The organism is Labilibaculum filiforme (assembly GCF_002843315.1).
In the GTDB taxonomy this organism is placed as follows: Bacteria; Bacteroidota; Bacteroidia; order Bacteroidales; family Marinifilaceae; genus Labilibaculum; species Labilibaculum filiforme.
The window spans coordinates 1-57671 of the sequence record NZ_MVDD01000023.1; the positions used below are offsets into that span (position 1 = coordinate 1).

45 protein-coding genes, 1 pseudogene and 1 riboswitch are annotated in these 57671 nt (G+C 33.6%); of the genes and pseudogenes, 29 read left to right on the top strand and 17 right to left on the bottom strand.

All coding sequences use genetic code 11. The features are described 5' to 3' along the window. Positions 1 to 277 precede the first annotated feature (277 nt). The 14 genes from BZG02_RS18560 (at position 278) to BZG02_RS18625 (ending at position 14080) form a co-directional block, all read left to right on the top strand. Complete coding sequence (locus tag BZG02_RS18560; RefSeq protein ID WP_101263249.1) at positions 278 to 706, top strand: helix-turn-helix transcriptional regulator; 429 nt, start codon at positions 278 to 280, stop codon at positions 704 to 706. A gap of 62 nt (positions 707 to 768) precedes the next feature. Next, positions 769 to 1530, top strand: a complete 762-nt coding sequence (locus tag BZG02_RS18565) for a dihydroorotate dehydrogenase electron transfer subunit (protein ID WP_101263250.1) — start codon at positions 769 to 771, stop codon at positions 1528 to 1530. Next, on the top strand, positions 1524 to 2438 hold the full coding sequence (locus BZG02_RS18570; protein ID WP_101263251.1) for a dihydroorotate dehydrogenase: 915 nt from the start codon (positions 1524 to 1526) through the stop codon (positions 2436 to 2438). Before BZG02_RS18565 ends, BZG02_RS18570 begins: the two co-directional genes overlap by 7 nt. A gap of 169 nt (positions 2439 to 2607) precedes the next feature. Next, complete coding sequence (locus BZG02_RS18575; protein WP_101263252.1) at positions 2608 to 3636, top strand: pyridoxal phosphate-dependent aminotransferase; 1029 nt, start codon at positions 2608 to 2610, stop codon at positions 3634 to 3636. Further along, complete coding sequence (gene cbiB, locus BZG02_RS18580; RefSeq protein WP_101263253.1) at positions 3615 to 4562, top strand: adenosylcobinamide-phosphate synthase CbiB; 948 nt, start codon at positions 3615 to 3617, stop codon at positions 4560 to 4562. Before BZG02_RS18575 ends, cbiB begins: the two co-directional genes overlap by 22 nt. 99 nt (positions 4563 to 4661) lie before the next feature. Next, positions 4662 to 5186: a bifunctional adenosylcobinamide kinase/adenosylcobinamide-phosphate guanylyltransferase gene (locus BZG02_RS18585; RefSeq protein ID WP_101263254.1), complete on the top strand. Its 525-nt coding sequence runs from the start codon at positions 4662 to 4664 to the stop codon at positions 5184 to 5186. A gap of 149 nt (positions 5187 to 5335) precedes the next feature. Next, positions 5336 to 6388, top strand: coding sequence for a nicotinate-nucleotide--dimethylbenzimidazole phosphoribosyltransferase (gene cobT, locus BZG02_RS18590; protein ID WP_101263255.1), 1053 nt, complete (start codon positions 5336 to 5338; stop codon positions 6386 to 6388). Positions 6389 to 6426: 38 nt separating this feature from the next. Continuing rightward, positions 6427 to 7467, top strand: a complete 1041-nt coding sequence (cobT, locus tag BZG02_RS18595) for a nicotinate-nucleotide--dimethylbenzimidazole phosphoribosyltransferase (RefSeq protein WP_101263256.1) — start codon at positions 6427 to 6429, stop codon at positions 7465 to 7467. Positions 7468 to 7474: 7 nt separating this feature from the next. Continuing rightward, on the top strand, positions 7475 to 8236 hold the full coding sequence (locus BZG02_RS18600) for an adenosylcobinamide-GDP ribazoletransferase (protein ID WP_101263257.1): 762 nt from the start codon (positions 7475 to 7477) through the stop codon (positions 8234 to 8236). Between the two features lies 1 nt (position 8237). Beyond that, positions 8238 to 8774 carry an alpha-ribazole phosphatase gene (cobC, locus tag BZG02_RS18605; protein ID WP_101263258.1) on the top strand — a complete coding sequence of 179 codons (537 nt, stop codon included), beginning with the start codon at positions 8238 to 8240 and terminating at the stop codon, positions 8772 to 8774. 322 nt (positions 8775 to 9096) lie between these two features. After that, complete coding sequence (locus BZG02_RS18610; RefSeq protein ID WP_101263259.1) at positions 9097 to 9942, top strand: glucosaminidase domain-containing protein; 846 nt, start codon at positions 9097 to 9099, stop codon at positions 9940 to 9942. A 127-nt stretch (positions 9943 to 10069) separates the two neighbouring features. Then, a complete protein-coding gene (locus BZG02_RS18615; RefSeq protein ID WP_101263260.1) occupies positions 10070 to 10801 on the top strand; it encodes a tetratricopeptide repeat protein in 732 nt (243 codons plus the stop codon). A 305-nt stretch (positions 10802 to 11106) separates the two neighbouring features. Continuing rightward, the gene (locus tag BZG02_RS21230; protein WP_101263261.1) at positions 11107 to 13368 is read left to right on the top strand and encodes an NADP-dependent malic enzyme; all 2262 of its coding nucleotides are present in this window, start codon (positions 11107 to 11109) and stop codon (positions 13366 to 13368) included. Positions 13369 to 13474: 106 nt separating this feature from the next. Beyond that, a complete protein-coding gene (locus BZG02_RS18625) occupies positions 13475 to 14080 on the top strand; it encodes a trimeric intracellular cation channel family protein (protein WP_101263262.1) in 606 nt (201 codons plus the stop codon). A 33-nt stretch (positions 14081 to 14113) separates the two neighbouring features. Here the strand turns inward: BZG02_RS18625 and BZG02_RS18630 are convergent, their stop codons facing one another. Continuing rightward, entirely contained in the window at positions 14114 to 14515 is a 402-nt protein-coding gene (locus BZG02_RS18630) for a hypothetical protein (protein WP_101263263.1), read from the bottom strand. A 222-nt stretch (positions 14516 to 14737) separates the two neighbouring features. On the opposite strand from BZG02_RS18630, the gene BZG02_RS21385 reads away from it, so the two are divergent. The 4 genes from BZG02_RS21385 (at position 14738) to BZG02_RS18650 (ending at position 19363) form a co-directional block, all read left to right on the top strand. Next, positions 14738 to 15112 carry a DUF7670 domain-containing protein gene (locus BZG02_RS21385; RefSeq protein ID WP_101263264.1) on the top strand — a complete coding sequence of 125 codons (375 nt, stop codon included), beginning with the start codon at positions 14738 to 14740 and terminating at the stop codon, positions 15110 to 15112. A 95-nt stretch (positions 15113 to 15207) separates the two neighbouring features. Then, a complete protein-coding gene (locus BZG02_RS18640; RefSeq protein ID WP_101263265.1) occupies positions 15208 to 16374 on the top strand; it encodes an adenylate kinase in 1167 nt (388 codons plus the stop codon). 210 nt (positions 16375 to 16584) lie between these two features. Further along, a complete protein-coding gene (locus BZG02_RS18645; RefSeq protein WP_180335787.1) occupies positions 16585 to 17649 on the top strand; it encodes an FIST signal transduction protein in 1065 nt (354 codons plus the stop codon). A gap of 1 nt (position 17650) precedes the next feature. Continuing rightward, on the top strand, positions 17651 to 19363 hold the full coding sequence (locus BZG02_RS18650) for a hybrid sensor histidine kinase/response regulator (protein WP_101263267.1): 1713 nt from the start codon (positions 17651 to 17653) through the stop codon (positions 19361 to 19363). Positions 19364 to 19520: 157 nt separating this feature from the next. Here BZG02_RS18650 and BZG02_RS18655 read toward each other — a convergent pair whose 3' ends face one another. Together BZG02_RS18655 and gyrA are read right to left on the bottom strand one after the other, a co-directional pair. Then, a complete protein-coding gene (locus BZG02_RS18655; RefSeq protein WP_101263268.1) occupies positions 19521 to 20690 on the bottom strand; it encodes a tetratricopeptide repeat protein in 1170 nt (389 codons plus the stop codon). A gap of 109 nt (positions 20691 to 20799) precedes the next feature. Further along, positions 20800 to 23286 (bottom strand): DNA gyrase subunit A, encoded by a 2487-nt coding sequence (gyrA, locus tag BZG02_RS18660; protein WP_101263269.1) that lies wholly within the window; start codon positions 23284 to 23286, stop codon positions 20800 to 20802. A gap of 299 nt (positions 23287 to 23585) precedes the next feature. Here gyrA and BZG02_RS18665 point away from each other — a divergent pair, with 299 nt between their 5' ends. From BZG02_RS18665 to BZG02_RS18675, 3 genes are all read left to right on the top strand, one after another. Beyond that, positions 23586 to 26087 (top strand): ATP-dependent Clp protease ATP-binding subunit, encoded by a 2502-nt coding sequence (locus BZG02_RS18665; RefSeq protein ID WP_101263270.1) that lies wholly within the window; start codon positions 23586 to 23588, stop codon positions 26085 to 26087. Between the two features lie 109 nt (positions 26088 to 26196). Continuing rightward, on the top strand, positions 26197 to 26712 hold the full coding sequence (tpx, locus tag BZG02_RS18670) for a thiol peroxidase (protein WP_101263271.1): 516 nt from the start codon (positions 26197 to 26199) through the stop codon (positions 26710 to 26712). Between the two features lie 56 nt (positions 26713 to 26768). Further along, entirely contained in the window at positions 26769 to 27359 is a 591-nt protein-coding gene (locus BZG02_RS18675; RefSeq protein ID WP_101263272.1) for a 3'-5' exonuclease, read from the top strand. A 37-nt stretch (positions 27360 to 27396) separates the two neighbouring features. Here the strand turns inward: BZG02_RS18675 and rimO are convergent, their stop codons facing one another. The 7 genes from rimO to BZG02_RS18710 form a co-directional block, all read right to left on the bottom strand. Continuing rightward, positions 27397 to 28695, bottom strand: a complete 1299-nt coding sequence (gene rimO / locus BZG02_RS18680; RefSeq protein WP_101263273.1) for a 30S ribosomal protein S12 methylthiotransferase RimO — start codon at positions 28693 to 28695, stop codon at positions 27397 to 27399. A 145-nt stretch (positions 28696 to 28840) separates the two neighbouring features. Then, entirely contained in the window at positions 28841 to 29791 is a 951-nt protein-coding gene (ftsY, locus tag BZG02_RS18685; RefSeq protein ID WP_101263274.1) for a signal recognition particle-docking protein FtsY, read from the bottom strand. A gap of 159 nt (positions 29792 to 29950) precedes the next feature. Beyond that, a complete protein-coding gene (locus tag BZG02_RS18690; RefSeq protein WP_101263275.1) occupies positions 29951 to 30106 on the bottom strand; it encodes a DUF4295 domain-containing protein in 156 nt (51 codons plus the stop codon). Between the two features lie 7 nt (positions 30107 to 30113). Then, complete coding sequence (gene rpmG / locus BZG02_RS18695; RefSeq protein WP_101263276.1) at positions 30114 to 30296, bottom strand: 50S ribosomal protein L33; 183 nt, start codon at positions 30294 to 30296, stop codon at positions 30114 to 30116. Positions 30297 to 30309: 13 nt separating this feature from the next. Continuing rightward, entirely contained in the window at positions 30310 to 30552 is a 243-nt protein-coding gene (gene rpmB, locus BZG02_RS18700) for a 50S ribosomal protein L28 (RefSeq protein WP_096432400.1), read from the bottom strand. 290 nt (positions 30553 to 30842) lie between these two features. Beyond that, positions 30843 to 31745 carry a YitT family protein gene (locus tag BZG02_RS18705; RefSeq protein ID WP_101263277.1) on the bottom strand — a complete coding sequence of 301 codons (903 nt, stop codon included), beginning with the start codon at positions 31743 to 31745 and terminating at the stop codon, positions 30843 to 30845. 340 nt (positions 31746 to 32085) lie between these two features. Continuing rightward, the gene (locus BZG02_RS18710) at positions 32086 to 34122 is read right to left on the bottom strand and encodes a M3 family metallopeptidase (RefSeq protein WP_101263278.1); all 2037 of its coding nucleotides are present in this window, start codon (positions 34120 to 34122) and stop codon (positions 32086 to 32088) included. 650 nt (positions 34123 to 34772) lie between these two features. Here BZG02_RS18710 and proB point away from each other — a divergent pair. The 4 genes from proB to BZG02_RS18735 all read left to right on the top strand — a co-directional run bounded on the left by proB (position 34773) and on the right by BZG02_RS18735 (position 40435). Beyond that, complete coding sequence (gene proB, locus BZG02_RS18720) at positions 34773 to 35843, top strand: glutamate 5-kinase (protein WP_101263298.1); 1071 nt, start codon at positions 34773 to 34775, stop codon at positions 35841 to 35843. 80 nt (positions 35844 to 35923) lie between these two features. Next, positions 35924 to 37171: a glutamate-5-semialdehyde dehydrogenase gene (locus BZG02_RS18725; RefSeq protein WP_101263280.1), complete on the top strand. Its 1248-nt coding sequence runs from the start codon at positions 35924 to 35926 to the stop codon at positions 37169 to 37171. A gap of 75 nt (positions 37172 to 37246) precedes the next feature. After that, on the top strand, positions 37247 to 38548 hold the full coding sequence (locus tag BZG02_RS18730) for a cryptochrome/photolyase family protein (RefSeq protein WP_101263281.1): 1302 nt from the start codon (positions 37247 to 37249) through the stop codon (positions 38546 to 38548). Between the two features lie 78 nt (positions 38549 to 38626). After that, positions 38627 to 40435 (top strand): MutS-related protein, encoded by a 1809-nt coding sequence (locus BZG02_RS18735; protein WP_101263282.1) that lies wholly within the window; start codon positions 38627 to 38629, stop codon positions 40433 to 40435. A 73-nt stretch (positions 40436 to 40508) separates the two neighbouring features. Here the strand turns inward: BZG02_RS18735 and lgt are convergent, their stop codons facing one another. The 4 genes from lgt to BZG02_RS18755 form a co-directional block, all read right to left on the bottom strand. Then, a complete protein-coding gene (gene lgt, locus BZG02_RS18740) occupies positions 40509 to 41312 on the bottom strand; it encodes a prolipoprotein diacylglyceryl transferase (RefSeq protein ID WP_101263283.1) in 804 nt (267 codons plus the stop codon). Between the two features lie 161 nt (positions 41313 to 41473). Further along, entirely contained in the window at positions 41474 to 44770 is a 3297-nt protein-coding gene (gene secA, locus BZG02_RS18745) for a preprotein translocase subunit SecA (RefSeq protein ID WP_101263284.1), read from the bottom strand. A 106-nt stretch (positions 44771 to 44876) separates the two neighbouring features. Beyond that, complete coding sequence (locus tag BZG02_RS18750; protein WP_143470520.1) at positions 44877 to 45260, bottom strand: hypothetical protein; 384 nt, start codon at positions 45258 to 45260, stop codon at positions 44877 to 44879. A 104-nt stretch (positions 45261 to 45364) separates the two neighbouring features. Then, entirely contained in the window at positions 45365 to 45877 is a 513-nt protein-coding gene (locus BZG02_RS18755) for a ferritin (protein WP_101263286.1), read from the bottom strand. Between the two features lie 389 nt (positions 45878 to 46266). Here BZG02_RS18755 and BZG02_RS18760 point away from each other — a divergent pair, with 389 nt between their 5' ends. The 3 genes from BZG02_RS18760 to BZG02_RS18770 all read left to right on the top strand — a co-directional run bounded on the left by BZG02_RS18760 (position 46267) and on the right by BZG02_RS18770 (position 51699). After that, the gene (locus tag BZG02_RS18760; RefSeq protein ID WP_101263287.1) at positions 46267 to 47874 is read left to right on the top strand and encodes a cation:proton antiporter domain-containing protein; all 1608 of its coding nucleotides are present in this window, start codon (positions 46267 to 46269) and stop codon (positions 47872 to 47874) included. Positions 47875 to 48120: 246 nt separating this feature from the next. Further along, positions 48121 to 48342: riboswitch (cobalamin riboswitch) on the top strand. Between the two features lie 93 nt (positions 48343 to 48435). Further along, positions 48436 to 50703, top strand: a complete 2268-nt coding sequence (locus BZG02_RS18765; protein WP_101263288.1) for a TonB-dependent receptor — start codon at positions 48436 to 48438, stop codon at positions 50701 to 50703. A 51-nt stretch (positions 50704 to 50754) separates the two neighbouring features. After that, positions 50755 to 51699, top strand: coding sequence for a sirohydrochlorin cobaltochelatase (locus BZG02_RS18770; protein ID WP_101263289.1), 945 nt, complete (start codon positions 50755 to 50757; stop codon positions 51697 to 51699). Positions 51700 to 51803: 104 nt separating this feature from the next. Here the strand turns inward: BZG02_RS18770 and BZG02_RS18775 are convergent, their stop codons facing one another. Further along, positions 51804 to 52556 carry a hypothetical protein gene (locus BZG02_RS18775; RefSeq protein WP_101263290.1) on the bottom strand — a complete coding sequence of 251 codons (753 nt, stop codon included), beginning with the start codon at positions 52554 to 52556 and terminating at the stop codon, positions 51804 to 51806. A 100-nt stretch (positions 52557 to 52656) separates the two neighbouring features. On the opposite strand from BZG02_RS18775, the pseudogene BZG02_RS18780 reads away from it, so the two are divergent. After that, a pseudogene (locus BZG02_RS18780) lies at positions 52657 to 53124 on the top strand (transposase); the annotation flags it as partial. A 256-nt stretch (positions 53125 to 53380) separates the two neighbouring features. Here BZG02_RS18780 and BZG02_RS18785 read toward each other — a convergent pair. Beyond that, positions 53381 to 55606 carry an NADP-dependent isocitrate dehydrogenase gene (locus BZG02_RS18785; protein WP_101263291.1) on the bottom strand — a complete coding sequence of 742 codons (2226 nt, stop codon included), beginning with the start codon at positions 55604 to 55606 and terminating at the stop codon, positions 53381 to 53383. A 246-nt stretch (positions 55607 to 55852) separates the two neighbouring features. After that, entirely contained in the window at positions 55853 to 57631 is a 1779-nt protein-coding gene (locus BZG02_RS18790; protein ID WP_101263292.1) for a DNA polymerase III subunit gamma/tau, read from the bottom strand. Between the last annotated feature and the right edge of the window lie 40 nt (positions 57632 to 57671).

The following is a 57671-nucleotide window of genomic DNA, read 5'->3' on the forward strand; positions in this document are numbered from 1 at the left end:
ATTGCTTAATAAATACAATTTTAAACTCTATTTGAAAGTTCCTTTATTTAAAAGGGGAATTTAATAAATAGCTATTACATTGATAGTTTTGAAGTTTACAATAGTAAAATAGATCTCAATTTACATATTGGTCCTAAATGTTTATTTAAGTTACACTTGTAAATTACCATTGTAAAAATATTTTCTCTTTTCGACTTGCCAATTGTAAAACTATTTGTTAGATTTGTAATGTTATTGAAATTAACATCTGTAAAATTCACATATAATAACTTTAAGGATGAAGAATCGAATAGTTCAGCTGATTAATAGTGAAGGTTTAACCTCTTCTAAATTTGCAGACACAATAGGTGTTCAACGATCTAGTATTTCTCATATTTTATCGGGACGTAACAACCCAAGTCTAGATTTTGTGCAGAAAATATTGAGCTCGTTTCCTTCTATTAGTCCTAATTGGCTTATTTCTGGCACAGGCGAAATGTATGTAACACAAAATTCACCTTCATTGTTTCAGGAACCAGATATAAAGCCTACACCTATCGAAAGTCAAGCAAATCACCCACCTAAATTAAATAAAGAAACTGTTAGTATTCCGCGCTCGAACCCTGAACCTATGCTGGAAATGAGTGCTTTTACATCTGGAAAGCAAATTGAGAAAGTTGTAGTGTTTTATACCGATAAAACTTTTAAAGAATACAATCCTTCTTAAGTATTTTTTAGCTTATCTTTGCCTGCGTTTATACTTAACAGTTTAAAATACAACCAGGCAGCATGAAAAAATCAGTACAGGACTTTAAGGTACTGCGCAAGACAGAGCTAAACGATGAAACTTTTGTTATTGATGTAAAGGCATCTACGCCATTACCAGACATTAAACCAGGGCAATTTGTTAACGTTCTAGTCGAAAATGCAAACAACACCTTCCTTAGAAGACCTTTATCCATCCATTTTGTTGATTACGAGGAGAATATCATCAAGTTATACATTAAGAAAATTGGAGAAGGCACAAATAAACTAAGCGAATTAAATCTTGGAGACAAGTTGAATATCGTTTTTCCATTAGGAAATCAATACTCTATTCCTAAGAACTCTAAAACACTATTAATTGGTGGAGGATGCGGTGTCGCTCCTTTATTATACCTAGCTAAACATCTTAGGGATGCAGGAAACCAGGTTACTACGATATTAGGCGTACGTTCTGCCTATGATGCAGTAGAATTAGATCCGTATAAAGAATACGGCCGTGTTTTCGTTACTACGGAAGACGGCTCTGTTGGAGAAAAAGGTTATCCTACACAGCATTCTGTTCTTAACGAAAAATTTGATTACACATTTACTTGTGGTCCAGAACCCATGATGAAAGCTGTAGCGGCTTATTCCAAAAGTAAAGCAATTCCATGTGAAGTTTCTCTAGAAAACACTATGGCTTGTGGAATTGGAGCTTGTTTATGCTGCGTAACCGACACAAAAAGAGGAAATATATGTACATGCACTGAAGGTCCGGTGTTCAATATAAATGAATTGAAATGGTAAATTTGGAAGTTAAACTTAAGGATCTGATTCTTAAAAATCCTGTAATGACCGCTTCTGGAACTTTTGGTTACGGTGAGGAATTTGAAGATTTTATAGATATAAGCCAATTAGGCGGTATAGTAGTTAAAGGCACAACAAGGCATCATCGGGAAGGAAATCCTTATCCCAGGATGGCTGAAACACCTTCAGGAATGCTAAACGCCGTTGGCCTTCAAAATAAAGGAGTTGAGTACTTTTGTAATACTATTTATCCTAGAATTAAACATTACAATACTAATATTTTAGTTAACGTTTCGGGCTCAGTTATAGAGGATTACGTAGAAACAGCCGCAATGATTAACGAATTGGATAAAATTCCTGCCATAGAGCTGAATATATCCTGTCCGAACGTGAAAGAAGGTGGAATGGCTTTTGGAACCAATTGCGCTTCTGCAGCTTCGGTTGTCCGCGAGGTGCGGAAAGTGTACAAAAAGCATTTAATGGTTAAGTTGTCGCCAAATGTTACAGACATAAGCGAAATTGCTAAAGCTGCGGAAGCTGAAGGTGCTGATTCAGTATCTCTTATCAATACCCTATTGGGAATGGCTATAGATGCTGAAACTAGAAAACCACTTTTATCTACTGTTACAGGTGGTTTATCCGGACCATGCGTAAAACCCGTAGCCTTACGAATGGTTTGGCAGGTTTTTAATGCCGTTAAAATTCCAATTGTAGGTTTGGGAGGTATAATGAATGCAAAAGATGCTATTGAGTTTATTTTAGCTGGAGCTTCTGCAATTCAAATTGGAACTGCTAATTTTATTGACCCTCAAGTAAGTGTTAAGGTCGTTGAAGGAATCAAAGAATATATGATCCGACATCAGGTTGAAAACCTTACAGATTTAATTGGCGCAATTAAAGAACAGTAAGTCAATGCGTTAAAATAAAGAAATAATTCTCTAATGCGGAGATGTGGAGTTTACATTTGTAATTGCAAGTGTAAACTCCTGTTAATTTTGTCCTTAATTGATACTATTTTCGAAGTATTTTGAAGGATAAAAATTTTGAATATATTCACACTAACCTTTATTATACAGGATGTTACACGGACATGGAGATGATGGTTACCAATATAAACAACCAATAGTTGCTAATTTTAGTAGTAACGTTTGGTTTGGAGGAAAATTAGAACATCTTAAACAACATCTGTTTTCAAATTGGGAGAAAATACATTCTTATCCAGAAGCCGCGGCGGAAAGTCTAGTAGATGCCTTAGCAAGCGAATTGGATGTAAATAAGCATCAGATTATCGCCACGAATGGAGCTACTGAAGCTTTTTACCTTATAGCACAATGCTTTTCCGGGCTTAAATCAACTATTATTATCCCTACCTTCTCCGAATATGAAGATGCTTGTAAAGTCAATAAACACAAGCTATACTTTATAAATTGGACAGAGCTCAACAGTACAACTCTTTTTGAAGAAGGCTTGGTTTGGATTTGCAATCCGAATAATCCTAGTGGAAATATTTTAGGTCTAAATGATTTGGAGAATCTACTCAATTGCAATTCAAAGTCTATTTTTGTAATTGATGAAGCCTATATTGATTTTACTGATGAAATAGGATCTAGTATAGATTTAGTCGATAAGTATCAAAATTTGATTCTTGTAAAATCATTAACTAAAAACTTTGCAATTCCCGGCCTGAGATTGGGATATTTAATCTCAAACAAGACCTTAGTACAGAATATTCAATTCTACAAGGCTCCTTGGACGGTAAATTCACTGGCAATTGAGGCTGGAAAGTTCCTTTTGGCAAATAAAATTGATTTTGTTCCACCTGTAAACTACTATAAATCAGAAGCAAAAAAATTCAAGGAAAATTTGAAAAAAATTTCCGGACTGCGAATTCATCCTTCAAAAACTTCTTTCTTTTTGGTTGAACTAGAGAAGTCATCTGCTTTGGAGCTTAAAAAATTCCTAATTTCAAATTTTGGGATATTAATTCGAGATGCTTCTAATTTCCGAGGACTTACCTCTTCCTATTTTAGAATAGCAACTCAAACAAAAGAAAAAAACCAATTACTAATTGACGCGTTAACAGAATGGAGCAAATTAAACTTATAATTCTTCCTCTTATTATAGGATACATTTTAGATCTCTTTTTTGGGGATCCTAGAAATCTGCCTCACCCAATAGTTTTATTCGGTAATACAATTACATTTTTCACAAAACATTTCAATAAAGGAAAGCATCAATTGGCTAAAGGAGCTATTATGGCTTTTGGATTGGCAATCTGTGTTTATTTTGCTTTTTCGTATTTAGGCATTGTTCTTTTAAATTGGAATAGTACCATTTATATTGTTTTTACCTCAATAATGGTTTTTTACGGATTGGCAAACAAAAGCCTGCTGCAAGAAGGATACGAAGTTTTTAAACATCTAAATGAAAAAGGCTTAGAAGCAGGGCGAAAAAGATTATCATGGATTGTTGGTCGCGACACATCAAAATTATCAGTCCAAGAAGTGCGATTGGCTGTTTTGGAAACGCTGTCAGAGAATTTATCGGATGGTGTTGTAGCTCCTCTTTTTTACTATGCTATTGCTGGTGTTCCAGGCATGATGTGCTATAAAATGATTAACACAATGGATTCAATGATTGGATATAAAAATGAAAAATATATTTTATTTGGACGCTTTGCCGCCCGATTGGATGATGTTGTAAATTTTATCCCATCTCGAATTACTGCATTTCTAATGGTATTGCTCACGTTAAACTGGAAAGGATTTACATATCTCTTTAAATTTGGTCGTGCGCATTTGAGTCCAAATGCCGGTTATCCAGAAGCCGCTTTAGCAGGAATACTAAATTGTCAATTTGGTGGACCTCATGATTATGGTGGAAAAAGTGTGAACAAACCATTTATTGGAGAAAATAAGCGCACTATACAGAACGAAGATATTCATAAACTTTCCTACATCAATCATACAGTGTGTTTTACTTCGGTTCTATTAATTATTGCTGTCCATTTTCCATATTCAATACTGTTGTAAAAAAGAAAGATTTACTTCTTGTAGGCTACTATAATTTGTAACTTCACAGCTAGTATTATTCCTGATCAATAAAATTTTATTGGTCTCAAAAACAGATTAATGATTCATTTAATTACAGGAGGACAACGTTCCGGGAAAAGCATATTTGCTGAAGAGTTAGCGCTATCATTAAATAGTAAACCCGTTTATTTAGCTACTTCACGAATTTGGGATGAAGCTCATCGCCAACGAATTGAAGTACACAAGCAAAGGCGTGGAAGTCAATGGACTAGTATTGAAGAAGAGAAATTTTTAAGTAAATATAATTTTACAGGAAAACTTGTTCTTTTAGATTGTATCACATTGTGGATGAATAATTTCTTTTTTGATAATGGTGAAGATGATAAAAAATCATTACTAGAAGCATCGGAAGAATTAGATAAGTTGTTTTCTCAAGATTGTGATTGGATTATTGTTACCAATGAATTGGGATTAGGCGGGCATCCAGGAAATAAAATAGCGATGAGATTTAACGACCTGCAAGGAAGTATTAATCAATACATTGCAAAAAAAGCAGATCGTGTTACTTTAATTATATCTGGTTTACCTCTTGAAATAAAAAACACTTTATCGGGAAAACAGTAAATCTATTGCTATCAAAATAATTCTTTTCACACACTATAAGTTGCTTATACTTAGCAAAGCAGTAAAGGATTAAATACTTTTTATAATCTCGGTATTTTAAATACTCAAGATTAACAAAGAATACGTTTCAAAAATATTAAATAAGCATAATGGACTTCAAAATATCCTCCATATCCACAGCATTAGATCATAAATTGTGGAACAAAATAAATAGTAAAACGAAGCCTATTGGTTCGCTGGGAATACTCGAGAAGATTGCATTTCAAATAGGGAAAATTCAAGAAAATCTAACTCCAGAAATTAAGAATCCGAATGTAATTGTGTTCGCCGGAGATCATGGAATTGCTGATGATGGTGTGAGCTTCTATCCAAAATCTGTAAGTTATGAAATGCTATACAATTACATGCAAGGAGGTGCTGCGATCAATGTTTTTTCTCGTCAGCATGGCGTTAATTTCAAAGTTGTTGATGCAGGGATTGATCACGATTTTGATCCCTCATTAAATATTATCAATAAAAAAATTGCTTACGGAACTAAAAATTACAGATTGGGTCCCGCAATGACAAAAGAGCAATGCTTACAAGGTTTTAAAAGTGGAGCTGAAGTTATTGAGACTATCCAGAAAGAAGGTTGTAATTTTCTTGCTTTTGGAGAAAAAGGGATTGGAAATACATCATCGGCAGCTTTAATACTAAGTCTTTTAGCAGATATAAACTTAGAAGAATGTGTAGGAAGAGGAACTGGATTAAATAATGATGGAGTAAAATCAAAGTTTGACTTATTAAATGAAGCTTTGCATAAATATAATGGAGGCAAGGACCCAATAGAGGTGCTTACACAATTTGGTGGTTTCGAGATCGTTATGATTTCAGGTGCTATGCTTAAAGCTGCAGAATTGAAAATGACCATGCTAATTGACGGTTTTATTATTACGTCTGCATTGCTTGCTGCATCAAAAATAAACCCTAAAGTTTTGGAATACTGTTTATTCGCTCATAAATCCAACGAACAGGCACATATTAAAATGCTAAATTACTTAAACGCAACGCCAATTTTAGATATTGGCATGCGACTAGGCGAAGGAACCGGAGCAATGGTTTGTTATCCAATAATCAAAAGTGCTATTCAATTCATTAATGAAATGGCTTCATTTCAGGAAGCTGGAGTAAGTGAATCCGAAGAAATCGAGACAATCAGATAATTATTTTATATTTAATTTTCCATTAAAAAATGATAAGAATGAATTTCAATATTAGTAAACCCAATACCGCACTTGCGGAACAACTTCAACATAAAATCGATTTAAAAACAAAACCAATTGGATCCTTAGGCATTTTGGAAAAGTTAGCATTGAAAATTGGATGTATTCAAAATACTTTAAGCCCGGAACTTAAGCAACCAACCATTATGGTGTTTGCTGCAGACCATGGAATTGCTCTCGATGGAGTTAGTCCTTATCCTCAGGAGGTTACTTGGCAAATGGTGGCTAATTATGTGAATGGTGGCGCGGCAATAAATGTTTTTGGTCGTCAAAATGGAATTAATATTAGTATTATTGATGCTGGTGTAAATTTCGATTTTGAGAAAAACTCAGGAGTAATTAACGCAAAAGTTGATTACGGAACAAAAAGCTATTTGAATGAATCAGCAATGACTTCGGAACAATTTCATACAGCTATTAAGCGCGGCGCTGACCTTTGCGATCAAAAGCATCGAGAAGGTTCTAATATTATTGGTTTTGGAGAAATGGGTATTGGCAATACTTCTTCTGGAGCTATTTTATTACATATTTTAGCAGGTGTAGATTTAAAAGAATGCGTTGGCCGTGGTACCGGATGGGATGATGAAGGACTAAAGAAAAAATATGAGATACTCAAAAAAGCTGTAACCAACTACCGTGGTGATAATTCTGTTGAAAATATTCTAAGCTATTTTGGTGGATTCGAAATTGTAATGATTGTAGGAGCGATGTTAAAAGCTGCCGAATTAGAAATGGTAATTATGGTAGATGGTTTTATCATCAGCTCAGCACTTTTAGCGGCTTCAAAAATAAATTCGAATATTTTAGAGTATTGTATATTTACTCACAAATCAAATGAGAATGGCCATAAGCATATGCTACAACATCTTAAAGCAGAGCCAATTCTAGATTTAGGAATGCGTTTAGGCGAGGGAACAGGTGTAGCTGTTGCTTATCCAATTATTGAGTCGGCTGTTAATTTCCTAAACCAAATGGCCAGTTTCGAAGATGCTGGTGTAAGTAATAGTGATCAAATTTAAAAAATTAATGAAAAGAGAAATTGATATATTTTTTACTGGCTTGTCTTTTTTTACAAGAGTTCCATTTCCTAAATGGGCTCAATTTAAAAAAGAATATCAGCATGAAGCTATTAAATATTTTCCCATTTCGGGTGCAATTATTGGTGGATTAGCAGGTTTGACTTTTTACCTTGCCAATTTGGTATTTCCCTTTAATCTATCGATAATGCTAAGTATGGGATTTACAGTCTTTTTTACAGGCGCATTGCACGAAGATGGTTTTATGGATGTATGCGATGGCTTTGGTGGTGGTTGGAATCGGGAGCGAATTCTGGAAATTATGAAGGATTCCTTAATTGGTGCATTTGGAGTTACAGGCATTGTTTTTTTAGTATTAACAAAGTTTTTTTGTCAATATTCTATTGCGGCAACTCAATTACCTTTAATTTTGATTGCCGCGCACTCCGTATCTAGGATGTTCGCTGCGAGCTTGGTAAATTCTCATCAATATGCACGTACCGATAATTCAAAAGCAAAAGATTATTCTCAAAAATTATCTGCTAAAAATCTAATTTTCACTATTGTTACAGGAATATTACCTTTAACTTTATTGGGAAATCTGAAGTTTTTCCTGATTTTAATTCCGGTTTTTTTGTGTAAAATATTATTAGGAAGATATTATAAGAAATGGATAGGCGGTTTTACTGGCGATTGTATTGGTGCAACACAACAAGTTTGTGAAATTGTATTTTATTTATCCTATATGATAATTATTAATCAAGTATTATAAAATGGAAATATATTTAATCAGACATACAAAAGTAAAAGTTGAAACAGGCATTTGTTACGGACAAAAAGATGTTGATCTAGCTGAAAGTTATCCAGAAGAACTTGAAACTGTAAAACAAAGATTAAAAGGCATTAATTTTGACTTTATTATATCAAGTCCTTTAAGTAGAGCAAAGAAGCTGGCAACGGACATTTTTAGCGATAAAGTAGATGTTGATCAGCGTTTAATGGAGTTGAACTTTGGCGATTGGGAAGGCAAAGTGTGGGATGAAATTAAAGATCCTTTGTTTCCAGCATGGATGGAAGATTTTGTGAATAAGAAATGTTCAAATGGAGAATCTTTTGTAATGCTTCGCGATCGGGTACTTGAATTTTGGAAAGAAATCAAACTAAAGGATTGTGAAAAAATCGCTATTTTCACCCATGGTGGAGTTATACGAACTATAAATGCAATCGAAAAGAATATAAAATTAGAAGACTCATTTAATGAGCCAGCAGCAGATTTTGGCGAGGTAACTGTTATATCAATTGAAAAATAAAAAGAACATTTATTACCATAATATAGATGAATCAGGAACCAGCATGTTCCTGATTTTTTTTATTGCCCAAAAACAAGCTTACTTATTTATAAGAATGTCACTTCAACTTTGCCAATATGAACAAATGTAAGGTGTTAAATATTAGGGCTATAGGTGATGTTATTTGGTTTTTTCTATTCTCAAAAATTGAAATAATAACGATCTATTTTGCATTCTTTTCTACAACCTGCTGTCTAATGATATTGCTTATTTAAAATGTTTAAAGCTAGTTCGGAGAAAGAAATTATTATTTTAGTGATCTCAAATTAATAATTGTTAGCTAATGCGTGCCGTATTTGTCATTACTCTTTGTTTTGTTTTTTTTCTTGTAGGTTGCAATAAACCTAGCACATTCACAAACATATCCGTACTTTCTCAGTTTGCTTTAATTGAAAATAAAGAGGATGTTCATGCCATTGTAGATTCAAGTGTTATACCTTATATTTACACTAAAGTGATATCCTTAAGAGAATTACCTGTTGAAGAAAAAAAAGAAAAGTTTGTTGAAATGTTGTTACCATCCATTTTAGTTTCTCAGCACAGATTGAATCAAAAAATCACTCGAGTAGAACACATTGAAAATTGGCTACTTAAGCATCCTATACCAATGAAATCGGATAGTGTTTTCCTTTCTAAATTATTTGAAACCTATAATTGCAACGAATTTAGCGAATTAAAGATGAGACTTAAGCCACATCCGGCCAGCATAGTACTCGGACAAGCTGCTCTTGAATCTGGTTGGGGATCCTCGCGTTTTTTTAACGAAGGAAACAATGTTTTTGGTATCTGGTCTTACGATGCAGGAGAAGACCGTATGCAAGCGCTTGTTGGAAGAGATTCAACTACCATTTATGTAAGAAGTTATTCGTCTATCGAAGAATCGGTAAAGGATTATTTCGAAACCATTGCTCGAGTAAATGCTTACGAAGAATTTCGACAAGAAAGATTTACTTCTACAAATACATCTGAACTTATTCCTTTGTTGCATCGTTATTCTGAAGTTGGCAATATATATACCGACAAGTTAAAGGAGCTTATAGAAAGTAATAACTTAACGAAATATGATTCTTATGTCATTAACAAAGATTATTTTATTGAAGAGATAATTGAACTATCTCTTGCTATATAAATTGCAGCAAAAAAATATTGAATAATATTTTTTTGTTATTTTTATTTGATTTTTATTTGAAATCGCTATTTTTAGGCTTGTTTTAAAAGGAAATCAATAATTTAATTAATCATAAAAGTAATTTAGTATGAAAAAATTTATTCTGATTCTTGCGGTTTGTTTTAGTGCCGTTGGTGTATTTAGTCAAAATGCAGCTCAATTTAAAAACGATGGCAATACCGCATTAAAATCAAAAGATTATAAAACAGCTCTTATAAACTACGAAAAATTCCTGGCTGCAGAGGATACTGAGAAAGATCCTGCCCTGGTATTTAATTTAGCTTATTGTGCTATTAAATTAAAAAAATACGACAAAGCCGAACAGTATTTTGGTCAGTCGGTAGACAATAAATACAAAACATCTACTGCATATCAATACAAAGCACTTGCTCAAAAAAGTCAGAAAAAATACGACGAAATGGTTGTTACTTTAAATGAGGGAATTAAAGCCTGCCCAACAAAAAAATCTAAATTAGTTGCAGCATTGGCAAAGCATTATTTATTGGAAGGACAAAGTGCACAAAAGTCAGAAAACTTTGAAGTAGCAGAAGATTTATACAAAAAAGCAGGAGAGGTTAAGTCTAAATATAAAGCGGATGCTTTGTTTAGCTTAGGAACACTTTACTATAACAAAGGAGCTAAAATAATGCAGGTAGCAACTCCAACAGCAAATACAGAGCCTGAAAAGTATAAAGAAGAATCTGCAAAAGCAAAATCTTACTTTCAAAAAGCAATTGTTGAATTAAATAAGGCAAAAGCAATTGCTCCATCTAGAAAGGATGTAACATCTACAATTGCAACAATCAACGGCTTACTATAATAAAAGTTTACCACAAAATATAGTAATTAGGGATACCAAAAAGGTATCCCTTTTTTTTGCGATTTTGGTTCTAATATTTATTAGCTAAAGTATTTTAGAATAGAAATTCTTTTAGAAAATCGTTTTCTTAATAAATCAAGAAATATTGCTTTATTTTTATTTATTCCTAATTAATAGATTCTCAGCTCAATACTGTCTTTCATTTGTTTTTGAGGTATTTAACACCTAAATCTGCACCAATAATTCCCATCTTTGTAGTAAATAATAAACAAATGAATTAATACTTTAACAAAACACACAAAATAATGTCAAAAAATAACACTAGTGATGCATTAAAGTATCACTCTGAAGGTCGTCCTGGTAAAATTGAAGTGATACCAACAAAACCATACAGAACTCAAAGAGATCTGGCCTTGGCATATAGTCCGGGGGTTGCAGAACCATGTCTGGAAATTGAAAAAGACGCTGAGAAAGCATACAAATATACAGCAAAAGGGAATTTGGTTGCTGTAATTTCAAATGGAACCGCTGTATTAGGATTAGGTAATATTGGTGCACTTGCTGGAAAACCGGTAATGGAAGGCAAAGGTTTACTTTTTAAAATATTTGCTGATATCGATGTTTTCGATATTGAAGTTGATACCACTGATGTGGATAAATTCATTGAAACAGTTAAAGCTATTGCCCCAACTTTTGGAGGTATAAACTTAGAAGATATTAAAGCTCCAGAATGTTTCGAGATTGAAAGACGCTTAAAGGAAGAATTAGATATTCCAGTTATGCATGACGATCAACACGGAACAGCCATTATTTCGGCAGCGGGTTTATTAAATGCTTTGGAAATTAATAAAAAGAAAATTGAAAATATTTCTGTTGTTGTAAATGGAGCTGGAGCTGCCGCAGTTTCTTGTACAAAATTATATATTTCTTTGGGGGTTAAACCCGAGAATATAATCATGTGCGATAGTCGTGGCGTTATCAATACAAAAAGAAGTGGTTTAAATAGTCAGAAAAAACAATTTATTACCACCCGCGATATCGATACCTTGGAGCAAGCCTTAGTGGGAGCCGATGTATTTTTAGGATTATCTGTGGGAGGAATTGTAAGTAAAGAAATGGTTTGTTCCATGGCTGATAATCCTGTAGTATTTGCCTTAGCAAATCCCGATCCCGAAATCGACTACAACGAAGCTGTAGAAGCTAAAAAAGGCGTAATCGTAGCAACAGGTCGTTCAGATTATCCAAATCAAATTAATAATGTACTTGGATTTCCTTACATTTTTAGGGGAGCTTTAGATGTTCGCGCTAGTGCAATTAATGAAGAAATGAAAATTGCTTCTGTTCACGCCATTGCAAAACTAGCAAAAGAACCAGTGCCGGAATCTGTACATGCAGCTTATAATGAATCAAATATCGTATTTGGTCGCAATTATATTATTCCAAAAGCAATGGACCCACGTTTGGTATCGAGTGTGGCAGTTGCTGTTGCAAAAGCTGCAGTAGAATCGGGTGTAGCACGAAAAGTTATTACAGATTGGGATGCTTATGCTGAAGAATTAAAGCAACGCTTAGGTGCAGAAAATGAGCTAATTAGAACAATATTCGACAAAGCTAAATGCAATCCAAAACGTGTAGTTTTCGCCGAAGGAAACAACTTTAATGTTTTAAAAGCGGCTCAAATTGTTCTTCATGATGGAATAGCAAAACCTATTATATTAGGTAATCCTGAGAATATTGAACGAATAGTGAAGGAAAATGAATTGGATCTTAAGGGAGCTGAAATTATAGACATTCGCTCACAATCAGAAGCAGGAAGAAGAAATCACTATGCCAACGTTCTATGCGAAAAAAGAGGACGTAAAGGTCTTACGCACAAAGAAGCGGTCGAAAAAATGTTCGACCGAAACTATTTTGGCGCAATGATGGTTGAAAATGGAGATGCTGATGCTTTTATTTCTGGATATGCAACCCGCTATTTTGAAGCTTTAAAGGTAGCAAGTAAGGTTATTGGAATTGAAGAAGGAATGAAAACTTTGGTTGGGATGAATATTATCATGACCAAAAAAGGACCTTTGTTTTTTGCCGATACTACTGTAAATGCGGAACCAACTTCCGATTCTTTAGTAGATACAACCTTAAGCACCGCTCGTGCCTTAAAAACTTTTAATATCGAACCAGTAATGGCTATGGTATCTTATTCTAATTTTGGATCGGTTAGAAAGGGAAGTCCTGTTAAGGTGAACAAAGCAATCACAAAATTGCACGAAAATCATCCAGATTTGCTTGTTGACGGTGAAATGCAATTAAATTTTGCCTTAGATAAAAACTTAAGAGATCAAACATTTGGTTTCACCAAGATTAAAGGGAAAGACGTAAATACCATTATATTCCCAAATCTTAGTTCGGGAAATATTGCCTATAAATTAATGAAAGATTTAGATGGATCCGAAAATATTGGTCCAATTTTATTAGGAACGGCAAAACCTTTTCATATTATCCCAATGGGATGTTCGGTACGTGAAATTATTAACATGACAGCCATTGCAGTTGTTGATGCACAATCGTAAATAAAACAATTTTAAAATTGTAAAGGATGAGATTTTATGAAATCTCATCCTTTTTTTTCAAATTTCAATTATTTTAATCACTTTTGCGCCTATTTTAAATTTAGCTATGACCATCTTATACGGATTAGATTTATTAGGAACCTTAGTATTTACTATTAGTGGTACTTTGTCTGCAGCAAATAAAAAGTTAGACCTTTTTGGTGCCTACTTTACTGGTTTTATTACAGCCATAGGTGGAGGTACTTTGCGGGATGTAATTCTTGGCAATTTTCCCGTTGCCTGGATCAGTGATATTAATTACCTAACCGTAATATCTATTGGTGTTGGACTAACCTTTCTATTTAAAAAATACATCATGACTTTAAAACGGACTCTTTTCTTGTTCGATACAATTGGTATTGGTGTATTTACTATTATAGGAATAGAAAAATCCTTAAGCCTTGGCATACATCCATTTTTATCTATAATTATGGGCTTATTTTCAGCGGTAATGGGGGGAGTTATAAGAGATACCCTTTGTAATGATATCCCTTTAATTTTTAGAAAAGAAATTTATGCAGTTGCTTGTCTAATTGGTGGAATTCTCTTTATTGCTCTCGATTTTCTTGGTGTTGGCGCAGCTCAAAATCAATTCATAACCATTGCTTGTATAATAGGCATACGAATAATATGTATTCGTTATAAAATATCCCTTCCAGTTTTAAAGTATTAAAAGTAAATTAATTACAATTTATTTAAAAACATACTAGGACATATTTATTAGATTGGTATAGTTGAGGTATTTCCCTGCATCCTGACCAAAAGTACTCACTTTTTTATCTCGAATTTGATAAGTACATCTTTCTCCATAAATACCAGAGAATAGAATTTCATGTTCCTGATCCTCTTCATCTTGCATTAATATTTTAAAAATATTATCGTGCACCATTGGATTCCTTAAACTTTCAAAACAACAAGGACAATACATGTCCAGCTTTTCATTTTCCTCAAGATCAAAACTAGAATGCTTTTTTATTTCATAGTCTCCTAAAAATATACTAAGTAATAAAATTCCTTTTTTTCCTTCCTCATTTTTAGCTGAAATTATAATTTGATCTCCAATATTAAGACAGGTTCTGCAATTTGGACATAAATAGTTCGCCTTCATAACAATATATTTAAATGGATTAATTCCTTAATAGAATATAAGGTTTTTCGAGAAGAATGTCAATTTAAACAATCTTATTTTCAAGACAATACAGGTGGTTTCACCTGTTCTGAAACCGCTTATTCAATAGATTATAGCTTTGTAATTTCCAATTACATATTAATTCGGCTATATTTGATAAAAGCATATATTAAAATCTACTAAATTGTAAAAAAACTAGATTTGAAACTATTTATCACCATACTTCGTTGGATTACACGTTTTTTAGGAATTTTTTTATTCCTATTTTTTATTTGGTTTGCAATTCAAATTGGTTCTCCCGATTTAGATCTAATGTCTGAACAGGAAATCAAGTTGTTTTTAGCAAATGTTATCATGCTTACAGGGTTAATCGTAGTGTGGAAATTTGAATTCATAGGAAGTCTTCTTTTAATCTGGGGTTATATATTTTTTGCAATAGCCAATTATTCTTTTTGGAATGGACCTATCTTTCCAAGCTTTCTATTTTTAGGCGTATTACATCTAATATGCTGGGCTCTAACAACTTTTAGAAACCTAAATGGTCATAAAATTTCCTTGTTTATTTTTTTGAAATAAAACAGGAATTAACAATGGGATAAATTATCCTGATCAGATTAAATTTTTATTATTTTTGAAATAATTACAACCATAACAAATATAAATTTCAGTACATGTTAAATATTGCACTTTTTGGCCCTCCTGGAGCAGGAAAAGGAACTCAATCGAAGATGCTTGTCGAAAAATATAATTTAGCTTATATATCAACAGGAGATATTCTAAGAAGTGAGATTGCAGAAGGAACCGAGTTAGGCCTACAAGCAAAAGACATTATTAAAAAGGGTGGACTGGTTCCTGATGAAATTATCGTTCAAATCATGGAAGAACGTATTCAAACCGATACAGAGGTAAACGGTTTTCTTTTTGATGGATTTCCACGAACAACTGTTCAAGCATATATTCTGGAGGGATTGCTTTTAAAAATGAATACTAAACTTGATTGCATGCTAAGTTTAGAAGTGCCATCAGATCAACTTCGCAATCGATTGTTGGATCGAGCAAAAAAAGAAAATAGATCGGATGATACCGACGAAGTAATTACGGTTCGATTAAAAGAATATGATACTAAAACAGCTCCCGTCGCTAACTTCTATAAAGAAAAAGAAATATATCATGGGATTGATGGTTTAGGCGGAATTGATCAGATTTTTGAACGATTAACTTCAAAAATTGACCAAACGCTGCAAAAATCATGGATTAACCTTGTTTTATTAGGACCTCCAGGTTCAGGAAAAGGGACACAAGGAAGAAAATTAGCAGAGCAATTTAATCTTGAATATATTTCTACAGGGCATTTAATGCGTCAAGAAATTAAAAAAGACACTGAGATGGGACAAAGTGCTAAAACCTATATGGAAAAAGGAGATATTGTTCCAGATGAAATTGCAATTCGATTAATTGAAAGACAAATTCGTAAACATCCCGATGCCAATGGATTTATTTTCAAAGGTTTTCCGCGAACAATTGTTCAGGCGTATATATTAGATGGTTTACTAAGAAAGCTTGGTTCAGTCGTTACATCATCCATTAATTTGGATGTTTCCACTCTTGAGTCGATTAAACGTTTAACCTACAGAGGAAAAACAGATGGAAAAAGACTTTACGATGATACCGATATCATTATTCACAGATTAGAACAATATGAAAAAAGGAGTGTGAAAGTTACAAACTATTACTCCAAACAAAATAAATTCGAAATTGTTGATGGAATAGGGAGCGAGGAAGATGTTTTCAAACGCCTCACAGATGTAGTCAATAAATCATTCAAGAAAATTAGATAATTTATGAAAAACTGGCTTTCCTATAAAAAGTCAGTTTTTTTTTTAATTTTTCCTCTAATAATACAATTAAAAGCCTTGACATGTTAATATAGATACTTAATCAAAAGCAATCGATTAATAGTCATAAATTCGTTAAAATTGTAACTTATATAATTGAAGAGGAGAGAGGAAATGTATTTGGAAAATCCGAGCCTAAAAGAAATACTTAATTTGTTAGGATCCAATCCTGATTCTAACAATTCGTTTGCCTTTATCCTTATAGGTGAAGATTCTCAAATTCCACTTAATGAACTAGTTAATGTGCTAAATAGCAAAAATATTAGTTTTGCAGGTGGAATCTTTCCGAAAATAATATACAAAAATCAAACGTCCAGCACGGGCGTCGTAATTAAGTGGTTACCGAATAATGCTGTTTCTATTTACTTCGATTCATCCGAAACATTTAGCCGACAAATTACTGAATTTAGTAATGATATATTTTCAACGGCTTATGTATTAACTTCTGGCATGTGTTCCGATAGTTCAGAACACTTAAGGTCTATTTATACTTATTTAGGAAATGATGTTAAATTTTTAGGTGGTGGTGCCGGTCGATTAGAAGAAAATAAACAGGGCATCTTATTTAATAACGATGGAGTTTTTAATAATGGTACAATTATTACTCTAACTAAGAGGGAGTTAAATATAGGTTCACTGCACGGCTGGACAATGCTTTTCGGGCCATTCATTGCTACAAAAACAGAGAAAAATCTAATAAAAGAACTAAATTGGGAAAATGCATTTATTGTTTATCAACGTTTTTTAAAAAATACCTTTGGTATTCTTATCAATCGTGAAAACTTTAAAGAATATTCTATTCACTATCCTTTTGGAATTTATAAAGAAAATAGTGAATATGTAATTCGAGACCCAATGCTGGTTTCTGAAGAAGGTTATTTACGTTGTGCTGGAAATATTTTAGAAAACTCCCTTTTGGATTTAATGACTATGAAAAAAGAAGATTTTGAATCTATCCCTAAAAATCTCGCACAAAAATGCATTAATAAAGACGCTAAAATATCGGATGTACTTATTTTTAATTGTATTTCAAGAGCAAATCATTTGAATAATGATTTTTATACTGAACTATCTAATTTAACCGAAGAAATTAAAAATAATCATACTCAGATCAATTTAGAAGGAGCTCTTTCAATTGGAGAAATATATTCAAGTGGAGAAGGATATCCTGAGATCTTAAATAAATCTATTGTTTTAGGTTTTTCATATTTAGAATAAAATGCGGACAAACGATATTATAAAAGACATTTCATTTCTTTACGAACTATCCTTATCTATTGGTCAATCTTTGGACATGAAGGAGAATTGTATGCGATTTCTAGATCGATTAATGTCTTTCAAAAACATCGAATTTGGTGGCGTTTGGATTCAAAATAGAAATATTCCATTCTCTTGCGAAGAGCATGGTTTAAAAGCAATTTACTCACATCCAATTGTAAAGTTGGAAAAAGATATCATTTGCAATTCCCAATTTATAGAAGATTATTTTGAAAATAAAAGTTCCTTTTCATGTGTTTTAACTTCTAAAATCAGCGAAAAAATTGGTTTTAAGGTAAAGGAGGGAGGTGCAATAACTTTTTTTCAATTAAAAAATATTGGATTTCTAGCTCTTTATTCGTCCTCCGAAAAACAAATTTGGAATGAAATTAATCAAACAAAATTAAAAAATGTTGTAGATAAATTTTCAGTATCCATCCAGGCGTGTATATCTCATGCCATATCAATACAGGATTTAATTACGATAACTGAAACAAAAAAGGAACTTGAAAAGGCAAAGAAAGAAGCTGAAGAGTCTGAACAATTAAAATCAGCCTTTCTTTCGAATATAAGTCATGAAATTCGAACACCAATAAACTCAATAGTTGGATTTTCGAATTTATTAACAGATACTGATCTAGAACCTCGGCAGAGAACCGAATTTGTTAAGAATATTTCTAATAACAGTCAAAAGTTATTAAAACTAATTAATAACTTAATTGATGTTTCCAAAATGGAAACCAACCAGCTTAAAATTAAAAGGGAGAATTTTATTTTAAACCCTATAATTACAGATCTATTTAAAGCTGTAGAAAGCAATCTATCGTGTAATAAAAGCATTCAATTGAGGCTAGTTTTGCCTAACAACAGCGATAATTTTTGCATTAATTCAGATAAAAATAAAATAGTTCAAATCTTTGAGAACCTTATCGATAATGCAATCAAATTTACCTCAAAAGGGATCATAGAGATTGGGTATTTCATAGAGCAGAATATTCACCCAGTATTTTACATAAAAGATACTGGCGCAGGAATTTCCACAGAAAATAAGCATTTTATATTTGATTTATTTCGACAAGGAGAGAATAATTCTACAAGAAAATTTGAAGGTTCAGGTATTGGATTAACATTGTGCCGAAAAATGGTACGGCTTTTAGATGGAGAAATTTGGTTCGATTCTAAAATTGAAATTGGAACCAATTTTTATTTCAAAGTACATAATTCCGGACAATCAAACCTAAAACTACTAAAAAGTTGCTCGGATAAATTTGAAAGTCGAATTGAAACTTCCGGTGTTAAATCAATTAATTATTCCAATCGTACTATTTTAATTGCCGAAGATGTAAAGTCTAATTTCAATTATTTAAATGCAATAATTGAATTAACATGTGCTAAAGTAATCTGGGCTCGAAATGGTAAAGATGCCATTGAAATATGCCAATCAAACGATACGAAAGTCGATTTAGTTTTAATGGACATGAGAATGCCTGAAATTGGAGGTTTAGATGCGATTAAACGGATTAAATCGTACAACAGCAACATTCCTGTTATAGTGCAAACAGCCTTTACCTTAGATAATGAAAAAGAAGAATGCTTTAAGGCTGGAGCTGATGAATTTATTACAAAACCAATTGATGCCCATAAACTAATAGAAGTCCTGCAAAAGTTCCTTTAAGTCCAATCTGTAATGGTTTCAGTTTTCATGCTGTTTTGAAATTATCTGGTGAGTTTTGAGATTATTCATTTTGTCTTATAATCAACATTACGTTAAATGGAGTATATTAAAATAAAAGGAAGCGAGAACCTCCTTTTATTTATTCAGAATATTCTAATTATTCCATACCATCTAATTTATCTTTGATAGTATTGTATTTTTCAAGATAAACGTCGTTTTCATTTCTTAATTTGAAATACAATTCTTTCAAAGTAATCATTGAATTCTTTTCTTCAGGTTGCATTTCCAATACTTTTTCGAAATATGGAATTACAGCTTCATATTGTGCATAAACAAGTTTAATTGCTTCATTATACTTTTTAGCATCCATTATTTCATTAGCAGTCTTATGATTGGTAATCGCTGAGTTCAGTTTTAGTAAACCAAGATTATACTGCGATGTAAAATCCGTAGGATCCATACTTAATGCTTTCTTATACATTTCTTCTGCCTTAGCAAATTCTTCTGTTTTTTCATACAAAGTACCTTTTGCACGGTAAAAAGAACTATTTGTTGGATCTAATGCAATTGCTTTATCTAAATAATCAGCTGCTTTTTGAGGCTCTCCACCTAACATGTAGTAGTTAATTAATTCAACTAACATCCATGAATCATTAGGAAACAATTCGAATCCTTTATGAAGATATTTAACTCCTTCTTCTTCATTTCCAGCGTCATTTAAAACTTTCGACAAGTTAGCGTAAGTTTTTGCGCCACCGTAATTGTACTCAATAGATTGCTTGTAGTATTTAGCCGCTTTCTCTAATTGATCCGCTTTTTGAGCAGTCATACCTGCATTAAAAATAACCGCAGTATCAATCGTAGCGTTTTCTTTAAACATATCCATTGCTTCAATTTCCAATACTCTTTCAAAAGCAGCTAAAGCACCAGAATAATCTCCTTCGTTGTACAAATTAACAGCTTCGTTAGTATAATTAGGAATCATGTTTGTCATTTGAGCTTTAATAGGCTTCTCCATTTTTCCTTTTTCATCTAACTCAAGAGCTTTCAAATAAGCATCATAAGCAACATCAAGTGGGTTTTTTACCAATTTTTTGTATGCAGGAAGGGGACTTTCAAAAATTCCTTGATATACCTTTCCTTTTACAAGATATGCCTTAGCATATGCCACACATTTTTCGTCCTGAATCCCTTCATCAATAGCTTCTTTAGCCTTATCTAACTTACCAGAAGTAAGATAATTCTGGGCGCCAGTCACTTTGCTTTTTTGTGCACTTACACTTGCAACACACATAAGCATAACTAGAATGAATGATAATTTTCTCATAATCAATGTTTAGTTTTTATAACAATCTGGAACAAAAATATATTTTTATTTTATACCTAAGTACAAGATCGCTTTCTTTATATTTAGTCTAAGTATCTATTATTTATACCTATTCTTCTGTTGTTTCCTCGATAATTAATTCTGATTCTTCATCCGAAGCATTAACTTTTGCAACAGCAGCTATTGCATCGTTCTTCTTACTCAAGTTAATCAAACGAACTCCTTGTGTGGCACGTCCCATAACTCTCAAATCAGAAACAGCCATTCTAATCGTAATTCCCGATTTATTAATAATCATTAAATCATGACTATCTGAAACATTCTTAATGGCAATTAAGTCTCCAGTTTTCTCGGTAATACTAATGGTCTTCACTCCTTTTCCGCCTCTATTGGTAATTCTGTAATCATCAATTTTCGAACGTTTTCCAAAACCATTTTCAGAAACAACAAGAATATCTTCTTCTTTATTCTCTACACATATCATGCCAACTACCTCGTCAGACTCGTCTTTCAGTGTGATTCCGCGTACTCCAGAAGCCGTTCTACCCATCGGACGAACCTGATCTTCTGCAAATCTAATCGCTTTTCCTGAACGTCCGGCAATTAAAATTTCATTGCTTCCATTCGTTAGTTTTGCTTCCAATAGTTGATCGCCTTCGCGAATAGTAATCGCATTTACTCCATTAACTCTAGGACGAGAATACGCTTCTAAAGAAGTCTTTTTAATAACACCTTTCTTAGTACAAAGAACAATATTGTTACTATTAATATATTCTGTTTCATTCAAATTAAGAACGTTGATATATGCCTTAACCTTATCATCTTGTTCTATATTTAATAGATTCTGGATTGCTCTACCTTTAGATTGTTTTGTTCCTTCAGGAATTTCGTACACTTTTAACCAAAAACATTTTCCTTTTTCAGTAAAGAATAGCATTGTATTATGCATAGTAGCCATAATCATATGCTCCAAGAAATCCTCTTCCCTGGTAATACTTCCTTTAGAACCTACTCCTCCTCTATTTTGTGTTTTAAATTCAGATAGAGGTGTACGTTTAATATATCCCATTCTTGAAATAGTAATTACCATTTCTTCATCGGCGTAAAAATCCTCAGGATTAAATTCTTCTGAAGCATATACAATATCTGTTCTTCTTTCGTCACCATACTTGGCTTTCACATCAACTAGTTCTTCTTTGATGATATCCATTCTTATAGATTCGTTGGCGAGAATAGAGTTCAGATAATCAATTAATTTCATCAACTCTTCAAACTCTGCATGTAGCTTATCTCTTTCAAGACCAGTCAGCTTTTGCAAACGCATATCCAAAATCGCTTTCGCTTGAAGTTCATCCAACTCAAAATTAGACATTAAGCCTTGCTTTGCCTCTTCAGGAGTTTTAGAGCCTCTTATTAAAGCAATTACTTGATCAATATGATCCAACGCGATAATAAGTCCTTTTAGGATATGTGCTTTTGCTTCAGCTTGTTTTAGTTCAAACTGAGTTCTTCGCACCACAACATCATGTCTGTGCTCCACAAAATACACAATCAAATCCTTAAGATTTAACATTTTTGGACGACCTTTCACCAACGCAATATTATTTACGCTGAACGAAGTCATCATTTGAGTGTATTTAAACAGTTTGTTTAAAACTACATTCGCAATTGCATCTCTTTTCAAATCGAAAACAATACGCATACCATTACGGTCCGACTCATCATTTACGTTTGAAATTCCATCAATTTTCTTATCGTTAATAAGATCAGCAGCTTTCATAATCAGCTCCGACTTATTAACCATATAAGGTATCTCGGTTACAATTATCTTCTCACGACCATTCTCTGTAGTTTCAATATTTGTTTTTGAACGAACAACTACACGACCTCTACCCGTCTCGAAAGCATCCCTAACACCCTGATAGCCATAAATTGTGCCACCGGTAGGAAAATCAGGAGCCTTTACAAGGCTAATTAAATCGTCCATCGAAATATCATTATTTTCAATGTAAGCAATAATAGCATCTACAACATCGGAAAGATTATGTGGAGCCATATTTGTAGCCATACCTACAGCAATACCTGAAGCTCCATTTACCAATAAATTAGGAATACGGGTTGGAAGCACCGATGGTTCTTTTAGCGACTCATCAAAATTGGGAGTCATATCCACAGTTTCCTTATCAAGATCTGCCAAAGTTTCTTCAGCAATTTTGTTCATTCTTGCCTCTGTATAACGCATTGCAGCAGGGCTATCACCATCAACAGAACCAAAGTTCCCCTGACCATCAATAAGAGGATAACGTAACGACCAATGCTGAGCCATACGAACCATTGTCATATATACAGAACTATCACCATGAGGGTGATACTTACCCAATACTTCTCCAACAATTCTAGCAGATTTCTTATAAGGTTTATTGGAAGTAATTCCTAATTCTCCCATTCCAAATAACACTCTTCGATGAACAGGTTTTAATCCATCCCTAACATCTGGTAAAGCTCTGGAAACGATAACCGACATTGAATAATCAATGTAGGCTGATTTCATTTCCTCTTCTATATTAATACGTATTATTCTCTCTCCCGTAGTCATTATATTTCTTTTAAAATTCTAAACATTTCTCGGAAATACAAAAGTAACAAAATATGTAGATTTAGCGTAACAAAGGAAGTGTTATTTATGCATGGATTAAGATAAATATTTTCCATTTTTAGCATTACAGCTTGATTATTAGTTTAATTCATTATTTAAACAGAATAGATCTGAAAAATTGATTGTCAATTTAGGCTGGTATCTAATTATTTTTCGTTATTTTAATGTTGCATTAAAAAAAACGGAAGATTTTTTCCGTGAGATTTATTATTGATTTTAAAAATTTAAAGACCTACTATATGGATTCAAAATTTTCACCTCGTATAAAAGATGTACTTTCTTATAGCAAAGAGGAAGCCGAAAGACTTGGAAATAATGCTATTGGAACGGAACATTTGTTTTTAGGGATCCTTCGTGAAGGTGAAGGGATAGCCGTCGATATCCTAATATCCTTAGGAGTGGACCTTTATGACATTCGAAAAAACATAGAGAAAAACTTAAAATCAGACGCAATATCTGATTTAGATCAAAACAATATTCCGCTACAAAGAGCTGCAGAACGTGTTCTTAAACTAATTTATCTGGAGGCTAAGGCATTAAAGAACAATACAATAGACACTAGCCATCTTCTATTAGCTATCTTAAAAGATGAAAAAAGTTTAGTGACCCAAGTGTTGGAAGATAAGTCAATAGATTACAATAAGGTAAAGGAGAATCTTAAAACACTTTTCCCTAGAGCTCAGGCTGACTATACTCCCGAAGATAGTGAAGGAAAAGGAGGTTCGTTTGGTGGAGAATCTAAAAGAAGCACAAGTAGAGGCAAATCGGAAACTCCTGTGTTAGATAACTTTGGTATTGACATCACAAAATCAGCAGAAGAAGGCACGTTAGACCCGATTGTTGGTAGAGAAAAAGAAATTGAAAGACTTGCACAAATTTTAAGTCGAAGAAAAAAGAATAATCCTATTTTAATTGGGGAACCTGGAGTAGGTAAATCGGCAATAGCTGAAGGTTTAGCATTACGAATTATTCAAAAAAAGGTGTCGCGAGTTTTATTTGGGAAAAGGGTTGTTTCTCTTGATTTAGCATCAATTGTTGCCGGAACAAAATACCGTGGACAATTTGAAGAAAGAATGAAAGCAATTTTAAATGAGCTCTCTAAAACAACTGATATTATTCTTTTTATTGACGAAATTCACACGATTGTTGGAGCTGGTGGTGCAACGGGATCACTCGACGCGGCAAATATGCTTAAGCCTGCCTTAGCTAGAGGTGAAATTCAATGTATTGGCGCAACTACACTTGATGAGTATCGTCAAAATATTGAAAAAGACGGTGCGCTTGAAAGGCGTTTTCAGAAAGTTATGGTGGAACCAACTTCTCCGGAAGAAACAGTAGAAATTCTTAATAATATCAAAGAAAGATACGAAGATCATCACAATGTTTTCTATACAAAAGAAGCAATTGAGGCATGTGTAAAACTAACCTCTAGATACATCAGTGACAGACACCTACCAGACAAAGCAATTGACGCTCTTGATGAATCAGGCTCTCGTGTTCATATATCAAATATCCATGTTCCGGTAATTATCGAAGAACTCGAGAAAAAAATTGAAGAAACTCGTCAAAATAAAATAAAAGCGGTAAAAGCTCAAAAATTTGAATTAGCAGCAAGTTTTAGAGATAAAGAAAAGAGCTATTCGGAAGATTTAGAACGGGAAAAAGACAAATGGGAACAGGAACTTAGTCAGAAAAGAGAAAAAGTCTCTGAAGATGATATTGCTGAAGTTGTTGCAATGATGACTGGTGTTCCTGTAAAACGAATTGCACAAGCCGAAGGCTCCAGACTTATAAAAATGGACAAAGAGCTTCAAGGTAAAGTTATTGGACAAGAAGATGCTATTGGGAAGGTAGTGAAAGCTATTCAACGAAATAGAGCCGGTTTAAAAGATCCTAACAAGCCTATTGGAACATTTATCTTCCTTGGTCCTACGGGAGTTGGAAAAACGCAATTAGCAAAAGTCTTATCCAAATATCTTTTTGATAGTAATGATTCCTTGATTCGAATTGATATGAGTGAATACATGGAGAAATTTGCGGTATCTAGATTAGTTGGCGCCCCTCCAGGATATGTTGGTTATGAAGAAGGTGGTCAGTTAACTGAAAAAGTTAGACGTAAGCCATACTCTGTTGTTCTTTTGGATGAAATTGAAAAAGCACATCCGGATGTATTCAATATTTTACTACAAGTACTTGATGATGGTCAGTTAACAGATAGCTTAGGTCGCAAGGTTGACTTTAAGAATAGTATCATCATAATGACTTCGAATATAGGAAGTAGAGAATTAAAAGATTTTGGGAAAGGTATTGGTTTCCAAACAGGTGGAGCTGATTCGAATGACTACACCAATAGTATCATTCAAAAAGCACTAAAAAAAGCATTTGCACCTGAATTTTTAAATCGAATTGATGATTTAATCATGTTTAACTCACTAACACAAAAGGATATCCATAAAATTATCGACATTGAATTGGATGGATTGTATAAGAGAGTTAATGACTTGGGATACAACATTAAGATATCAGTTGCTGCAAAAGATTTTATTGCTGAAAAGGGTTATGATGTTCAGTTTGGAGCTCGTCCACTAAAACGTGCCATTCAAAAATATTTAGAAGATGAAATGGCTGAGGTAATTATTAGAGCAAGCATCTCAGAAGGCGATACAATTTCAGTTGGATTTGATAAAGCCAAACAAAAAGTAACAACTAAAATTCTGAAGCAACATAAAGAAGTTGAATAAATTAAAGCCGGAATAATTTCCGGCTTTTTTCATCTATCCATACTGTTTTTATTTAGAGTAATTCAAAACAATTATTATCTTTGATTTAAACGAGAAATAAAATATCATTATGAACAAAAACAATAAAAAAGTTACATTTGCAGGAAACCCAATGACTCTTCTTGGAAATGAAGTGAAAACAGAAACAACTGCACTTAATTTTACAGCTTTAAACCAAGGCCTCGCTCCTGTGCAATTGTCTGATTTTGATGGAAAAGTAAAAATTCTATCAATTTTCCCTTCTATCGATACAAGTGTTTGCTCAGCTCAAACCCACCGTTTCAATAAAGAAGCATCTTCTCTTGATAAGAACATACAAATCATTACATTATCAAATGATTTACCATTTGCATTAGGTCGTTTTTGTGGTGCTGAAGGCATTACAAATCTAGTAACCTTATCGGATCATAAAGAACTTGACTTTGGATTAAAATATGGTTTTGTTGTTGAAGAATTACGTCTTTTGGCACGTGGTATTGTTGTTATCGATAAGAATAACAAGGTGAAACACGTAGAGTACGTATCGGAAATGACTGAAGAACCTAACTATGAAGTAGCTCTAAAAGTTGCTAAATCATTGGTTTAATATTTGCAATAATTAATTACAAAGCTCCTTTATGGAGCTTTTTTTATAGAAAAACTATGTACTTATTTTTCGACACCGAAACAACAGGCTTGCCAAAGCGATGGAACGCTCCCGTTACCGATCTAGCTAATTGGCCAAGACTGGTTCAATTAGCTTGGTTACTTTACGACAGTCGGGATAATAAAATAAAAAGCGCCAACAGAATTATCATTCCTGAAGGTTTTACCATTCCTGCTGAAGCATCTAAAGTACACGGCATTTCGACTCAAAAAGCTATTAACGAAGGAATTGCCTTATCGGAAGTGTTAGACGAGTTTTCGGAAGTACTAAACGAAGCAGATTTTTTAATAGCGCACAACATTAGCTTTGATGAAGTAATTATGGGTGCTGAATTTCTGAGGAAAGACATCAAAAGCAGACTGATAAACATTCCCAAAATCTGCACGATGAAAACTACCACTAATATATGCAAGTTACCAGGCAGAAATGGCTACAAATGGCCAAATTTAACTGAACTTCATCAATTTCTATTTAAAAAAGGTTTTGATGGTGCCCATGATGCACTTGCCGATGTAAAAGCTTGTGCAGATTGTTTCTTTGAATTAAAGAAAACTGGAATGTATCAAGTACAAGGGAGTTTATTTTAAAAAGAAAGGCAGATTTTACAATCTGCCTTTCTTTCTTTTAAATTACTTCTCCAAATAAGTCGTAATCTTCAAAATCATTAATTTTAACCATATAAAATTCACCTATTTTTAGTCTTGCTCCAGAAACTGGAATTAACACCTCAGGATCAACCTCATAGGAATCGAATTCTGTTCTTCCGTAATAAAAATCAGCATCTTTTCGATCAATGACTACTTTTAATTCCTGCCCTACTCTTTTCTCATTCACAGAGCGAGAAATTTCTTGCTGTAAAGCCATAATATCGTCTTTTCTACTTTCTTTTACCTCCAAAGGAATATTGTCGTCGTAATTAATTGCAGCATAAGTATCTTCTTCGTTTGAATAAGGAAAAACGCCTAATCGCTCAAACTTCATTTCTGCAACAAAGGACATTAAATCCTTCATATCCGCTTCGGTTTCTCCTGGATGACCAACTAACATTGTAGTTCTAAGGGTAATTCCTGGAACCTCTTCTCTAATTTTAGTAATTAATTCAACCGTTTTCTCTCGATTAATACCTCGACGCATTAGGTTTAATACATTATCACTAGAATGTTGCAATGCGATATCAAGGTAACGACAAACCTTAGGATTTTCGCGCATCAATTTAAGAATTCCAAAAGGAAACTGAGTAGGATATGCATAATGTAACTTAATCCACTCTAAACCATCAATTTCCGAAAGAGATTGTACCAATTCTGCAAGTTTAGATTCGTTGTATAAATCAAATCCGTAATAAGATAAATCTTGAGCAATTACTAACAATTCTTTCACCCCATCCTTAACCAAATTTTTGGCCTCGTCGATAATGTCCTCCATTGGTCGGGAAATATGCTTTCCTGTTATAATCGGAATGGCACAATAAGAGCAAGATCGGTTACAACCTTCTGAAATTTTAAGATATGCAAAATGCTTAGGTGTAGTAATCATTCTAAAATTCTTAAAATCAGGCTTGTAATCCTTATGTAGTTCTTTTACAATAGATTGCCATTCAAACTTTCCAAAAAAGTGATCTACTTCAGGAATCTCTTTCTCTAGGTCATCGCGATAACGTTCCGCCAAACAACCCATCACAAATAACTTATCAATTTTACCTGCTTTTTTTGCTTCTACATACTGTAGAATCATATCTATGGATTCTTCTTTAGCATCACCAATAAATCCACAGGTATTAATAATGATAGTTCTTGCCTTGCTTTTTTCTTCGTCGCAAGTAACATGAAATTGATTAGCATCCAGTTGTTTCATCAACAATTCAGTATCTACTAAATTCTTCGAACACCCCAAGCTAATAATATTTATTTTTGTCTGACTCATATATAGATTTTCTTTTATCGACTTAATTTTTGGCAAAAATAAGAGAAAAAACTCTTTTTTCCATTTGAATAGGAATTATTAACAAGTTAAAAATAAGAAAGGCTGTCTCAGTGACAGCCTCTACAAATATTATCAATAGATTCATCTAATTGAATAATGAATCAACAAATTCTGTTCGATTAAAGACTTGTAGGTCTTCCATTCCTTCTCCAATGCCAATATATTTCACAGGCACTTTAAATTGGTCAGAAACTCCTATAACAACTCCTCCTTTTGCCGTGCCATCTAATTTTGTAATTGCCAATGCATTTACCTCGGTAGCTAAAGTAAATTGTTTTGCTTGCTCAAATGCGTTTTGTCCGGTGGAACCATCCAATACCAATAAAATTTCATGCGGAGCTCCTGGAACAACGCGATCCATAACCCGCTTAATTTTACTTAACTCGTTCATTAAGTTAATTTTATTGTGCAATCGACCCGCAGTATCAATAATTACAACATCAGAGCCATTTGCTTTTGCTTGCGTAAGTGTTTCAAAAGCTACAGATGCAGGGTCTGCACCCATCCCCTGATCAACAATAGGAACACCAACCCTCTCCGACCAAATTATCAACTGATCGACAGCGGCAGCACGAAAAGTATCTGCGGCACCAAGGGTTACTTTTTTTCCTGCTTTTTTAAATTGATAAGCTAATTTGCCAATAGTAGTAGTTTTACCTACACCATTAACGCCTACAACCATTATAACATAAGGATAATCTGATTTAGGTATAGAAAATGCTTCGTAATCGCCCTTATTACTCTCCTTCAACAATCCCGCAATTTCCTCTTTCAGAATACGATTTAATTCAGATGCTCCAAGAAACTTATCATCTGCTACACGTTTTTGGATACGATCAATGATTTTTAGCGTTGTATCTACTCCAACATCCGAAGAAATCAAAACTTCTTCGAGCTCATCAAGCACGTCATCATCAACAGTAGATTTACCGACAACAACTCGAGTTAACTTCTTAAAAACACTATCCTTAGTCTTAGCAAGTCCTTTATTAAGATTTTCTTTTTTTGATTTCGAAAAACTACCAAATAATCCCATTTGTAATTAAATTTTAGCCTGCTAAAGTACAAAAAAATGAGCTCACAAGCAATTAACAATAAACGTAAAGAGCTAAAGATTTAAAGTTAGATAGTAAATATATAAAAAAAGCTTCCTAATTTTATTAGGAAGCTTTAATTTAATACTATATGAAAATTTTTACTTTTTAGCAAAAAAATCCTTAACGCCTTCGTTTGGTACGATTTCTTCTTTAAAAGAATATGCACCAGATTTAGGAGATTTCACCATTTTAATTACTTTAGCGAAACCACGGCCTTCACCTTTTTGTAGGGATGCTACTACTTTCTTAGCCATATCTCAATTATTTAATTTCTCTGTGAACAGTTACTTTCTTCAAAATTGCATTATACTTTTTCATCTCCATACGATCTGGAGTGTTTTTCTTATTCTTAGTAGTAATGTATCTTGAAGTTCCAGGTATACCGCTTTCTTTATGCTCGGTACACTCAAGAATTACTTGCACTCTATTACCTTTTTTAGCCATTTTCTATGCCTTTTTAGTATTTTTTAATAAATCCTTTTTCTTGAGCTTTTGTAAGTGCACCTTTAACTCCTAATTTGTTAATTAGTCGTACTCCTGCAGCAGAAATTCTTAGCTCAATCCAGCGATCCTCTTCAGGAAGATAGAACTTCTTATCGAAAAGATTTGGATAGAATCTTCTCTTAGTTCTTCTTTTTGAGTGAGAAACATTGTTCCCAACCATTACGCTCTTTCCAGTAATTTGACAAACTCTTGACATAGTCCAGATTATTTTTTTCCTTAAACGCTTTTCAAACAGGTCGCAAAATACGTAATAATTTTCTTGAAAATCAAATTATTTCACAACTTTTTACAGATATATTTTAAGCCGGACCAAATTGCTCCGTGCTTTACAAACACAATACTAGTCTAATTTATAATGGTTAACTTTTAACAAACAATAAATTTACCTTTTCAGTAAAAAAATAAAATCGTAATTAGACTCGACAACAAAAATAAAAAAATCCCTCTATAAACTAGAGGGATTTTCAATAAAAATTTCAAATAATTTTAGTCTTCATTTAGTGATTTAAATCCTTCTCCTAAAATTTCGTTTGCTTCGGTAACATTCACAAAAGCAAAAGGATCTACCTCTCTAATATACAATTTAAGAATCTCTAATTCTCTTCTACTCATTACTGAATATACCATTTTTTTCTCGTCGCCGGAATAAACTCCTTTTCCAGTAAAAATGGTAGCACCACGTTTCAAATCGTCTTTAATTTTTGAAGAAATTAACTCAAATTGGTCAGAAACAATCATCACTGTTTTGTGATAGTTTGCTCCACTAACAACCATATCAATAATTTTTCCTTCGATATAAATAATGATTAATGAATAAATAGCAAACTCCCAGCCAATAGTTCCTGTTTCTGTTGGTTGAACCAATGTAAATAATACAATTATGCCATCAACAATCATTACTAATTTCCCCAATGAAAGTTTTGTGTATTTGGCTAAAATCATTGCAATAATATCAGAACCTCCTGAAGTTGCTCGTGATTTAAAAATAAAACCTATTGAGATTCCGTAAAATACACCAGCCACAATTGTATTCAACATCGGATCAGCAATTACTTTCGCGTAATCGGGAGAAACGTAGGTTTCCATTAACCATACGGTAGATAAAATAATGAAGATACTCACAATTGTTTTAATTCCGAATCGAGGACCTAAAATTATTGTACCTAGAATTACCAAGGGAATTTCCATAGCGAAAGTACAATAACTAATTTTCCAACTAAACAGTGTATTTAGAACAGTAGCAATACCATAAACCCCACCAGGAGCAAGTTTGTATGGGACAACAAATAAAATATCGGAAACTGCAAAAATAATACTACCTAAAATAAGGTATGAATAAGCGCTAATCCATTCATTTGACAAGAACTTTTCTTTAGTAATAAAAGCCATTTTTTAATTGTTAGTTTAAGTGTTTAAAATTCGCCGACAAAAATAGGCGCAACCCTCATAATAACAAGTAATTTTGTCAAAATTTACAAGTGCACAAAGTACTATAGACTAGATGGGTAGGTGAATTAAATATGTTTTTTTAAACATATTCATCGAAAACAACCAAAAAAAGACGTCAATTTTTCACTTATGAAAATACTTGCGTCTTCATTTACACTGATTGATATGGAAATAAATCTTATTTGTATCTTACACAAAAACCTTACTTATGTTTAAAATTTACTAATTCGGCAAAAAAAAGAGCTATTCTTTAAAGAACAGCTCCCAATTAGTATTTTATTTATTTCAGACCGCTTCTCTTTAAAAGAGGTTCGATAGAAGGTTCTTTTCCTCTAAATTTCAGATAAAGACTCATTGGATGATCACTTCCTCCCTTCTCAAGAATATTTTTGCGGAACGAATTTGCAATTTCTTGATTAAAAATCCCAGCACTTTTGAAAGCATCAAAAGCATCAGCATCTAACACTTCGGCCCATTTGTATCCATAATAACCCGCACCATATCCTCCTGCAAAAATATGCGAAAAGGAAGTACTCATACAACTTGTTTCAACACGGTCGAACAATTCCGTTGGCGACATTGCCTTCTCTTCAAAAACAGAAACTTCGTCTGTTACAGGTTCTGTTACGCTATGCCAAGCCATATCGTTAATACCAAAGCTAATTTGACGTACGAAAGAATAACCACTTAGGAAATTTTCACTATCAATAATTTTTTGCACAATTTCGGCAGGTATCTTTTCTCCTGTTTTGTAATGTGCTGCAACTTCATCCAACCACTCTTTTTGTGTTGCAAAATTTTCCATAAACTGAGATGGTAATTCAACAAAATCGCGATACACACTAGTACCAGATAGGCTACTGTAGCTGCACTTTGATAACATTCCGTGCAAGGCATGGCCAAACTCATGTAAAAAGGTAGTTACCTCATTAAAAGTAAGTAATGAAGGTTTTGTTTCACTTGGTCGTGTAAAATTGCAAACAATGGAAATATGCGGACGATGATCCACACCATTTTTACGATATTGATCCACAAACGAAGTCATCCATGCGCCTCCTTGTTTTGAATTACGAGGATGAAAGTCGGTATATAGTAAGGAAAGAAACTCTCCTTTTTCATCCAAAACCTCGTACACTTCCACTTCTTTGTGATATTTGGAAAGTGCATTGTTTATTTTGAACTCGATTCCATAAAGGCGTGTAGCTAATGAAAAAACACCTTTTTTCACTCGCTCCAACTCAAAGTAGGGACGAGTAATTTCATCATTCACATCGAATTTTTCTGTTTTTAATTTTTCAGCGTAATAAGCCCAATCCCAGCGCTCTAGTTTAAAAGATGCCCCTAATTTTTTTGCGTAAGCCTGCAGTTCTTGAAACTCTTCTTTTGCTTTTGGCATGGAAGCGTTTAATAATTCATTCAAAAAATCGATCACTTTACTTGATTTTTCGGCCATTCTTTCTTCCAAAACAAAATCAGCATATGATTTATAACCAAATAGTTGTACTTTCTTTAAACGTAATTCAACGATACGTTTTAGAATCTTTTGATTATCGAATTTATCGTTAAAACAACGTGAAGAGTATACTTTAAACATTTTCTCTCGCAGTTCGCGAACATCCGAATATTGCATAAAAGGAACATAACTAGGAAATTGTAAGGTAAATACCCATCCTTCTTTGCCTTTTTCTTTTGCAACCATACTCGCGGCCTCAATAATTCCATCAGGAAGACCCGATAATTCTTTTTTATCAGTAATATAAAGTTCAAAACTGTTAGTTGCAGCCAGTACATTTTCGCCAAACTGCAAGGTTAATTTCGAAAGTTCTTTAGATATCTCCCGAATCTGATCCTTTTTTACCTTCTCTAGGTTTGCACCTGACCTAACAAATGATTTGTATCGATCGGTCAGCAATTTCTCCTGTTCAATAGTGAGTTTTAATTCGTTTTTTTGATGATAAACTACTTTTACTCGAGAAAAAAGTTTCTCATTCATAATAATATCATTGGAAAACTCTGTTAACATTGGCGAAACTTCTCTAGCCAACGCCTGCATCTCATCATTTGTGTTAGCATGATTTAGATTAAAGAAAATGGATGCAACCCGATCTAATTTATGGCCGGAGTATTCTAAAGCCTCAATTGTATTTTTAAAATTAGGTTTGTCAGAGCTTTCAGCTATCTCATTTATTTCCTTTCGAGCCATCTCGATACTTTTTGTAAAAGCAGGTAGAAAGTGATTCAATTCAATTAGTTCGAAAGGAGCCGACTCGTATGGTGTTGTAAATTCCTTTAATAATGGATTTGTATGTACAGTCATAATTATTTTTTTTTAATCAAAAACAAAGATATAAAATTGAAAAGGCAATCAATCCTGAAAAAAAACTAATTATTTGGAAAATTTCTTAATAATACTTCTCTACCATTTAAAAAGTCACATTACTATCGCTTTATCAATTAATTAACTACTTGCAATTTAGTTTGACAGCTAATTTAAATGCTTTACGCAAACCTTTCCATTATAAATACAACTAGCAACATATCAACACATAAGGAATCAGCTTACAGAATAATTGCTATATTTGAAAATACAAAAGGGGGATTTGTAATTATCAAGCACTAGTAAAATGAGAGGCATGAAATTTTCTATCCAAAAGAAAGTACAAATTGAAGCAAAGGGCTCACGCCTTACTACTCTATTGTGTTCTACATTCTTTTATCTCTTCCCCTTTCATCCCTTTGGGTACTTCTTGAATAGCATCCTGAAATAGACATTTCTTTTGCCTTTCTGGATTCACAGAACTGGCAACTATACATAAACACGCATCCAATTGTAAGCAGAGAACTTCTATTCTCTCGCTTGAAATTGTTATATCCATATATTAAGATCCTAGCTAACAAGAAGTAACTTATAGGTTTATCTTCTATAGTAAGTTTGGAAATGTTTATATGACAAAATATAAAAAAAACATGAAACGAATTTGCATTAAAATTGGCTCCAATGTTCTAACGAAAGAAAATGGAGAATTAAATACATCCCGAATAAAAAATTTAGTCTATCAAATATCTTCTTTACGAAATATGGGAATGCAATGTATTCTTGTTTCGTCGGGAGCTGTTGCTGCCGGAAGAAGTAAGATAAAACTTCCAGAGAAAACTGATACTGTTTCGGCCAGACAGATATGGTCTTCGGTTGGGCAGGTAGAATTACTAAATGTTTATTCTTCCTTTCTAAAAGATTTTGAAATAGAATGCGCCCAAGTACTGGTAACCAAACAAGATTTTAGAACACGAGAACACTACTTAAACATGAAAAATTGTTTAAATTCTCTACTTAATAATGGAATCTTACCAATTATTAATGAAAATGATGCGGTATCGGTTACAGCTTTAATGTTTACGGATAATGATGAACTATCTGGATTAATTGCCTCGATGATGGATGTAGAAGCCCTTTACCTTCTAAGTAATATCAATGGTATTTACACAGGAAATCCGAACGACATAAATTCCGCACTTTTAGAAACGGTAAATGGGGATCTTAATCGATTAAAACAATATATAAGTACTCAAAAATCTAATTTTGGACGAGGTGGTATGCTAACCAAGTGCAGTATTGCTGGAAGAGTTGCTAAATCAGGAATACCAGTGCATATTGCTAATGGTAGGATTGATAATATTGTACTAGAGCTCGTTAAATCACCAGAAAGTGTTTATCACACTAGTTTTACACCTAGTAAAAAGGCATCGACAGTAAAACAGTGGTTAGCAGGATCGGATGGCTTTGAGAAAGCCAAATTAACCATTAACGAAGGCGCCGAAGAAGCTCTCTGCTCCCACAAAGCAACAAGCTTGCTTCCTATTGGTGTTATAAATATAAGTGGAGATTTTGAAAAAGGTGATATCATTAAAATAGTTGGTTCATCGGGAAAGGTAATTGGACTAGGAAAAACACAATACAATAAAATTAAAGCCGAAAGTTATATTGGAAAAACAGGAGCGAAACCTCTAGTTCATTACGATTATCTTTTTCTTTATTAATGAAATGTTTCGAATTGAACTAATGAGATCCATTTTAAAAATATACTATAACTTTTAATTGAATAAAAAACACGCAAAATATGATCTGTACAGAACAATTACATAAAGTTAAAGAAGCCTCTAGAAGCATGTATCTACTTAGTTCGGAGGCAATAAACAATCTACTGAAAGACCTAGCTAAATCGCTTCGTGACAATACGGAACAAATTTTAAATGCTAATCTGCAAGATTTGAAGCAAATGTCCGAACAGGATCCAAAATACGATCGATTGCTATTAAATAACGAAAGAATTAAAGGAATAGCAGATGACATTGAAAATACCATTCAACTTGCCTCCCCTTTAGGAAAGGTTCTTTCTGAGAAAAAACTTGAAAATGGTTTACTCATTAAAAAAGTTAGTGTTCCACTCGGAACTATTGGAGTTATTTATGAGGCACGTCCTAATGTTACAATAGATGTATTTGTTCTCTGCTTTAAATCGGGGAATGCCTGCGTTTTAAAAGGAGGCAGCGATGCTGAAAATTCAAATAAAGCATTGGTAGCATTAATTAAAAAAACACTTATAGATCATCAGTTGAATCCAGAAATCATTCAATTACTTCCTGTTGCCAGAGAAGCAGCTACAGAATTAATGAATGCAATTGGCTTTGTAGATGTTTTGATTCCTAGAGGATCTCAGAATCTGATTAACTCTGTAAGACAAAATTCAAAAGTTCCAGTAATTGAAACCGGAGCAGGAATTGTTCATACCTATTTCGATAAAGATGGCGATCTGGAAAAAGGGAAACAAATTGTTTTTAACGCCAAAACCCGTCGCGTTAGTGTTTGTAATGCTTTAGATTGTCTTTTAATACATAAAAGTCGTCTCGCAGATTTATCAGCTCTTGTTTGTCAACTGCAAGAAAAGGAAGTTGAACTATTTGCCGACCAGGAAGCTTTCAGCGCTATCGAAAATACATATCCAAAAAACCTGCTTAAAAAAGCAAATGATAAATCATTTGGAACTGAGTTTTTAAGTCATAAAATGTCGATTAAAACAGTAAGCAATTTTCAGGAGGCGATAGATCATATTTATGAGTATAGTTCGAAGCATAGCGAAGCAATTATTAGCGAGAATACTACTGCCATAAGTGACTTTTACTCAGTGGTAGATGCTGCCGCTATTTACTCCAATACTTCAACTGCATTTACCGATGGTGCACAATTTGGATTAGGAGCCGAAATTGGAATAAGTACTCAGAAATTACACGCTCGTGGACCTATGGCACTAGAAGAATTATGCTCTTATAAATGGTTAATTACCGGAGAAGGACAAATTCGACCATAAGTTGCTTCCATTTTCTGTTTCTCTAAAAAGAAATCCTATATTTAGTTTGTTTTCCATCAAGTCAAAACATTTTTCATGAAAAAAGAATATACCGCCTTCTGGTTTCGAAGAGATTTACGCTTAACCGATAATTATGGACTTTTCCAGGCTATAAAAGCTAAAAAACCAGTAATCTGCTTCTTTATTTTTGATGTTGAAATCTTAAATCAATTAGAATTCAATAATGACGCAAGAGTTAATTTTATACACGAACAACTAATTAACATCAATAAAAAGCTAAAAAGTATTGGTAGTAGTTTAATCGTAAAATATGGAAATAGTACAAATATCGTGGAAAAACTGCTAAAAGACCATAATATTACGAATATCTATACAAACACAGATTACGAACCATTCGCAGTTAAAAGAGATCAAGAAATACAGAAAATACTTAGGCAGAAAAACGCTGAACTTAAAAGCTTTAAGGATCATGTAATTTTCGAAAAAAACGAAATTGTTAAAAAAGATGGTTTGCCATACAGTATTTATACGCCTTATATGAAAAAGTGGCGTGAACTCTATTTGGCACAGTCCATTTCTGAATATGCAATTGATTTAAAATCAGAAAACTTTGCTCAACTCCCCTATTCTGAAATTCCTTCCTTAGAAAGTATCGGATTCAAAAAAAGTTCTATTTCTGTGCCCAACTACGATTTATCAAAAACCACTTTATTATACTATAATGATAGAAGGAATTACCCTTCAATGCAAGCAACTTCTCTTATCGGACCTCACCTACGATTTGGTACTCTTAGTATTCGACAAGCAGTAAAAAAGGCCCTAAAAGGTCATCCTCAATTTTTAAATGAATTGATTTGGCGAGATTTTTTTAGTCAGATTCTTTGGAGTTTTCCGCATGTAGAACATCAAAGTTTTCGAATAAAATACGATGAAATTAAGTGGCGAAATAATGAAAATGAATTTAAACTTTGGTGCGAAGGAAAAACCGGCTACCCTATAGTTGATGCAGGAATGCGGGAATTAAAACAGACTGGGAATATGCACAACCGAATTCGGATGGTTGTGGCTAGTTTTTTATGCAAACATCTACTTATTGATTGGCGTTGGGGCGAAGTCTGGTTTGCCAATCATTTACTAGATTACGATATGGCTTCGAACAATGGTAATTGGCAATGGGCTGCCGGCTGTGGATGCGATGCCGCACCCTACTTTCGAATCTTTAATCCATATGAACAACAAAAAAAGTTTGATTCAAAGATGGAATACATTCAGAAATGGGTTCCCGAATTAAACACGGAAGATTACCCTACTCCTATGGTTGATCATAAATTTGCCCGAGAAAGAGCTCTTTCCACCTATAAATTGGCCTTACAATAATACAATGTACTTTATCGTGATTGATAAAAGCCTAACTTTTTACTTACCTTCGTTTTTTCAATCACATTCAAAGAAAAAATGAAACAAAAACTATCCTTCTACACAGATCGAATCAATAAGCTTAGTCAACAAAGCACTGATCTTCAAAAACAAAATAGAAACCTTTCTTTCTTACGTTTAATTAGTGCAATAGGAGCATTTGTGCTATTTTACGTTTTGCTGTCCTACTCTGTACTAATTGCGAGCACTGTTGCTCTCGCACTTGTATTCTCATTGATCTATTTTGTGAGAAAATACAATCGGAACAGTAAAAATAGTAAACGACTAAAGGCCTTAATTAAAATCAATGAAAACGAAATTTCTTGCTTACAAACGCGCCACAGTAGCCTTTTTTATCATGGAGAAGAATATTTGGAAGCAAATCATCCTTATTCATCAGATTTGGATGTATTTGGCAATCATTCTCTTTTTCAATTAATTAATCGAAGTGTAACAAAAATAGGAAATAATACGCTGGCTAGCTGGCTTTCAAAACCCTCTTCAAATAAAGAAATTAGCAAGCGACAAGAAGCAGTTAAAGAATTATCGGAAAAGATTGATTGGAGACAAAATATCATTCAATACGGATTTGAGAACAAACTAAAAAATGATGATCCTAAATTTGTCACTGAATGGGGTAAGGAGTCCTCTCTTTTTCACGGAAAAAAACTTTTAAAGATTGCTGTAACCATCATGCCTTTTCTATCATTAGCAGCCTTAATATATTCTTTTATAGGCTCACCAGCTCCTATTATAATTATGGTTTTAGCTAGTTTAGGAGTTCATTATTTTTATTTTAGAAAAGTTAGTCAAACCCACGATCAAACTGCTCAAAGAGGGAAAATGCTAAAAACTTATGCCTATATCATTAGGCAGTTTGAAAATGAGAATTGGAATTCTAAGAAATTAAATGAGCTAAAAAATAACCTAACCAGCAATGATCATTTTACATCAAACAAAATTAATCAACTGACTAAATTAATAGAACTACTAGATCAGCGATTGAACCTAGTAGTTCAGCTATTAATCAATCTCTTGTTCTTTTATGAATTACACATTATTTTTCGTATCGATAAATGGAAGCAGAAATATGGACAAGACATTGAAAAATGGTTTGATGCCATAAGTGAAGTTGAAGCCATAGCAAGCTTAGCAAACTTAAGTTTTAACCAGGAAGATTGGTCTTTTCCAACTATTTCAGATAAACATTTCGAATTAACCTTAAAGGAAGCAGGTCATCCAATGATTGATGAGAGATCAAGAGTAAATAATGATTATGAACTCAATGGGCCTGGAACTGTACATGTTGTAACCGGATCGAATATGGCTGGGAAAAGTACTTTTTTACGAACTGTTGGTGTTAATATCGTATTGGCTCTTTCTGGTGCACCTGTATGCGCTAAAGAAATGAGAGTTTCTAACGTAGAAGTGAATACATCAATGAGAATTAAAGATTCAATAGAAGATAACGAATCATCCTTTTATGCAGAGCTAAAGAGAATTCAACAAGTGCTGGAAAAAGTAAATAGTAAAGAGAAAACACTACTCCTATTGGATGAAATTTTGAGAGGTACCAACTCGAAAGATAAGCATACTGGATCGCGTGCATTAATTAAGCAACTCGTGAAACATGATGCAGTAGCGATGGTTGCAACTCATGATTTAGAACTATCAATTCTGGAAAAAGAAATGCCTGGACAGGTCGAGAATCGTTTTTTCGATATAAAAATTGATGGAGATCAACTTTATTTCGATTATAAAGTTCAGAAGGGGTTTTGTAAAACCTTTAATGCTCCTATTTTAATGCAAAAAATGGGTATAGATTTGGATATATTAAAGGAAGCGTAGTATTGGGTCGTAAAAATATCATGGAAAAAGCCGAATCTAAACAGATTCGGCTTTTTACTATAAATTAAACTATTTAAGCAACCGGTTTTATTTTGAAAGATCGAATTAAAAAGAACAATCCGATTAAAACGAATGGAATACTAAGTAATTGTCCCATATTTAAAGCCATTCCTTCTTCGAAAGTTTCCTGATTTTCTTTAACGAACTCGATAAAGAAACGTGCAGTGAAAATCATTACGAAAAAAGCACCGAACAATCTTCCACTGTATTGTTTTGCATTGGTTTTCCAATACATGAAAAACAACACAACAAATGAAATTAAATAGCAAATTGCTTCATACAATTGTGCTGGATGTCGAGGAGCTTTTGGCTCATAAATAGATGCTCTAATAAATTGAAAACCCCATTCGGCATGAGTTTGAATTCCAATAATTTCAGAATTCATTAAGTTTCCCAAACGAATAAAACATCCTGCCAAGGCAACGGGAATTACCACGTAATCCAATATCCAAAGCATTGATTTTTTGCTAACCTTTTTAGAATAAAACCACAACGCAACTAAAATTCCAATGGTAGCACCATGAGATGCCAATCCACCTCGCCAAATTTTAATAATTTCGGCTGGATGTTGCGAATAAAATTCCCATCCGTAGAAAAAAACGTGTCCTAAGCGAGCACCTACAACCGTTGCAATCATGGTATATAAGAATAGTTTATCCAGCCATTCCAATTCAATACCATCTTTCTTAAACATCTTTTCTACCAAATAATATCCAAGTAAAAACCCTAATGCAAAAAGTAATCCGTACCAACGAACTGCAATAGGACCTATTTTAAATATTTCCGGATCGATATCCCAAAGGATTGATAGTAACATATATTAAATTTTTAGTATCAAAATTAGAGTATCAAGATTCAAGAGAAAAAGTATCAAGAAGTGCTAACTTTCTTGATACTTTGTACTTAATACTTCAATTTAAATTTAGCATTATTTGTTAAGTCTCCGCTTAATTTAACGAAAATTAAAATCTTATTCCGTTAAGCTGGCATCCCTTTTCCATGACATTGCTTGAATTTTTTACCACTTCCACAAGGGCAAGGTTCGTTTCGTCCTACTTTTTGAGCAACACGAACCGGCTCTAACTTTTTAGGTTCTGGTTTTTCTCTGCCTCCACCCACTTCTTCTTTGGTGGTTTTCAAATTACTTAAATCGGTTCTTTTGCGCTCTTCAGCCTTACGAACCTCTTCAGGATCTGATAATGGAATATGACCTTTCATTAAGCTACTTACAACACTCTTATTTACACTTTCGATCATTGCCTTAAACAAATTAAATGATTCAAATTTGTAGATCAACAATGGATCTTTTTGTTCGTAAGAAGCATTTTGAACGGATTGTTTCAAATCATCCATTTCTCGCAAATGCTCTTTCCAAGCATCATCGATAGTAGCTAAAATAGATACTTTTTCGAACGATCGAACCAAGTCTTCCGCTTTACTATCGTATGCTTTTTTCAGATTAGTTACCACCTGAAACATTTTGGATCCATCGGTAAAAGGAACCACAATGTTCTCATATAATTCTGCTTTCGACTCGTATACATTTTTAATTACCGGATAGGCTTGTTTGCTGATAGCTTCTACTTTTCGTTTGTAATTATCTAAAACTACAGCGTAGATTTTTTCAGTAAGCACTTCTGGCTTCTCTTTCATTAAATCCTCTTCATTTATTGGAGGTTCGGTTGAAAAAGTACGAAGCAAATCCATTTTAAACTCTTCGAAATCACCACCTTGATATTCGCTTGCGATCATTTCTGATAAATCGTACATCATATTGGCAATATCTACCTGAATACGTTCTCCAAATAATGCATGACGACGACGTTTATAAATAACCTCACGTTGAGAGTTCATCACGTCATCGTACTCCAATAATCTTTTACGAATACCGAAGTTATTTTCTTCTACTTTTTTCTGGGCACGCTCGATAGATTTAGTAATCATACTATGCTGAATTACTTCCCCTTCTTTCAATCCCATTCTATCCATTAGCTTCACAATACGATCGGAGCTAAACAAACGCATTAAATCATCTTCTAATGACACAAAAAATTGAGAAGAACCAACGTCTCCCTGACGACCAGCACGACCTCGCAGCTGACGATCGACACGACGAGAATCGTGACGTTCGGTACCAATAATTGCCAAACCACCAGCAGCTTTCACTTCATCGGTAAGCTTAATATCCGTACCACGACCCGCCATATTGGTTGCTATGGTAACTGTTCCCGATTGCCCTGCTTCGGCAACAATATCGGCTTCGCGCTGATGTAATTTTGCATTCAACACATTGTGCTTAATGCCTTTTATTTTGAGCATTCGTCCCAATAATTCGGAAATTTCAACCGAAGTTGTACCTACCAATACCGGACGACCAGCATTTACCAATGCAACAATTTCATCAATTACTGCAGAATATTTTTCTCTTTTGGTTTTGTAAACAAGATCTTCGCGATCATCACGACAAATTGGTCGATTCGTTGGAATTACAACCACCTCTAATTTATAAATGTCCCAAAGTTCTCCAGCCTCAGTTTCCGCAGTACCAGTCATACCCGAAAGTTTGTTATACATTCTAAAGTAGTTCTGAAGTGTAATTGTTGCGAATGTTTGAGTTGCGGCCTCTACTTTTACATTTTCTTTAGCTTCAATTGCCTGGTGCAATCCGTCAGAATAACGACGGCCTTCCATAATACGACCAGTTTGTTCATCCACAATCTTCACCTTACCATCCATCATTACATATTCGACATCTTTTTCGAAAAGAGTATATGCTTTTAATAATTGATTGATTGTGTGAACTCTTTCAGATCTTACAGAATAAGACTGAATCATTTCATCTTTCTTCGCTAATTTTTCTTCATCCGAAAGATTTGATTTTTCAATTGCAGCGACTTCCGATCCAATATCAGGTAGTACAAAGAAACCTGCATCTTCAACATCTGAACTAATCAAATCAATTCCCTGATCAGTAAGTTCGATAGAATTATGTTTTTCATCGATAACAAAATACAACTCATCGGTAATGATGTGCATGTTTTTGTTATTTTCCTGCATGTAGAAATTTTCTGTTTTTAAAAGATTAGCCTTATTTCCCTGCTCACTTAAAAACTTGATAAGTGGCTTCATTTTTGGCAATCCTTTATAGGTTCTAAGCAATAATTTTGCTCCTTCTTCCTGCTCCTTTTTATCATCGCTATTTAGCAACTTTTTCGAATCGGTAAAAATTTTCATTACCAAATCATTCTGAGCTTTCACCAATTTTTGAACTCTTGGTTTTAAATCGTCAAACTGTTGATGTTCGCCACGTGGAATTGGACCAGAAATAATTAATGGTGTACGAGCATCATCAACTAAAACCGAATCGACTTCATCGACAATTGAGTAGTTGTGACGACGTTGCACTAAATCCTTCGGATTTGTAGCCATATTATCACGTAAGTAATCAAAACCAAACTCATTATTCGTTCCAAAAGTAATGTCTGCAGCATAAGCTTTTCTACGCTCATCTGAATTAGGAGAATGCTTATCGATACAATCTACAGATAATCCGTGAAATTGATACAATGGTCCCATCCATTCCGAGTCACGTTTTGCAAGGTAATCATTCACCGTAATTACGTGAACACCTCGTCCGGTTAACGCATTTAAGAAAACAGGAAGTGTTGCTACAAGCGTTTTTCCCTCTCCCGTTGCCATCTCGGCAATTTTTCCTTGATGAAGAACCGTACCACCAATTAGCTGTACATCGTAGTGAACCATATTCCAGGTGATTTCAGTTCCACCTGCTAACCAGGAGTTAAAATATACAGCAGTATCGCCATCTATCTGAATATTATCGTAATAAGGAGCTAAGTCGCGATCAAACTTTGATGCTGTAACTTCCAATTCTGCATTTTCTGTAAATCTACGAGCTGTATCTTTTACAACAGCAAAAGCAGTTGGAAGAATTTCTTCTAGAACCTCTTCTATTTTATCGTCAATTTTCTTTTCTATTCCATCAATCTGATCATATATCTCTTCTCTCGCGTTAATAGATACTCCACCGGCATCAATCTTATCTTTAAGACTTTGTATTTCGTCTTTTTCCGCTTGAATATGATCCTGAATACGTTGCTTTAATTTATCTGATTCTCCTCTTAGATCATCATTGCTTAAAGTAATAACTCTATCGTATTCTTCTTTAATTCTTCCTAAATAAGGACTCAACTCCTTAAGGTCTCTATCTGATTTATTACCAAATAGTTTACCTAATGCACTATCTATAAAACCCATTTTGACTTATTGATTTCTATGTGTAAAATACTATCAACCAAAAGGTTGACAACAATATCTTGTGTGTAATATGTGAAATTTCCTATAGAAATATAGGAAAGGAAAGTTAAGCTACAACAGGAGCTCTGATATGAAATTCACCTTCAGGTATTGTACTTATAATAACATCCCGAAAACCGAAATAATACTTACAATTAAACCAAATTGGAATACTTCCTATTGGAATAGATTGATTTACAATGGGAAATTTAGGCAAATTTTTAAGTAAAGAAATATTTTCAATATTTGAAATATATTTCCCAGCAAATTGATCCTGCTCTACATGAGCAAGAATTGGTGAAGAGTAAGCCTCTTCGAGATTATGAATATGATCGGCATACCATTCTGCAAACAGCTCATGATCAACAATCAATTCCTGACCATTGGCCATCGGAACTACTGCTGCACATCCTGTGAGCACACAAAATACTACTATAAGATACCTATTCATGTCCATTGCATCCAAAAGTAGATATTTTTATTGACTTAACAGTTCTACATCATAAAAAAAGCCTCACAAAAGTGAGGCATTTCTTAAATAATTTAAAAAAAACATTAAGCTTGTGTTGAGTCAACAAAAACTCTAGTTTTAAAATCTTTGTCCATCATATATAAACCATGACCTTTTCCTTCAAACATTCTTAATTGGTCGATAATCTCATTAACAGTAGCTTCTTCCTCTACTTGCTCGTCAACAAACCATTGTAAGAAATTTACCGAAGCGTGATCTTTTTCCGCAATAGCAACATTTACGCAACCATTAATTAGACTAGTTACGTGCTCTTCGTGCTTTAAAGTTTCTTCGAAAATATTTAAAACCCCTTTCCAGTCCGACTGAACTTCGGCAATTGGTTCTAAAATAACTCTTCCGCTACGTTCATTAACGTAGTCTAAAATTTTCATCGCATGCGAAGTTTCTTCTTGAAATTGCACTTTCATCCAATTTGCAAAACCAGGCATTCCATTGGCATTGAAATAATTCGACATCGACAAATAAAAGTAAGCAGACCAAAATTCAGCATTGATTTGCTTATTCAAGATTTCTTCTACTTTTTTACTAATAGCCATAACGTATAATATTTTTAAGTAAGTTCAAATTATACTTCAAATGTAAGAGAAATATACCAATCTAAACCTTGTACCCCTTAGTCCAATTGCTAATTTAAAATCAAACTAAATACGGATAATTAGGGAAAGATAAAAAGTAATACATTTATAAAAATTAAAATCAGTAGCTGTATTGTATTGAAAAAAAGTTGAAAGACAAGTTAAATTTCTCCTTCCTTTTCGTAATCAGAATTCCCTTTGAATTAAGGATAAATTTGACTGAATTTAATTTGTAGCATTCAATCCCATTGTGTAAATTCAAAAATCTATTTAAAATGTCCGTTTACATTGATTTTGTAATTATATTTTGTTTTCAATTTAATTAACGGACTTCACCTCAAAAAACGCTTATGGATCCAGTTTGGCTGGCAATTGCCTTTGCATTTGGTCTTCTTGTAAAATTAATTGGATTACCTCCATTGGTCGGATACCTGATAGCCGGTTTTACACTTAAATATTTTGGAGCAGCAACGGATGAACTCATTCAAACCATTTCTGAACTAGGAATTACCTTGCTTTTATTTACCATTGGTTTAAAATTGCGAATTAAGGATCTTTTGCACAAAGAAGTTTGGGGCGGATCGTCTATTCATATGCTTTTAACAACTGCACTTATAGGTATAATTTTACTAATAATAAGCTACAGTTCGTTAAGTCTTTTTGCTGATTTTGGTTGGAAACAGGCTTTGGTCATTGGGTTTGCACTCAGTTTTTCGAGTACTATTTATGCTGTAAAAATGCTCGAAGAAAAAAGTGAACTAAAGTCAGCTTATGGTGTTCTTTCCATCGGAATTCTAATTATACAAGACATATTTGCCGTTTTTTACATTGTCTTAGTTGCCGGCAAACTACCCTCCATTTGGGCTTTGGCTTTACCGGTACTATTTGTTCTTATTCGACCAATTTTACTAATTATACTCGATAAAATAGGACATGGCGAAATATTAGTGCTTTACGGATTTTTCCTTGCATTAGTAGTTGGTGCTGAGTTATTTAATCTAGTAGGACTAAAGGCAGATCTTGGAGCTTTGATTGTAGGAATTCTAATATCCAAGCATAAAAAAGCAAAAGAGCTAGCAGATTCTTTGATGAACTTTAAAGATATTTTTCTGATTGGTTTTTTCTTATCTATTGGTTTATTAGGCCTGCCGACCCTTCAGATGCTGATTGTTGCTATTCTACTAGCCATAACAATCAACTTTAAAGTAATTCTCTATTTTCTTGTATTAACACGGTTTAAGGTACGTGCTCGAACGTCCTTATTTACCTCTTTAACGCTTGCAAATTTTAGTGAATTTGGATTAATTGTAGCTTCTATTGCAGTTGCAAAGAATATGATTTCTTCGGATTGGTTAGTAACTATCGCCATTTCGGTAGCACTTACTTTCATTATCTCCTCTCCTCTTAATTCAAAGGCGCATAAAATTTATTCTAATGTAAAAGAACATCTACGCAAGTTTGAAACTCAAAAACGCTTAATTTACGACAAAACATTCGATATTGATGGTGCAGAAATACTCGTGTTTGGCATGGGGAAATTGGGTGTATCGGTGTACAATCAATTAAATCAGAATTATGGAAGAAAAGTTCTTGGTTTAGACTATAATTATGACGTGGTACAACGACTAAAAAAAGAAGGAAAAAATATTCAACAAGATGATGCAGCTGATAATGAATTTTGGGAGAATATTTTTGAAAGCTCTGATCACAAGCAAGTAAAACTAATTATGCTTTGTATGAACGATCATAAATCGAATGTTTTTGCAATAGAACAGCTAAAATCTACAAGCTATATGGGAAGTATAGCTGCCATTGCTCGTTACGAAGACGAACGAAATCAATTAAAAAATATGAATATTGATGCTGTTTATGATATTTATTCTGAAGCCGGATATGGCTTTGCCAATCATGTTTGCAGTTCTATTGATATTGGGTGTGCAACAAGAAATCCATTATAATAATTTTATTAGCAATTATTGCATGCTAAATTATGTTATTACTTTATTTTTTATATTCTTAATTTACATAAATGGGATAAATCATTTTTAGGATGCTAACAAAACCAACATCACCTTATCCAAGGCGCTTATTTATAAACAACTACAAGTGCGATAGAATATTTATTTTCTACTAATAACTCTTCCATAATAATAATATGTTTATTAACATGTGTTATTATTCCCTATCAATTAATAAAAAAATAATATATTTGCATTGCTTTTGGTGCACAGTTTGCGTTCAGCAAGCTGGTTAAAAGGGAATCCGGTGAAAATCCGGAACAGTACCCGCTACTGTAAATCTCGTTAACGCCACATGGGTGTTAATTTGTTCTCAACAGTCATAAATCCACTGTCCTGATATTACTAGGATGGGAAGGAGTTGAGAATCGGGAAAGTCAGGAAACCTGCCAACAAGTTTTTGTTTAATTATTGCTTCCGGGAAAAGAAGTTAATGATGGCTAGGTATTTTCTAAATTTATATATCCCATCCTTTTCTGGAATGCATTAGTAACTAATACGATGCATAAATTTGTTTTTATACTGTTATTACAAACAGTATGCTTATCTGTATTTTCTCAAAAAGCTACTTTAAGTGGCAAGGTATTTAATAAAAATACAAACGAAGTAATTGATTTTGCTTATGTATACCTCGATAGCATATACACCTCCACTACGACAAATGAAAGTGGTATTTACAGCTTTTCTAATTTAACTGCTGAAAAATATAAACTATGTGTCTCGGTTTTGGGTTATGAAAAATTTAGTCAAAAAATTAATTTGAAACCAGGTATAAACACCATTAACATTCCTCTAGAAGCCAAATCTTTCGAACTCTCTCCTATTGTTATAACGGGTACAGGAACCCATCATCGAATAGATAAAGTTCCTGTTCAAACAGAAATTATCACTAAAAAAGACATTGCTGATTTATCGGGAAGAAATATAGAAGAAATTATTTCAGGTATCTCTTCCTCTATTGATTATACAACAAGTTCGATGGGAACCAACATTAAAATTAACGGTTTAGGTAAAGACTATGTATTAATTCTTGTGAATGGAAAACGATTAACTGGTGATATTGGTGGTTATGCCGATTTAAGTAGAATTAATGCGGCAGATATTGAACAAATTGAGGTGGTAAAAGGTGCTTCCTCTACCCTTTATGGATCTGATGCTATTGCAGGCGTAATTAATATTATAACAAAAAAAACAAAAGGGAAAATAGTGGCCTCAAGCAGTACTCGACTAGGTGGTTATAACGACTTTAAACAACTAAACACCTTTCATTTTAGCAGTAAAAAAATTTCTGGTAAAACAAGTTTTAATTACAAGCAAAAAGATGGTTATCAATTAAATTCCATGCAGTTTAACAACAAATGGGAATCCAATCATGATCTGCCATTTTTGGTTCCCACTTTTTATAAATCAGTAAACAAAACAAAAGCTTACACTATTAGTCAGAGTTTAGATTATGAAGTAAATAAGAAGCTAAGTTTTGATGTAAATCTTTCTTGGTACGAAAAAACCTTGTTTTTCCCATTTAGGGCACAGATGCATAATTATTACTACAACGATAGAGCAACTTCAATAGGAGGTAAATATAAACTAAAGAATAAAAACTATTTGAGTTTTAGTGTTGATTTTGATAACTACCTGTATTACACAGAGTATCCGTACAAATACAACGAAACATATATCACTGATAAGGATATTATTAAGAAAACTTATTACCCTGGAGATAGATTTAAAAATTCGGATCAGATTCATATGATTAGTCAAGTAAAAGGTGTTTTTAATTTGAATGATAAAAATAAGCTTAGTGTTGGAACCGAAGTAAAAGGCGAATTTCTAGAGGCTAAGTACAGATTAACTAGACCTACAGTAGAAGCTTACACCTATTCTTTATATGCTCAGGATGAGATGAAAATAAACGAAAAATATAGTTTAGTAGCAGGGGTTAGAAGTCTGTATCATGATAAATCGGGTTTTATTGTAACGCCAAAACTAACCCTGATGTATACTGAACAAAACTTCACCCACAGATTTACTTACTCGAACGGTTTTAAAAGTCCTACCCTTAAAGAACTCTATTACTATTACGAAAGTGATAGAATGGGAATGTATCGACTCTATTTGGGAAATGAAGATTTAAAACCACAAAAGTCTCATTACCTTGCAATATCTACTGAATTTAAAAGAGATAAGCTACGTACTGGCGTTAGCCTCTACCTAAATAGAATTTACGACAAAATAGATTACACCATAATACCTACCACCTACGATCAGCGAAGAAGGGGAATTGAAGAAGCTAAGAAGCGATACAATATCGACAATGCCAGAACAATTGGTTTGGATTGCCACTTTAGCTATCCCCTTTTTAGTCAGTTGATGATTAATGGCAATTACAGCTATGTGAATGCTCGAAATATGACTCAAGATGTTCGATTAAATGGCATCTCTGAACATAGTGCAACCTGTAAATTTTCATGGAATAAAAAATGGGAAACGAACACGTTAAATGTTAGTCTGTCGGGCGTTTATAAATCGGACCAATTTTATCTGGAAGAAGATTTAAAGCGTAGTTATACAGATTCCTATCAACTTTGGAAGCTTAGTTCTAGGCTAAGTACCACGAAATGGAGGAACTATACCATTAACCTTTCGGGTGGCATTGATAATCTATTCGATTATGTAGATAACAAACCTTACGGTTCACATTACGGAACGTTAAATCCAGGCAGAACCCTATTCCTTGAACTAAATATAGATTTCACAAAAAATAAATAAAAAATACATGTGAATTATAAATGCAATAAAAATTAACAAAACAAAAACAAAATGAATTTATTAAAAAAATCTGCTGTTGCCTTGTGTGCAATAGCCTTGGTATTTACCGGATGTAGTGATGATGATGACAATAACAATGACAGACTTATTTTAGGAGATAAAGATGGTATTCTATTAGTTACCTTTGGCTCCTCTTTTCCTGATCCGCAGGAAACATTTAAGAACATTGATAATGCTGCTAAAACAAAATTTACAGGAGAGGCTGTTAATTGGGGTTTTACTTCCGATCTTATTATCAATAAATTACGCAAGGGGAATGGTGAAGGATCTTTGCAAGGAAAAATTATTGACAACGATTCTCCTGAAGAAGCCATGGAAAAAATGGTAAAAGATGGGTACTCCAAATTCAATATTCAATCTCTACACGTTATTCCAGGTGAGGAATTCGACGAATTAAAAGCAGCAGTTGCAAGTTTTGAATCTAAATACAAAGGTGTTGATGTAAAAATTGGTCACCCATTATTGGATACCGATGCTGATATTCAAAAAGTAGCTGAAATTATCGCTAAAAAGTTTTCCTCTGAACTTACGGAAGGTCCTGTGCTATTAATGGGACATGGTACTCCTCATGCCGCAGATGCTCAATATTTAAAATTACAAGCAGAGCTTCGAAAACTTAACTCTAACTTTTACGTTGGAACGGTAGAAGGAATTGGTTTTAATGCTGGAACTACATCTATTGGTGCATTAATTACCGAACTAAATAAACTTACTCCAAAAGCTACTAAAGTAACGATTACACCATTAATGTCAATCGCTGGAGATCATGCGAATAATGATATGAATGGTAATTCCGGAGAAACTGATCCTGCAGAGCAATCGTGGAGAGAAAGATTAGAAGCTGAAAATTACACTGTAAATAGTATCATGAAAGGCTTAGGCGATTACGATGAAATTAATGCTATTTGGATGAATCATCTTGAAAATGCAGAATAAGAATTCTGGAGAATAAAAGATCATTAAAGAGGTAGGAATTTAATTTCCTACCTCTTTTTTTATTCATAGATATAGGTTATTCCAAATGAGTAGTACTAAACAAACTACTCAACAACAAAACTATCATGTACATCGAAAATCAATTGTATACCTGAATCCTTTGTCCAAATAACGGTACCGCCCCAATGAGTTATTCCTTTATTTTTAGCTTTAATTTTTACAACACCCTGTCCATAGGGACCTAATCCAACCAAACCATTCTTAATTTTAAAAATGGGCATTTTTGTAGTATCTACAGCCGAAAGAAATATTTGTGCCTCATATTCATCTCCTTCTTTCAATCTATTCTTCTTTTCGAGTACTACAGGCCGTATAAAATTAAATTTGAATTCACTGTTAGTTATTTCCTTTAATACACTTTGTGTATAAATCCTTTGAAATGTCTTTAAATACAGTAATAACAGTTCTTTCTCTTCATTTGTTTTATGTGATTCTTGAGTAAAATCAACTACTCTTGTATTGCATTTTGAATACTGATTCTTTATAATATCATACCATTCCGATTCTTCTATAATTCGACAATAAAAACCAAGATGATATTTGACTAAAGAAAAATCATAATGATCCTCAGAAAACAATTCATTTTCAATTGTTTTATATGCATCATCTAAGCCTTTAAAATAAGTGATTATAAATTCATATTTAACAGGATTTACAGAATTCAAAATCATTAAATCATTCATTAGTTCTGCGTAATCTTCATTCACTAATTGTAATTGCTGATCTATTTCCTTTTGGAGATCAGGTTTTTGATTACATCCAATTAGTAAAATAATTATAATAGACAGATATTTCATTTTTTATTTGTTAATGAACAACTTTAACATGACCCTAAATTTATCAAAAATATCATTAAGTAATTTAAAATGAATAATTCTTCTGAAGTATCATTTTATTGCTGAAACAACTCAAATCTGTGTGGTTCATCAAATCCGAAACACCTGCAGATACGTTGTATGGAAAGATAAGAAGGAGTTTGCAATGGATCTAAGACTTATTTATGGTACTCCTACTAAAAATTCAGCAGAGGCTTCCTTAGAGGATTTTGCCAACAAATGGAATTCAAAGTATTCCTATGCTGTAAGGAGCTGGCGGGAGAATTGGGAAGAATTGACTGCTTTTTTGAATTTCCTCTGGAGATCAGAAAAATCATTTACACCACCAATTTAATCAAGAATCTGAATGGTAAAATCAGAAAGTATACAAAGAATAAATTGTCCTTTCCTTCTGATGATGCAGTAATAAAATCAGTCTATCTGGCCACAAGGGAAGCGACCAGAAAATGGACGATGCCGATCCAAAACTGGGGAGTGATACTCACTCCGTTTTTAGCTATATTTTGAAGAAAGGGTAAGACTTAACTAAAGTCCAACCCTGGAAATATCACTTACACACTTTACGAGACAGTGTCTAATTTAGCTAAGATTGCTAGAAAAATATGCAATACTTCTAAATATGAATTTTTTATTCTTTTAAAAGCAGTTTTTGCTGTATTTAGATCAAAAATAAAGACTTGGGATTTTCAATTAGCAACTTAAAAATAGTTCGCAAACTTAAAACAAAAAAGAGGATGTCCCTGATTTTGGACACCCTCTTTACTATATAAATCGCTTAAATCTAATTAAATCGCATCGATAATTGCATTTAAAGTAGCACTAGGGCGCATTGCCTTAGAAGCTAATTCGTCGTTTGGCATAAAGTAACCTCCAATATCCATTGGTTTGCCTTGTGCATCATTCAACTCTGCTACAATCTTAGCTTCGTTAGCTTTCATATCAGCAGCAACCTTTGTGAATGTTTCTTTCAATTCAGCATTTTTATCCTGAGCTGCAAGCGCTTCTGCCCAATACATTGCTAAATAGAAATTAGAACCTCGATTATCCAACTCGTTAACTTTACGCGATGGAGCTTTTCCTTCTGCTAAGAATTTAGTAACACCAGCATCTAAAGTATCCGCAAAAAATTGAGCTTTTTCATTATTGAAAACACTAGCAATATGTTCTAAAGAAACACCTAAAGCCAGATATTCACCTAAGGAGTCCCAACGTAAGTGACCTTCGGACAAAAATTGCTGAACGTGCTTAGGAGCTGAACCACCTGCACCAGTTTCAAACAAACCTCCACCATTCATTAAAGGAACAATTGAAAGCATTTTAGAGGAAGATCCTAATTCCAAAATTGGGAAAAGATCGGTCAAATAGTCACGCAAAACGTTACCTGTTACCGAAATAGTATCTTCTCCTTTTCGGATTCTTTCTAATGAGAATGCAATAGCATCATCTGGAGCAAGAATACGAATATCCAATCCATTAGTGTCGTGATCGGCAAGGTAAGTAGTTACTTTTTGGATTAGCTGCGCATCGTGAGCACGATTTTTATCCAACCAGAAAATTGCTGGAGTATTGGTTGCTTTCGCTCTATTTACGGCTAATTTAACCCAATCCTGAATAGGAGCATCTTTCACTTGGCACATTCTGAAAATATCTCCTTTTTCAACTTTTTGCTCCATTACAACAGTACCATCAAGTTCTACAACCTGAATTTTACCATCGCCTTGAGCAATAAAAGTTTTATCATGTGAACCATACTCTTCTGCTTTTTGAGCCATTAATCCAACATTAGATACCGAACCCATAGTAGCTACATCGTAAGCACCATTTTTACGACAATCGTCGAAACAAACCTGATACATTGTAGCGTAACATCTGTCTGGAATTAATGCTTTTGTGTCCTGAAGTTTACCAGCAGGATTCCACATTTTACCTCCGTCACGAATAACAACAGGCATCGATGCATCAATAATTACATTATTAGGCACATGTAAGTTCGTGATTCCTTTATCCGAATCAACCATTGCAATATCCGGACGAGTTGGATACACTGCCAGGATATCTGCTTCAATTTCTTTTCTCTTAGCTTCAGGAAGAGTTTGAATTTTATTATAAAGATCGCCTAATCCATTATTAAAGTTTACTCCTAATTCTTTAATGGTAGCTGCATGCTTAGTGATAGCCTCCTCGTAGAAAACTTCAACAGCATGTTTAAACATTACAGGATCAGAAATTTTCATCATGGTTGCTTTAAGATGCAGCGACCACAGTAAACCTTCTTTTTTAGCTAAGGCAATTTGTTCTGCATAAAAAGCACGTAATGCTTTTACATTCATTACCGAAGAATCAATAACTTCCTTAGCTAGCAGCGCTTGCTTCTCTTTTAATACAGTTACTTTGCCAGCATTATCAACGTACTCAATACGTACATTTGTTGCTTTAGGCATATTTACAGATTTCTCTGATCCATAAAAATCGCCTTCATTCATGTAAGCAACGTGCGATTTTGAATCTGCAGACCATTTCCCCATTCTGTGAGGATTATTTTTAGCATATTGCTTAACAGATCCAGCAGCTCTACGATCGGAATTACCTTCACGCAAAACAGGATTTACCGCACTACCTAATACTTTTGCAAATCTTACTTGAAGTGCTTTATCTTCATCAGTTTTAGCATCTTCCGGATAGTTTGGAATTTTATATCCTTTTTCCTGCAACTCAGCAATTGCTGCTTGTAATTGAGGAATAGAAGCACTAATGTTTGGCAACTTAATAATGTTTGCTTCCGGAGTTAATGTAAGCGCGCCTAATTCAGCTAAATAATCAGGTACTTTTTGCGCGTCCGTTAAATTCTCAGGGAAGTTGGCAATAATTCTTCCGGTAAGAGAAATATCCTTTGTTTCAATTTCAATACCTGAAGTTTTAGTAAAGGCTTTGATAATTGGCAATAACGAATACGTCGCCAAGGCTGGAGCTTCATCAATTTTAGTGTAAATGATTTTTGACATCTGTGCCATGTTGGTTGTTGTTTTGAGTGATTTAATAATTATTAAAAAGTCTGTGTTTACTTATTTAAATTTGAAATAATCACGTCTCAAATTCACGGTAAACATATGTATTTTTTTTATTTCCCTAATATTAAAAAATCGATTTTTTAACGATTTTTTTCTTTAATTACAAGTCCCTAAAAATTAGGCTCCTGTACAAAAACAGAAGCCTAATTTCATTCAAAATATCTATATTGTAGATCATTTTCTCAATTTTCATTCAAAATCTAGTGAAAATTTCTGTTTTAGTAATCCTAAAGCCGGATTTTTCTCACACAAATAATTAAATCGATCTGAATCGGTATACATTCTTTTTGCTGTTTTCACTTGAATGATTTCCGTTTCGATTTGAATTTTTGAATTGTTTAGTTCTTTCTTTAAATAGTTTCGCACCTCGTTTTTCACCGAAATAACATCATCCTCCTGCAACGGATTACTAACCATTAGAACGATACGATCAGTGCCTACAATTTTCGGTTTATTCACCGTAATTGCAAGTCGAATACGATCACTTTTCCCTTTGGCAATTATATATTCTTTTAACTTAGCTTCCAGTTTATCCTGAGTAACCGGTTCGGTTCCGGCAACAACTGTTTCTACAGTACCAACAGCTTTTTTATCTTTAGGCTTACTTGCGCTTGTGGAGCGAGGTATTCCCTTACTTAAAGCTTGTTTAATAGATACAGAACCTGCAAAATTAGATTTTGTAACAACATTTATCCCATTGCTCTTTTCTTTAGAATCATTATAAGAGCTGGCAGTTTCTTTTACTGTTTGCGTTGTTTGAACAGTTGATGAAGCAGTTACAATAGGTTTAGCTACAGCACTTATTTCTTGTCCATCAACAATGATTTTCTGCAGTTTTTTTGAATGTGTCTTTAATTCAAGTCCTTTTTTTTTTAATTCAATTATCTGCGATAATTGAATTAAGCTTAATTCGATAAGGAGTCTTTGGTTTTGACTAGCTTTAAAACCAATATCGCACTGATTAAGAATTTTTAAAGCTTCATATAGAAAATCAAGCGGACATTTTTTAGCTTGGTCCACATATTTTTGTTTCACAGAATCACTAACCTCCAACAATTGAATGGTTGCAGGATCTTTCCCAACCAATACATCGCGAATGTGAGCACTTAAACCAGCTACAAAATGATGACCATCGAATCCTTTGTCAATAATTTCATTCAACATCAGCAAAACATCACTTACTTTTCCTTCTAAAAAAGCATCAACCATTTTAAAATAGTAATCGTAATCCAACACGTTTAAATTCTGAATTACACTTTCGAAAGAAATGTTTTTTCCAGAAAAGCTTACTATTTGATCGAAAATAGAAAGTGCATCACGCATAGCACCATCTGCCTTTTGTGCAATAACATTCAAGCCTTCTTCTTCGATTACAACAGCTTCTTTCTCTGCAATTTCTTTTAGATGCTTTACTGCATCTTCTACTTTTATCCGATTAAAATCAAAAATCTGACAGCGAGATAGAATTGTAGGCAGTATTTTATGTTTTTCGGTAGTTGCTAAAACGAATATGGCATGAGCTGGAGGTTCTTCCAGAGTTTTCAGGAAAGCATTAAATGCCGATGCCGATAGCATGTGAACCTCGTCAATAATATAAACACTATAACTTCCAATTTGTGGAGGTATTCTTACTTGATCAATCAATGTACGAATGTCTTCAACTGAATTGTTGGAAGCTGCATCCAATTCATGAATATTATAGGAGCGACTCTCATTAAAAGCAACACATGATTCACATTTATCACATGCTTCAAAATCGGAACTTATATTGGAACAATTAATTGTTTTGGCAAATATCCGTGCACAAGAAGTTTTTCCAACACCACGAGGACCGCAAAACAAGTAGGCGTGAGCCAAATGATTGTTTTTAATGGCATTTTTAAGGGTGACTGTAATAGACTGTTGCCCTACAACCGATGAAAAAAGCGAAGGACGGTATTTACGTGCTGAAACAATGTAATTTTCCATAAAACTCTGACAAAAAAACCAAATTGGTTTCTATTTTTTT

What these genes read in the sequence shown, in the direction of transcription:
- BZG02_RS18560 (WP_101263249.1), top strand. Translation starts at nt 278, where the DNA reads ATGAAGAATCGAATAGTTCAGCTGATTAATAGTGAAGGTTTAACCTCT.
- BZG02_RS18565 (WP_101263250.1), top strand. Translation starts at nt 769, where the DNA reads ATGAAAAAATCAGTACAGGACTTTAAGGTACTGCGCAAGACAGAGCTA.
- BZG02_RS18570 (WP_101263251.1), top strand. Translation starts at nt 1,524, where the DNA reads ATGGTAAATTTGGAAGTTAAACTTAAGGATCTGATTCTTAAAAATCCT.
- BZG02_RS18575 (WP_101263252.1), top strand. Translation starts at nt 2,608, where the DNA reads ATGTTACACGGACATGGAGATGATGGTTACCAATATAAACAACCAATA.
- cbiB (WP_101263253.1), top strand. Translation starts at nt 3,615, where the DNA reads ATGGAGCAAATTAAACTTATAATTCTTCCTCTTATTATAGGATACATT.
- BZG02_RS18585 (WP_101263254.1), top strand. Translation starts at nt 4,662, where the DNA reads ATGATTCATTTAATTACAGGAGGACAACGTTCCGGGAAAAGCATATTT.
- cobT (WP_101263255.1), top strand. Translation starts at nt 5,336, where the DNA reads ATGGACTTCAAAATATCCTCCATATCCACAGCATTAGATCATAAATTG.
- cobT (WP_101263256.1), top strand. Translation starts at nt 6,427, where the DNA reads ATGAATTTCAATATTAGTAAACCCAATACCGCACTTGCGGAACAACTT.
- BZG02_RS18600 (WP_101263257.1), top strand. Translation starts at nt 7,475, where the DNA reads ATGAAAAGAGAAATTGATATATTTTTTACTGGCTTGTCTTTTTTTACA.
- cobC (WP_101263258.1), top strand. Translation starts at nt 8,238, where the DNA reads ATGGAAATATATTTAATCAGACATACAAAAGTAAAAGTTGAAACAGGC.
- BZG02_RS18610 (WP_101263259.1), top strand. Translation starts at nt 9,097, where the DNA reads ATGCGTGCCGTATTTGTCATTACTCTTTGTTTTGTTTTTTTTCTTGTA.
- BZG02_RS18615 (WP_101263260.1), top strand. Translation starts at nt 10,070, where the DNA reads ATGAAAAAATTTATTCTGATTCTTGCGGTTTGTTTTAGTGCCGTTGGT.
- BZG02_RS21230 (WP_101263261.1), top strand. Translation starts at nt 11,107, where the DNA reads ATGTCAAAAAATAACACTAGTGATGCATTAAAGTATCACTCTGAAGGT.
- BZG02_RS18625 (WP_101263262.1), top strand. Translation starts at nt 13,475, where the DNA reads ATGACCATCTTATACGGATTAGATTTATTAGGAACCTTAGTATTTACT.
- BZG02_RS18630 (WP_101263263.1), bottom strand. Translation starts at nt 14,515, where the DNA reads ATGAAGGCGAACTATTTATGTCCAAATTGCAGAACCTGTCTTAATATT.
- BZG02_RS18640 (WP_101263265.1), top strand. Translation starts at nt 15,208, where the DNA reads ATGTTAAATATTGCACTTTTTGGCCCTCCTGGAGCAGGAAAAGGAACT.
- BZG02_RS18650 (WP_101263267.1), top strand. Translation starts at nt 17,651, where the DNA reads ATGCGGACAAACGATATTATAAAAGACATTTCATTTCTTTACGAACTA.
- BZG02_RS18655 (WP_101263268.1), bottom strand. Translation starts at nt 20,690, where the DNA reads ATGAGAAAATTATCATTCATTCTAGTTATGCTTATGTGTGTTGCAAGT.
- gyrA (WP_101263269.1), bottom strand. Translation starts at nt 23,286, where the DNA reads ATGACTACGGGAGAGAGAATAATACGTATTAATATAGAAGAGGAAATG.
- BZG02_RS18665 (WP_101263270.1), top strand. Translation starts at nt 23,586, where the DNA reads ATGGATTCAAAATTTTCACCTCGTATAAAAGATGTACTTTCTTATAGC.
- tpx (WP_101263271.1), top strand. Translation starts at nt 26,197, where the DNA reads ATGAACAAAAACAATAAAAAAGTTACATTTGCAGGAAACCCAATGACT.
- BZG02_RS18675 (WP_101263272.1), top strand. Translation starts at nt 26,769, where the DNA reads ATGTACTTATTTTTCGACACCGAAACAACAGGCTTGCCAAAGCGATGG.
- rimO (WP_101263273.1), bottom strand. Translation starts at nt 28,695, where the DNA reads ATGAGTCAGACAAAAATAAATATTATTAGCTTGGGGTGTTCGAAGAAT.
- ftsY (WP_101263274.1), bottom strand. Translation starts at nt 29,791, where the DNA reads ATGGGATTATTTGGTAGTTTTTCGAAATCAAAAAAAGAAAATCTTAAT.
- BZG02_RS18690 (WP_101263275.1), bottom strand. Translation starts at nt 30,106, where the DNA reads ATGGCTAAGAAAGTAGTAGCATCCCTACAAAAAGGTGAAGGCCGTGGT.
- rpmG (WP_101263276.1), bottom strand. Translation starts at nt 30,296, where the DNA reads ATGGCTAAAAAAGGTAATAGAGTGCAAGTAATTCTTGAGTGTACCGAG.
- rpmB (WP_096432400.1), bottom strand. Translation starts at nt 30,552, where the DNA reads ATGTCAAGAGTTTGTCAAATTACTGGAAAGAGCGTAATGGTTGGGAAC.
- BZG02_RS18705 (WP_101263277.1), bottom strand. Translation starts at nt 31,745, where the DNA reads ATGGCTTTTATTACTAAAGAAAAGTTCTTGTCAAATGAATGGATTAGC.
- BZG02_RS18710 (WP_101263278.1), bottom strand. Translation starts at nt 34,122, where the DNA reads ATGACTGTACATACAAATCCATTATTAAAGGAATTTACAACACCATAC.
- proB (WP_101263298.1), top strand. Translation starts at nt 34,773, where the DNA reads ATGAAACGAATTTGCATTAAAATTGGCTCCAATGTTCTAACGAAAGAA.
- BZG02_RS18725 (WP_101263280.1), top strand. Translation starts at nt 35,924, where the DNA reads ATGATCTGTACAGAACAATTACATAAAGTTAAAGAAGCCTCTAGAAGC.
- BZG02_RS18730 (WP_101263281.1), top strand. Translation starts at nt 37,247, where the DNA reads ATGAAAAAAGAATATACCGCCTTCTGGTTTCGAAGAGATTTACGCTTA.
- BZG02_RS18735 (WP_101263282.1), top strand. Translation starts at nt 38,627, where the DNA reads ATGAAACAAAAACTATCCTTCTACACAGATCGAATCAATAAGCTTAGT.
- lgt (WP_101263283.1), bottom strand. Translation starts at nt 41,312, where the DNA reads ATGTTACTATCAATCCTTTGGGATATCGATCCGGAAATATTTAAAATA.
- secA (WP_101263284.1), bottom strand. Translation starts at nt 44,770, where the DNA reads ATGGGTTTTATAGATAGTGCATTAGGTAAACTATTTGGTAATAAATCA.
- BZG02_RS18750 (WP_143470520.1), bottom strand. Translation starts at nt 45,260, where the DNA reads ATGAATAGGTATCTTATAGTAGTATTTTGTGTGCTCACAGGATGTGCA.
- BZG02_RS18755 (WP_101263286.1), bottom strand. Translation starts at nt 45,877, where the DNA reads ATGGCTATTAGTAAAAAAGTAGAAGAAATCTTGAATAAGCAAATCAAT.
- BZG02_RS18760 (WP_101263287.1), top strand. Translation starts at nt 46,267, where the DNA reads ATGGATCCAGTTTGGCTGGCAATTGCCTTTGCATTTGGTCTTCTTGTA.
- BZG02_RS18765 (WP_101263288.1), top strand. Translation starts at nt 48,436, where the DNA reads ATGCATAAATTTGTTTTTATACTGTTATTACAAACAGTATGCTTATCT.
- BZG02_RS18770 (WP_101263289.1), top strand. Translation starts at nt 50,755, where the DNA reads ATGAATTTATTAAAAAAATCTGCTGTTGCCTTGTGTGCAATAGCCTTG.
- BZG02_RS18775 (WP_101263290.1), bottom strand. Translation starts at nt 52,556, where the DNA reads ATGAAATATCTGTCTATTATAATTATTTTACTAATTGGATGTAATCAA.
- BZG02_RS18785 (WP_101263291.1), bottom strand. Translation starts at nt 55,606, where the DNA reads ATGGCACAGATGTCAAAAATCATTTACACTAAAATTGATGAAGCTCCA.
- BZG02_RS18790 (WP_101263292.1), bottom strand. Translation starts at nt 57,631, where the DNA reads ATGGAAAATTACATTGTTTCAGCACGTAAATACCGTCCTTCGCTTTTT.